The organism is Clostridium senegalense JC122 (genome assembly GCF_000285575.1).
Lineage (GTDB): Bacteria > Bacillota > Clostridia > Clostridiales > Clostridiaceae > Clostridium_J > Clostridium_J senegalense.
In genome coordinates, this window is sequence record NZ_HE611051.1 from 542264 (window position 1) to 599934 (window position 57671).

Annotated in this window: 60 protein-coding genes and 1 pseudogene; 9 read left to right on the plus strand and 52 right to left on the minus strand. The window is 26.4% G+C overall.

Annotated features, from left to right (window positions below; genetic code table 11):
* Positions 1-240: 240 nt before the first annotated feature.
* The 5 genes from CSGHG_RS10695 to CSGHG_RS10715 all read left to right on the plus strand — a co-directional run bounded on the left by CSGHG_RS10695 (position 241) and on the right by CSGHG_RS10715 (position 5101).
* Positions 241-810, plus strand: a complete 570-nt coding sequence (locus CSGHG_RS10695) for a CD3072 family TudS-related putative desulfidase (protein WP_010294934.1) — start codon at positions 241-243, stop codon at positions 808-810.
* 12 nt (positions 811-822) lie between these two features.
* The gene (locus CSGHG_RS10700) at positions 823-1902 is read left to right on the plus strand and encodes an ABC transporter ATP-binding protein (protein ID WP_010294936.1); all 1080 of its coding nucleotides are present in this window, start codon (positions 823-825) and stop codon (positions 1900-1902) included.
* A gap of 237 nt (positions 1903-2139) precedes the next feature.
* A complete protein-coding gene (locus CSGHG_RS20560) occupies positions 2140-2787 on the plus strand; it encodes a carbohydrate ABC transporter permease (protein ID WP_235700128.1) in 648 nt (215 codons plus the stop codon).
* A 10-nt stretch (positions 2788-2797) separates the two neighbouring features.
* Positions 2798-3622, plus strand: coding sequence for a carbohydrate ABC transporter permease (locus CSGHG_RS10710; RefSeq protein WP_010294938.1), 825 nt, complete (start codon positions 2798-2800; stop codon positions 3620-3622).
* Between the two features lie 117 nt (positions 3623-3739).
* Positions 3740-5101: an ABC transporter substrate-binding protein gene (locus tag CSGHG_RS10715; RefSeq protein ID WP_010294939.1), complete on the plus strand. Its 1362-nt coding sequence runs from the start codon at positions 3740-3742 to the stop codon at positions 5099-5101.
* A gap of 25 nt (positions 5102-5126) precedes the next feature.
* Here CSGHG_RS10715 and CSGHG_RS23705 read toward each other — a convergent pair whose 3' ends face one another.
* The 29 genes from CSGHG_RS23705 to CSGHG_RS10845 form a co-directional block, all read right to left on the minus strand.
* A complete protein-coding gene (locus CSGHG_RS23705) occupies positions 5127-5288 on the minus strand; it encodes a hypothetical protein (protein WP_010294940.1) in 162 nt (53 codons plus the stop codon).
* Between the two features lie 64 nt (positions 5289-5352).
* On the minus strand, positions 5353-5781 hold the full coding sequence (locus tag CSGHG_RS10725) for a hypothetical protein (RefSeq protein ID WP_010294941.1): 429 nt from the start codon (positions 5779-5781) through the stop codon (positions 5353-5355).
* A 116-nt stretch (positions 5782-5897) separates the two neighbouring features.
* A complete protein-coding gene (locus CSGHG_RS10730; protein ID WP_010294942.1) occupies positions 5898-6374 on the minus strand; it encodes a methylated-DNA--[protein]-cysteine S-methyltransferase in 477 nt (158 codons plus the stop codon).
* 57 nt (positions 6375-6431) lie between these two features.
* Positions 6432-6854, minus strand: a complete 423-nt coding sequence (locus tag CSGHG_RS24215) for a response regulator (RefSeq protein ID WP_010294943.1) — start codon at positions 6852-6854, stop codon at positions 6432-6434.
* An 83-nt stretch (positions 6855-6937) separates the two neighbouring features.
* Entirely contained in the window at positions 6938-7222 is a 285-nt protein-coding gene (locus CSGHG_RS24220; RefSeq protein WP_010294944.1) for a response regulator, read from the minus strand.
* Positions 7223-7563: 341 nt separating this feature from the next.
* Positions 7564-8973 (minus strand): carbon starvation CstA family protein, encoded by a 1410-nt coding sequence (locus CSGHG_RS10740; protein WP_010294947.1) that lies wholly within the window; start codon positions 8971-8973, stop codon positions 7564-7566.
* A gap of 138 nt (positions 8974-9111) precedes the next feature.
* Entirely contained in the window at positions 9112-9840 is a 729-nt protein-coding gene (locus CSGHG_RS10745; protein WP_010294948.1) for a LytR/AlgR family response regulator transcription factor, read from the minus strand.
* 15 nt (positions 9841-9855) lie between these two features.
* Positions 9856-11490 (minus strand): LytS/YhcK type 5TM receptor domain-containing protein, encoded by a 1635-nt coding sequence (locus CSGHG_RS10750; RefSeq protein ID WP_235700129.1) that lies wholly within the window; start codon positions 11488-11490, stop codon positions 9856-9858.
* A 245-nt stretch (positions 11491-11735) separates the two neighbouring features.
* On the minus strand, positions 11736-12314 hold the full coding sequence (locus CSGHG_RS24225) for an HD-GYP domain-containing protein (protein ID WP_235700130.1): 579 nt from the start codon (positions 12312-12314) through the stop codon (positions 11736-11738).
* Between the two features lie 2 nt (positions 12315-12316).
* The gene (locus CSGHG_RS24230) at positions 12317-12949 is read right to left on the minus strand and encodes an HD-GYP domain-containing protein (protein ID WP_235700131.1); all 633 of its coding nucleotides are present in this window, start codon (positions 12947-12949) and stop codon (positions 12317-12319) included.
* A gap of 111 nt (positions 12950-13060) precedes the next feature.
* Positions 13061-13543, minus strand: a complete 483-nt coding sequence (locus tag CSGHG_RS24235) for a metallophosphoesterase family protein (RefSeq protein ID WP_052314800.1) — start codon at positions 13541-13543, stop codon at positions 13061-13063.
* Between the two features lie 49 nt (positions 13544-13592).
* Positions 13593-13940, minus strand: coding sequence for a metallophosphoesterase family protein (locus tag CSGHG_RS24240; protein ID WP_052314801.1), 348 nt, complete (start codon positions 13938-13940; stop codon positions 13593-13595).
* A gap of 137 nt (positions 13941-14077) precedes the next feature.
* Entirely contained in the window at positions 14078-14566 is a 489-nt protein-coding gene (gene tsaA / locus CSGHG_RS10765) for a tRNA (N6-threonylcarbamoyladenosine(37)-N6)-methyltransferase TrmO (protein WP_010294952.1), read from the minus strand.
* A 30-nt stretch (positions 14567-14596) separates the two neighbouring features.
* Positions 14597-15028, minus strand: a complete 432-nt coding sequence (locus CSGHG_RS10770; RefSeq protein WP_010294954.1) for a DUF134 domain-containing protein — start codon at positions 15026-15028, stop codon at positions 14597-14599.
* A gap of 179 nt (positions 15029-15207) precedes the next feature.
* A complete protein-coding gene (locus CSGHG_RS10775; RefSeq protein ID WP_010294955.1) occupies positions 15208-15561 on the minus strand; it encodes a NifB/NifX family molybdenum-iron cluster-binding protein in 354 nt (117 codons plus the stop codon).
* 28 nt (positions 15562-15589) lie between these two features.
* Complete coding sequence (locus tag CSGHG_RS10780; protein WP_010294958.1) at positions 15590-16438, minus strand: ATP-binding protein; 849 nt, start codon at positions 16436-16438, stop codon at positions 15590-15592.
* Positions 16429-17259 carry a P-loop NTPase gene (locus CSGHG_RS10785; RefSeq protein WP_010294962.1) on the minus strand — a complete coding sequence of 277 codons (831 nt, stop codon included), beginning with the start codon at positions 17257-17259 and terminating at the stop codon, positions 16429-16431. Before CSGHG_RS10785 ends, CSGHG_RS10780 begins: the two co-directional genes overlap by 10 nt.
* 2 nt (positions 17260-17261) lie before the next feature.
* Entirely contained in the window at positions 17262-17645 is a 384-nt protein-coding gene (locus CSGHG_RS10790) for a NifB/NifX family molybdenum-iron cluster-binding protein (RefSeq protein WP_010294964.1), read from the minus strand.
* Between the two features lie 219 nt (positions 17646-17864).
* The gene (locus CSGHG_RS10795) at positions 17865-18416 is read right to left on the minus strand and encodes a class I SAM-dependent methyltransferase (protein WP_010294967.1); all 552 of its coding nucleotides are present in this window, start codon (positions 18414-18416) and stop codon (positions 17865-17867) included.
* Between the two features lie 179 nt (positions 18417-18595).
* Positions 18596-19294 (minus strand): arginase, encoded by a 699-nt coding sequence (locus CSGHG_RS10800; RefSeq protein ID WP_010294969.1) that lies wholly within the window; start codon positions 19292-19294, stop codon positions 18596-18598.
* A gap of 206 nt (positions 19295-19500) precedes the next feature.
* Positions 19501-20160: a hypothetical protein gene (locus tag CSGHG_RS10805; protein WP_026022319.1), complete on the minus strand. Its 660-nt coding sequence runs from the start codon at positions 20158-20160 to the stop codon at positions 19501-19503.
* Positions 20147-20692: a hypothetical protein gene (locus tag CSGHG_RS10810; protein ID WP_010294973.1), complete on the minus strand. Its 546-nt coding sequence runs from the start codon at positions 20690-20692 to the stop codon at positions 20147-20149. The genes CSGHG_RS10805 and CSGHG_RS10810 overlap by 14 nt, the downstream gene beginning before the upstream one ends.
* Positions 20693-20732: 40 nt before the next feature.
* Positions 20733-21299, minus strand: a complete 567-nt coding sequence (locus tag CSGHG_RS10815) for a phosphatase PAP2 family protein (RefSeq protein ID WP_010294975.1) — start codon at positions 21297-21299, stop codon at positions 20733-20735.
* A gap of 148 nt (positions 21300-21447) precedes the next feature.
* Positions 21448-22827 carry a bifunctional metallophosphatase/5'-nucleotidase gene (locus tag CSGHG_RS10820; protein ID WP_010294976.1) on the minus strand — a complete coding sequence of 460 codons (1380 nt, stop codon included), beginning with the start codon at positions 22825-22827 and terminating at the stop codon, positions 21448-21450.
* Positions 22828-23605: 778 nt separating this feature from the next.
* Complete coding sequence (locus tag CSGHG_RS24245; protein WP_235700132.1) at positions 23606-23878, minus strand: 2'-5' RNA ligase family protein; 273 nt, start codon at positions 23876-23878, stop codon at positions 23606-23608.
* Positions 23865-24119 carry a 2'-5' RNA ligase family protein gene (locus tag CSGHG_RS24250; RefSeq protein WP_235700133.1) on the minus strand — a complete coding sequence of 85 codons (255 nt, stop codon included), beginning with the start codon at positions 24117-24119 and terminating at the stop codon, positions 23865-23867. The genes CSGHG_RS24245 and CSGHG_RS24250 overlap by 14 nt, the downstream gene beginning before the upstream one ends.
* Positions 24120-24159: 40 nt before the next feature.
* Positions 24160-24972: a leucine-rich repeat domain-containing protein gene (locus CSGHG_RS20585; RefSeq protein ID WP_042316274.1), complete on the minus strand. Its 813-nt coding sequence runs from the start codon at positions 24970-24972 to the stop codon at positions 24160-24162.
* A gap of 214 nt (positions 24973-25186) precedes the next feature.
* Positions 25187-25822, minus strand: a complete 636-nt coding sequence (locus CSGHG_RS10840) for a DedA family protein (RefSeq protein ID WP_010294981.1) — start codon at positions 25820-25822, stop codon at positions 25187-25189.
* A gap of 28 nt (positions 25823-25850) precedes the next feature.
* Positions 25851-26405, minus strand: a complete 555-nt coding sequence (locus CSGHG_RS10845) for an undecaprenyl-diphosphatase (protein ID WP_010294982.1) — start codon at positions 26403-26405, stop codon at positions 25851-25853.
* A gap of 564 nt (positions 26406-26969) precedes the next feature.
* On the opposite strand from CSGHG_RS10845, the gene CSGHG_RS10850 reads away from it, so the two are divergent.
* Entirely contained in the window at positions 26970-28325 is a 1356-nt protein-coding gene (locus CSGHG_RS10850) for a YjiH family protein (protein ID WP_026022321.1), read from the plus strand.
* 98 nt (positions 28326-28423) lie between these two features.
* On the opposite strand, the gene CSGHG_RS10855 is transcribed toward CSGHG_RS10850, so the two are convergent.
* From CSGHG_RS10855 to CSGHG_RS10920, 13 genes and pseudogenes are all read right to left on the minus strand, one after another.
* Positions 28424-28924, minus strand: a complete 501-nt coding sequence (locus tag CSGHG_RS10855) for an NUDIX hydrolase (protein WP_010294985.1) — start codon at positions 28922-28924, stop codon at positions 28424-28426.
* 66 nt (positions 28925-28990) lie between these two features.
* The gene (locus CSGHG_RS10860) at positions 28991-29569 is read right to left on the minus strand and encodes a sugar O-acetyltransferase (RefSeq protein ID WP_010294987.1); all 579 of its coding nucleotides are present in this window, start codon (positions 29567-29569) and stop codon (positions 28991-28993) included.
* A 167-nt stretch (positions 29570-29736) separates the two neighbouring features.
* Positions 29737-30345, minus strand: coding sequence for a LysE family translocator (locus CSGHG_RS10865; protein WP_010294988.1), 609 nt, complete (start codon positions 30343-30345; stop codon positions 29737-29739).
* A 161-nt stretch (positions 30346-30506) separates the two neighbouring features.
* Positions 30507-30884: an Lrp/AsnC family transcriptional regulator gene (locus tag CSGHG_RS20590; protein WP_328284736.1), complete on the minus strand. Its 378-nt coding sequence runs from the start codon at positions 30882-30884 to the stop codon at positions 30507-30509.
* Positions 30885-31138: 254 nt separating this feature from the next.
* Positions 31139-32458, minus strand: a complete 1320-nt coding sequence (gene argH / locus CSGHG_RS10875; RefSeq protein ID WP_010294993.1) for an argininosuccinate lyase — start codon at positions 32456-32458, stop codon at positions 31139-31141.
* A gap of 26 nt (positions 32459-32484) precedes the next feature.
* A complete protein-coding gene (locus CSGHG_RS10880) occupies positions 32485-33678 on the minus strand; it encodes an argininosuccinate synthase (RefSeq protein ID WP_010294996.1) in 1194 nt (397 codons plus the stop codon).
* Positions 33679-34116: 438 nt separating this feature from the next.
* Entirely contained in the window at positions 34117-34848 is a 732-nt protein-coding gene (locus CSGHG_RS10885; RefSeq protein ID WP_042316279.1) for an amino acid ABC transporter ATP-binding protein, read from the minus strand.
* Positions 34849-34863: 15 nt separating this feature from the next.
* A complete protein-coding gene (locus CSGHG_RS10890) occupies positions 34864-35511 on the minus strand; it encodes an amino acid ABC transporter permease (protein WP_010295001.1) in 648 nt (215 codons plus the stop codon).
* Positions 35512-35556: 45 nt separating this feature from the next.
* Positions 35557-36354, minus strand: coding sequence for an ABC transporter substrate-binding protein (locus tag CSGHG_RS10895; RefSeq protein WP_010295002.1), 798 nt, complete (start codon positions 36352-36354; stop codon positions 35557-35559).
* 418 nt (positions 36355-36772) lie between these two features.
* The gene (gene arsB / locus CSGHG_RS10905; RefSeq protein ID WP_010295004.1) at positions 36773-37828 is read right to left on the minus strand and encodes an ACR3 family arsenite efflux transporter; all 1056 of its coding nucleotides are present in this window, start codon (positions 37826-37828) and stop codon (positions 36773-36775) included.
* 11 nt (positions 37829-37839) lie between these two features.
* Positions 37840-38244 (minus strand): arsenate reductase ArsC, encoded by a 405-nt coding sequence (locus CSGHG_RS10910; RefSeq protein ID WP_010295006.1) that lies wholly within the window; start codon positions 38242-38244, stop codon positions 37840-37842.
* A gap of 20 nt (positions 38245-38264) precedes the next feature.
* Positions 38265-38591, minus strand: coding sequence for an ArsR/SmtB family transcription factor (locus CSGHG_RS10915; RefSeq protein ID WP_010295008.1), 327 nt, complete (start codon positions 38589-38591; stop codon positions 38265-38267).
* Positions 38592-38738: 147 nt separating this feature from the next.
* Positions 38739-38945 (minus strand): annotated as a pseudogene (locus CSGHG_RS10920) (GNAT family N-acetyltransferase); the annotation flags it as partial.
* A 275-nt stretch (positions 38946-39220) separates the two neighbouring features.
* Between CSGHG_RS10920 and CSGHG_RS10925 the strand changes: the two are divergent.
* Positions 39221-39778, plus strand: coding sequence for a hypothetical protein (locus tag CSGHG_RS10925; protein WP_010295013.1), 558 nt, complete (start codon positions 39221-39223; stop codon positions 39776-39778).
* A gap of 1751 nt (positions 39779-41529) precedes the next feature.
* On the opposite strand, the gene CSGHG_RS10940 is transcribed toward CSGHG_RS10925, so the two are convergent.
* Complete coding sequence (locus CSGHG_RS10940) at positions 41530-42372, minus strand: DUF2785 domain-containing protein (protein ID WP_010295017.1); 843 nt, start codon at positions 42370-42372, stop codon at positions 41530-41532.
* 178 nt (positions 42373-42550) lie between these two features.
* On the opposite strand from CSGHG_RS10940, the gene CSGHG_RS10945 reads away from it, so the two are divergent.
* Positions 42551-43306, plus strand: coding sequence for an alpha/beta fold hydrolase (locus CSGHG_RS10945; RefSeq protein WP_010295019.1), 756 nt, complete (start codon positions 42551-42553; stop codon positions 43304-43306).
* A gap of 94 nt (positions 43307-43400) precedes the next feature.
* On the opposite strand, the gene CSGHG_RS10950 is transcribed toward CSGHG_RS10945, so the two are convergent.
* Both CSGHG_RS10950 and CSGHG_RS10955 read right to left on the minus strand, forming a co-directional pair.
* Positions 43401-44162 carry a carbon-nitrogen hydrolase family protein gene (locus tag CSGHG_RS10950; protein ID WP_010295022.1) on the minus strand — a complete coding sequence of 254 codons (762 nt, stop codon included), beginning with the start codon at positions 44160-44162 and terminating at the stop codon, positions 43401-43403.
* A gap of 311 nt (positions 44163-44473) precedes the next feature.
* Positions 44474-44929: an NUDIX domain-containing protein gene (locus CSGHG_RS10955; protein WP_010295024.1), complete on the minus strand. Its 456-nt coding sequence runs from the start codon at positions 44927-44929 to the stop codon at positions 44474-44476.
* 592 nt (positions 44930-45521) lie between these two features.
* On the opposite strand from CSGHG_RS10955, the gene CSGHG_RS10960 reads away from it, so the two are divergent.
* Positions 45522-46256 (plus strand): alpha/beta fold hydrolase, encoded by a 735-nt coding sequence (locus tag CSGHG_RS10960; RefSeq protein ID WP_010295026.1) that lies wholly within the window; start codon positions 45522-45524, stop codon positions 46254-46256.
* A 294-nt stretch (positions 46257-46550) separates the two neighbouring features.
* Here CSGHG_RS10960 and CSGHG_RS10965 read toward each other — a convergent pair whose 3' ends face one another.
* The 7 genes from CSGHG_RS10965 to glmM form a co-directional block, all read right to left on the minus strand.
* A complete protein-coding gene (locus CSGHG_RS10965; RefSeq protein ID WP_081496304.1) occupies positions 46551-48371 on the minus strand; it encodes an ABC transporter ATP-binding protein in 1821 nt (606 codons plus the stop codon).
* Positions 48325-50106, minus strand: coding sequence for an ABC transporter ATP-binding protein (locus tag CSGHG_RS10970; RefSeq protein ID WP_010295029.1), 1782 nt, complete (start codon positions 50104-50106; stop codon positions 48325-48327). The genes CSGHG_RS10965 and CSGHG_RS10970 overlap by 47 nt, the downstream gene beginning before the upstream one ends.
* Before the next feature lie 217 nt (positions 50107-50323).
* A complete protein-coding gene (locus tag CSGHG_RS10975; protein ID WP_010295032.1) occupies positions 50324-50788 on the minus strand; it encodes an NUDIX hydrolase in 465 nt (154 codons plus the stop codon).
* A gap of 404 nt (positions 50789-51192) precedes the next feature.
* Positions 51193-52059, minus strand: a complete 867-nt coding sequence (locus CSGHG_RS21980; protein ID WP_010295035.1) for a GNAT family N-acetyltransferase — start codon at positions 52057-52059, stop codon at positions 51193-51195.
* 101 nt (positions 52060-52160) lie between these two features.
* Positions 52161-52688, minus strand: coding sequence for an acyltransferase (locus tag CSGHG_RS10985; protein WP_010295036.1), 528 nt, complete (start codon positions 52686-52688; stop codon positions 52161-52163).
* 704 nt (positions 52689-53392) lie between these two features.
* Positions 53393-55219, minus strand: coding sequence for a glutamine--fructose-6-phosphate transaminase (isomerizing) (gene glmS, locus CSGHG_RS10990; protein ID WP_010295038.1), 1827 nt, complete (start codon positions 55217-55219; stop codon positions 53393-53395).
* Positions 55220-55923: 704 nt separating this feature from the next.
* A complete protein-coding gene (gene glmM / locus CSGHG_RS10995) occupies positions 55924-57270 on the minus strand; it encodes a phosphoglucosamine mutase (protein ID WP_010295040.1) in 1347 nt (448 codons plus the stop codon).
* Between the last annotated feature and the right edge of the window lie 401 nt (positions 57271-57671).

The following is a 57671-nucleotide window of genomic DNA, read 5'->3' on the forward strand; positions in this document are numbered from 1 at the left end:
TCTATTTTATAGCTTTTTCTATTTTAATAAGTTTTTATTCTAATCTTATACTTGTAGAATTTTAAATTCTATTTTTCATATTACTTTAAACTTTTTAAATACTTCAAAATTAGTTTTATTTTTATAACTTATAGGAAATTCAAATAAAATATAGTTTATTTATTTGTTTTGCATATTTGTAATTTTTTGTATATACATTATACTATAAGTGCATATATTTTAAAAATTTTAGGAGATTTTATGAAAAATTTGAATAAAAACAAGAAAATTATAATAATTTGTCATTGTCTAATTAATAATAATTCCAAAGTTTATAATTTTGGAATTGTTAAAGAAGATTTTGAACAAAGAAAAAAAGATTTAATTAATTTATTTATAAATAATAATATAGGAATAATTCAACTACCCTGCCCTGAACTAACTTGCTATGGATGTAATAGATGGGGACATGTTAAAGAGCAATTTGATACTCCCCATTTTAGGAAAACTTGCAAAACTTTATTAGAGAATTATGTTGACCAAATAGAAGATTATATAAAAAATGATTTTTCAATTTTAGGTGTAATCGGTATAAATGGAAGTCCTAGTTGTGGTGTTGATAAAACTTGTTCTGGTAAATGGTATGGTGAATTATCTTCTAACGAAAATTTATCAAATATGTTATCTTCATTAACTGTTGTAAATGAGGCTGGAGTATTTATTGAAGAATTAATTTCAATTTTTGAAACTAAAAATATTAAGATTCCTATTCTTGGATTAGATAGCATGAATATAGATAAAATTTTTAAGTTATTTGAATCTAAAATTTAGAAAGGTGATTATATGGATTTAAAAATAGAAAATCTTTCTGTAAAATTTAAAGATTTTACAGCAGTTAATAACCTTAATTTACATGTTAAATCTGGTGAGCTTATAAGTCTTCTTGGGCCAAGTGGATGTGGCAAAAGCACAACTATCTTTACAATTTCAGGTATACATAAGCCTTGTAATGGTTCAATTTATTTTGATGATACTGTAATAAATGATTTAGTACCAGAAAAACGTAACATAGGAATGGTTTTTCAAAATTATTCTCTTTATCCACATATGAATATTTTTGATAACATAGCCTTTCCACTAAAATTAAAAAAACAAAACAAAAAAGATATAAAAAATACTGTAATAAGTATGGCTAAATTAGTTAAAATTGAAGAGTTACTTAAAAGAAAACCATCTCAGCTCTCTGGTGGTCAACAACAAAGGGTTGCTATTGCAAGAGCATTAGTAAAAAAGCCTGAAATATTACTGCTAGATGAACCTTTGTCTAATTTAGATGCTAGACTACGTGTTGAAATGAGGGAGGAAATACGAAGACTTCAAAAGGATTTAAAAATAACTACAATTTTTGTAACTCATGACCAAGAGGAAGCATTAAGTATATCTGATAAAATAGTTATTTTAAAAGATGGTATTCTTCAGCAATATGATTTACCTAATAAATTATATTCAAATCCTAAAAATTTATTTGTAGCAAAATTTATTGGTAATCCTTCCATTAATATTTTAGATTGCCATATAGATAAACAAAATGATATCTTCAATATTTTAGGAAGTAATTTAAAATTAAGTGACTTTATAAATCTAAGCAAAATTCCTAATAATATGTCTAATTGTAAAGTTGGAATACGCCCTGAAGATTTTTTAATAAATGATTTAAATGGAATTTTCAGTGGAAACATTGTAGATACTGAAAATCTTGGAAAAGATTCTATATTAAAAATTAACATTAATAATTTTATAGTTAAAGTAGTAGTTCCTTATGATTCTGTTAATAAAAATTTAGTAGCTCCTTTAATTGGAGTTAAGCCGAATAAAATATTATTTTTCAATCCTTCAACTGAGGAAACTATAAATTTTGAATAATAATAGAAATTTAAAAAGTTTTTTCAAAGGACTACTATATATATCACCAGTATTAATAATACTAATTGTTTTTAATATTTATCCTATATTAAAAACTTTTGATATGAGTTTTTATAGCAAATATAACTATCAAAAAATTTAGTTTTTGAAAGAGGTATAGATAACTACATATATTTATTAAATGATGATGATTTTTTTATAGCAATAAAAAATACTTTTATATATGCTAGTTTAGTAATGCCAATTTCAATAATATTATCTTTATCTATAGCCATACTTTTAAATTCAAATATAAAGTTAAAAGGCTTTTTTAGAAGTATATACTTTTTACCTTTTGTAACATCTAGCATAGCTATTTCTATGGTTTGGAGATGGATTTTCCATGGTGATCATGGTCTATTAAATTATCTACTTTCTGTATTTAATATAGATCCTATTAATTGGCTTTCAGATCCTAGTAAATCCATGATTAGTTTAATAATTGTTAGTGTATGGAGGAATTTAGGCTATAATATAATAATATTTTTATCAGGACTTCAAAGCATTGATGAAAAATATAATATAGTTGCTAGAATTGATGGTGCTAATTTTTTTCAGAGAGTTAAAAATATTACAATTCCACTTTTATCACCTACCCTATTTTTTGTATGTATAATAACTTGCATAAATTCTTTCAAAGTTTTTGGAGAGGTTTTTGCTCTTTTTGATAAACAACCTGGTCCACTAAATAGCTGCTTAACAATGGTTTATTATATATACAATAAATTTTATAATCATTACCAATATGGCATCGCATCTGCTGCTGCATTAATACTATTTTTAATAATAGTTATTTTAAACACAATACAATTTAAAATTGGCAGAAAAAAAGTTAACTATGATTAGAGGTGATAAAATGAATAAATTTAAGTTTTCAAAGCTTTTTACTTATTTGATATTAACTTTAGGCTGTATTATAACCTTATTACCTTTTGTATGGATGTTAAGTACCTCATTAAAATCTCTTAATGAAGTCTTTATAATGCCACCGGAAATTATACCTAAAAATCCGAAGTTTTCTAACTATAAAGAAGTAGCAACGCAAATTCCAATTGTTGCTTACTTTATTAATACTTTAATTATTACTTTCATTGTTACCATTGGAACTTTAATTACAACTATATTAGCTTCATTTGGATTTTCTAAAATAGATTTTTGGGGTAGAGATATTATTTTTTCAATTATGATAGGAACGATGATGGTACCTGGTGAACTCATGTTGATTCCTAATTACATTACAATAGTAAAACTCGGTTGGATAAATACTTTTAAGGGACTTACTGTACCTTGGATAATAAGTGTTTTTTCAGTATTTTTGTTAAGACAATTTTTCTTAACAATTCCAAATTCACTTTACTATGCAGCTAAATTAGATGGTTGTAGTGATTTTAAATATCTTTGGACAATAATGGTTCCCATATCAAAACCTGCACTACTAACTATTGCACTTTTAAAAATAGTTAATAGTTGGAATGAATTTTTATGGCCTCTCATTGTTACTAATATTCCAACAATGAGAACGTTACCAGTAGGTATAATGAATTTTACTTCCGAAGCAGGAGGTAATTATCACCTACTCATGGCCGCTACCACTATTGTCATAGTTCCTATATTAATAATATATTTTGTTCTTCAAAAGTATGTTATTTCTGGTATAACTAAATCTGGTATAAAGGGTTAAAATTTAGACTTATATATAAATTATCGAATGATAAAAGTATAAGTTGAAACTTTTAAATCCTATAAAAATAATTAATTTAATAATATTAAATATAAACTATATAAGGGGGACAGACTTATGAAATTCAAAAAACTAACAGCACTTGTTACATCATGCATATTAACTTTAGGTTTAATTGGATGTGGTAATTCTGCTGAAACTTCAACAAATGTTAAGGAAACAGAATCTAAAATTGCAACTGAAATTAAAGATCCAGTTAGTATTGAATTTTGGCATGCAATTAATGGAGAAAATGAAAAAGTACTAAAAGAAATCACAGAAAAATTCAACAAAAAAAATGATGGTAAAATAACAGTAAATTTAGTTTATCAAGGTCACTACAAAGAACTATTTTCTAAACTTGAAGGTGCGTCAAAATCTAATCAACTACCTGCTTTATCTATGATATATCCGAATAGATTAACAGCTTATGTTATGAACGATTTAGTTGAAGATTTAAATCCGTATATAGAAAATGAGAAAATAGGCTTTTCTAAAGATAGTTGGAATGATATTCCTGAATTTTTAAGGGACAATGGTATGTGGAATGAAAAACATTACTCATTACCTTTTAATAAATCAACCTATCTTTTATTCTATAATGAAGATTTACTTAAAGAAAAGAATGTTAAAGTTCCAACTAACTGGAATGAACTTAAAGATGCAGCTAAAACATTAACTGTTGATAAGGATAATGATGGGACTACAGACACTGTTGGACTAGCATTAAATTCTTCTGTAGGTATAGATTCTAGTTTTTGGGTAGAACAGGCTGGTGGACACCTTATAGATGAGAAAAATGATAAAATATTATTTAACTCTCAAGAAACTGCCGAAGCTTTTGATTTTTTAGCTGGAATGGTTAAAGATGGCTCTGCTAAAGTATGTACTGAAGAAAAATATATGACTGGACCTTTTGGTAGAGGTGAAGCTGCTATGGGTATATCATCAATTTCTGCATTACCTGATATAATAAAAACTTGCAGTGGAAATAATATAAACTTTAAAACTGCAGTATTGCCTGAAAACAAACAAAAGGCTGCTCTTTTTGCAGGTACAGATGTTACAATTTTCAACACTCCATCACCTGAAGAAAAACTTGCAGCATTTGAATTCATTAAATTCTTTATGGAAGAAGAAAATCAATTAACATGGGGCACAAACTCTGGCTACTTGCCACTTAGAAAATCTGTTTTAGAATCAAATGATTTTAAAAACTACGTAGAAAAAGAAAATCCAGCTAAAGGTGTAGCTGTTGAAGAATTTGATTACGGATACTGTGACCCTAAAGTATTAAATGGTTATTCTATACATGAAAATATGAACAAGGCATTACAACAAATTTTATTAGAAGAAAAAGACACAAAAGCTGCTTTAGATGAAGCTGAAACTAATACTAGAAAAGCATTAGATGAAGCTAAAAAATCTTTTGGTAATTAACGACAAAAAATAGAAGGTTAATCTCTTAACCTTCTATTTCTTTATTTTTTGAGGTACCTTCTTTAACTTTTTCTAAATAATCAGTTTGATTTACTATATTTTCTTCAAATCTTTCAACAGCATTTTTAGTATAATTACCTACCGCTGCTATGTTTTTATTTGCTTTATTATTTATTTTATTAGTCATAAATTTAATTCTCCTTGGAGTTATTTTATTTATTACTTATTCTTCTCATATAAGATAAAATTTATTACTCTTTATCTAAATTTTTTTGAATATCACTCCATCTTTTCTTAGGTTCTTTTAGTAACCTTATTCTTTCTTTTTTTATATTATTTCTTACAACTAAAATAATTCCTAAATCAATTAAAGCATATAAAGAATATTTTTTACTATTTTCAGTACACTGTATTATTCGTTTTTGTACTTCATCAAGTTCCTTCTCATCTAAACTTTTATTTAAAACCGAGGCTTCATAATAAACTTTCAGCTCACTTACTTCATTCGAATTTAAGTACATGGAAAAACTAAAAAAGATTCCAACCAAAATTATTATCACATATAATGCATTTTCAAAACCATTTTCACTTAATTTTAACTTTACTAAACAATCTTTTATTAATAAATAGACTAAAAATACAAATAAAATTACACCTAAAATTGTAATAAAAGTTATCACTTATTACACTCTCCCTTTTACTTTATTTTACTTATTTGTATCATTATACTATTATAGTGTAAAATTTTTTTAACAGTTTAGTTTTATTAATTATATTTTTACATATATTTAACATATTATACATCTTCTATTTCATGTTTTAATAACCATTCTTTTTTATCTAACCCACCAGCATACCCAACTAATTTTCCACTTTTTCCTATAACTCTATGACAAGGTATTATTATTGGTATTTTATTTTTATTATTAGCATTCCCAACTGCTCTAACAGCTTTTTCATTGTTTATACTTATAGCAATATCTTTATAAGTTTTTACTGTTCCATAAGGAATATTTCTTAATTTTTCCCAAACACTTTTTTGAAATTCTGTTCCCTTTAAAGCTACTTTAACTTCAAAGTCTTTTCTCTTTCCAGTAAAGTATTCATTTAACTCCTCAACACATTGATTTATTATAGGATTTAATCTATTACTTTTCAATTCTATTTCATCTATCTGATGAACAAATTTAATTTCAGTTATAGCTTCATTATCTGCATGTATTTTTAAAATTCCAATTGGTGAATTATAATAACAAAAATAAATATTTTCCATGATTTTCTCCTTATTAATATTGTATAAATTTTTATATTGATTTTATTTTAAGCATTTTTATCTATTTTTTATTTCTTTCACAACTTCTTTTATTTTTTCATTTAAAACATGAATTCTAATATTTGTCTTTAATTTTGATATAAATAAATTTTCATCAATTGGCTTACCTATTATATCATCAGCTCCAGAATTTAAAATACTAGATAAAATTTTTGAGTTTGTTAAAGAAGTTACTGCTATTATTATAGCCTTTCTATTATTATTTCTTATTTTCTGTATTAAGTCTTTTCCAAATTCATTTTGCAAAACTATATCTATCAAATATAAATCGTATTTTTTTCCACTTTCAAATAATTCTTTACCAGAATTAAAATATTCAACATTATTTATTCCATATTTATTTAAAATATCTTTTTCTATCATCTTCTCTAAAGAATTATCATCAACTATAGCAAAATTTAATAACTTTAAATTTGCCATATAATCATCTTCTTTTAATATTTCTGATATTCGATTTATTATACCATCTTGTACATTATCTTTTAAAATATAATCTGTAATTCCTAAATTAAATAGCTCTTTTTTTCTTCATCTACATTATTGCTACTAACTACTATTATAGGAACTTCATTTTTATTACTTACATTTACTCTTTTTAAAAATTCTTCGATAGTCCCTTCTCTACCGATTAAAGATGTAATTATTAAATCTATATCATTGTCTTTTAATATATTATATCCATCATAAAAATTATCTGTAGTTAAATAACTATATCCCTTTTCTACTAAACTTTGTTTAATTATTTTACAAAAAAACTCACTTTGCTCAATATGAAGAATCTTATACATGTTTTTTCCTCCTACTTTAATTATAAAATATACGTTTACATTCCCCTTAAATTCTAAGGTTATAATCATGTACGTAAAATTAATCTACTTTATTTCACTAAACATCTTTCTTCTTTGTTATTACTACATTATTTAATAATAAAAATTCTAAATACAAGATTACCTTTATATAAATATTCGTTATTTTAATATATAAATTTCTGCAAATGTAATATACTGACGATTATATGTAATATAAATTTTTATAAATATAAAAAAAGTGCTTCTTTAAACCAATTTTATCATTTAAAGAAACACTTTTTACTCTTTGTATAATAAGTTTATTTTATTTTTACATTTAATTAAGCCTTAATTTCCTTGTCTTTTTTCTTTGTATATCTCATAAAAATTATGAATAAGATTAATGCAAATACCACTCCTATTATATTTGATACCATTGCATTTAATCTTAACCCTTCTGGTGCTTGTAATATATATGCACTAGTTACTGCAGACATAAATACTGCTGGTATTGCACAAAGCCAATAATTTTTCCCTGATTGAACTAAATATGCTGCTGACGCCCATAACATTATCATTGCAAGAGTTTGGTTCGCCCAAGAGAAATATCTCCATATTACTGTAAAGTCTATCATAGTAAGACCTATTCCAACTACAAACAATGGTATAGCTATTTTAAATCTATTAGCTATTTTATCTTGCTTCATTCCCATAGAATCTGCAATTGTTAATCTAGCACTTCTAAATGCTGTATCACCTGAAGATATAGGACAAGCTACAACTCCTAAAATAGCTAATATTGCTCCAACCTTACCCATTAAAGTATTAGATATTGTATTTACAACTCCTGCTGGACCTCCATTTGCTATAGCATCTTGTAATCCTTCAGTTCCTCCAAAGAATGACATTGCTGCCGCTGCCCATATAAGTGCTATAACACCTTCAGCTATCATTGCACCATAAAATACTTTTCTAGCTTCACTTTCTCTTTTTACACATCTAGCCATTATTGGTGATTGTGTTGCATGGAAACCTGATATAGCCCCACATGCTATTGTTATAAATAAGTATGGGAATATAGGTGTTCCTTTTGGATGGAAATTAACTAACGTAACCTCTGGTATGTTATAACCACCAATTACTATTCCAACTCCGATACCTACTGCCATTATAAGTAATGTCGCTCCAAATAAAGGATATATTTTTCCTATTATTTTATCTACTGGAAGTACTGTTGCTGCTATGTAATAAATTATTATTATTCCTATTAAAATTCTTCTATCTATTCCAGTTAAAGTTTTCAATAAATCTGCTGGTCCTGTTAAAAACACCACACCTACTAAAATTAATAAAACAACTGAAAATACTATCATTATTTTTCTTGGACCTTCTCCCAAATACTTACCTACAAGTTCTGAAACTGAAGCTCCGTCATTTCTCATTGAAAGCACACCTGTAAAATAATCATGAACTGCACCTGCAAAAATACATCCAAAAACAATCCATAAAAATGCCGCTGGACCCCATAAAGCTCCTGAAATAGCTCCAAATATTGGTCCTAAACCTGCTATATTTAAAAATTGAATCAAGAAAATTTTTGGCCAACTCATTGGCACATAGTCAACTCCATCTTGTAAAGTTTCTGCAGGAGTTGCATTTTTGTCATCAATTCCAAATGTCCTGTCTACAAATTTTCCATAAGTAAAATATCCGACTATTAACAATACTAATGATGCTAAAAACGAAATCATTTTATCATCTCCCCCAAAATATTTATTATTATTGCACCTTTATTGTATGCAATTTTCGCTCAATTCAAAACATATTGGGAATGAAATGCTTAATTTAGGTATGAAATGCAATATTTCTACACGAATAGACATAAACCTTTACATATTAATTAATTTTCTAAAAGTTTTTGTATTTTGCCTACTGACAGGTACATCTTTGCCTATATCCTTTAATTTTAATACATATGTACAATTAAACCATGGTACAACCTCTTTCACCTTATCTAAATTAACTATATAAGACCTATGACATTTATAAAATTTTTCTTTATTTAACTTTTTCATAATGTCAGAAATCTTATTTTTAGATATATACTCCCCCTTTTTAGTAAACACCTTTACAACCTTACCATGAGCTTCTATATAATAAATTTCATCTGCATCTATTAAATACATTTTTCCTTCATCTATGATTGTTATTTTTTCTATAACTGTATTTATATTATCAATATCTTTAATATCAGTCTTTTTAGTACTATCTTCTAATCGTTTTAAGCAAGATAAAATTCTCTCCTCTGAATAAGGTTTTAAAAGATAATCAAAAGCATGAATCTCAAAAGCTTCAACTGCATATTCTTTATAAGCTGTTATAAATATTATTTTAATTTTATTATTTATTCTACTTAATAGTTTTGCTACTCCCACGCCATTTAATCCTGGCATATTTATATCTAAAAAAGCAACATCTATATGTTCATTTTCCATAAATTTAAGTACATCTAATCCATTTTCAAATTCCTTAACAATTTTTAGATTACTAAATTCAGTTATAAAATATTTTAATTCTTCTCTTGATGGAAATTCATCATCTGCTATTATACATCTCATAATATCACCTAACCTTTAATTTATAATAAAACTTATTCTTGTTCCTTTTTCTAATCTTTCAATCTCAAGTCCTTTTCCATATATAAGTTTTACTCTACTATGAACATTGTATAGACCGATTTTATTTTCATCCACTTTATCATTGTATATTTGATCTACTATATTATTATCTATACCACAGCCATCATCTTCTATTATAACTTTGAATCCATTATGTACTTTCTTAACTTCTATCCACACATTTTTTCCAAAAACATCTTCTAAAATCCCATGCTTTATAGCATTTTCAACTAATGGTTGTATAATCAAAGTTGGAACTCTTGCTTTTCTAGCTTCTTCATCAATATCATAATGAACTTGTATTTTATCTCCAAATCTACATTTTTCAATATAAACATAAGCCTTAACATGTTCCATTTCTTCATCTAGTTCTACTAAATTTTCCTTAAACTCAATATTATATCTTAAATAATTTGAAAGGTTTATTATTAATTCTCTGGCTTTACTCGGATTTATTCTTATAAAAGATGTTATAGTATTCAATGCATTAAATAAAAAATGAGGATTTATTTGTGCTTGTAGTGCTTTTATTTCGGCTTTTTTAGCCATATCTTCAAGCTTTTTTATATTTCCAAGCTGTATTTGAGTAGATATCAAGTTACTAAGACCTAAAATTAAATATTTTTTTCCTTCTGTTACTTTACTGTTCTTATTAAAATAAACTTTCAAAATCCCTATTACTTCTTTATCATAATTTAGCGGCGTTATAATACCGGATTTTATTTCTATACCATCAATACAATTATAGCCTATCTCCTCTTCTTTATCAGATATAATCACTGTTTCTCCTGTACTTATAGCTCTTTTAGTATATTCTCCAACTATTTCTTTGCTTTTTATATTTAATTTATTGTTTTTAGAGCTATACGCTAATATATGCTCTTTTCCTGTTATTATTGCTACTTCTCCACCTACTCCTACTCTTATAATTTCACAAACCTTTTCTAATGATGCTTCACTTAAATCTTTAAAATATGGAAGAGTTTTGTTAGCAATTTCAAGTGCTAATTTAGCTTGTTCTCCTGCTACCTTTTCTTTTTCCTTAAATATATTATCAATTATGCCTATAACTAATACAACGCCTAGTCCATTTATAACCACCATTGGAATATAAATTGAACTTATGATTTCACTTCCTGTTGGAACCATTATCCTAATTAAAATCATACTAAAACTTTCAATTACTACAGCACAAAAGCAACCAAATACATACTTACCATTTGTATTAACCAATTTATATAAATACCCTGGCATAATACCAGCTACTATTGTACTTATAGCACATGGAATTGCAGTTGTAGCACCAACCCCTGAAATAATTCTATGAAAGCTAGCAACTATCCCCGCTATTCCCCCAACTAATGGTCCACAAACTATAGATGCTACTATAATACCAACATTCCTTATATTCACTATAGCACCATAATAATCTACTCCAAAATAAGTGCCAACAATCCCCAAACCTGAAAAAATAGCTGATAATATAACTATGTCTTTAATAGTATATTTACTATTGTCTAAAGCTTTTTTAAAAGTTTTACTTTTTGAAATTGTAAAAGCAATTAAAATAACATATCCTAAATTGCTCATAAGCGTATTTGTTAATGTCCACATAATACTTCCTTTCTTTAAATACTTTATACACATTATATATTAGTGTTAGTATTTAACAAATTAAAGATTAATACTCTAATATTAATAAAAAAATAACAAGTAATATTTAAAAATTTTTATAAAGGATAACTATCTAAAGACTCCCCAATTTTTAAACATAAACTTGTTCTATTTAAAATACCAATTCATTAAATAATAAAGTTTTAATTTAGAATTTAAATTCATATACATTTTTGTACACTAAAAACTGCATTTATATCATTTGTAATTTTACTATCTATATATCCTTCATTACTCATTTTATTTAAAATACCCATAGCCTCTTTATGACTAAGTGATTTTCTATAAGGTCTCTCTTCTGTTATGGCCTGATATATATCTAAACATGCCATTAGCCTTGAATTAAAATCTAAATTATCTTCTGTGAACCCAAAAGGATAGCCTTTTCCATTTAACTTTTCATGATGATTAGCAGCCCATTCAGTAATTTTTTCAAAGCCTTTAATTTCATGTAATGCAACTCTTGTATAATATGCATGATTTTTCACAACCTTAAATTCTTCTTCTGTAAGTTTATTAGGACTATCTAAAATACTATTGGGAACAGCTAATTTTCCTATATCATGAAGATCTGCTGCAATCATTAATTGAACTTTTTCATCATGACTATAATTATAAAAGTCTGCCATAATTCCCACTTTTTCAGATAATCCTCTAGAATGTCTTTGAGTATATCTTGATTTACAGTCTATGATTTTTGATAAGACTTTAGTTATATTTCTTATTTCATCAAAGGACAACTCTAAGCTATAACTTGGTGTTTCTTTTTTATAATATTATTTATAGATTCATTATTTATATTTATCCAAAATTTTTCATCTCTTGCTATCTCTATAAATGCCCTTGATATTTTATGTGAAAAACTTACATTTTCCCTTTCCTTTATAAAGGATATTATCTCTTCTTTTTTATCACTTTTAAAATTATTATTCATTTCCATATCATTAGCAAATTGAATTATCTGTGCCATTATTGGAATTTCATCACCTTTTAATTTAAAAAAGCCTGAACCATCATACTTTTCATGGTGATATTTAATTATATTTTTTACATCAGTCAAAAAAGGATAATTAATTATATTTTCTTCTCCGATTATACAATGCTTCTTTGCTACTTCTACTTCATTTAAGTTTATTTCTTCTTTACACATTAAATTATTATATAAATTTTTTTCACTTACCCCATTATCATGCAAAATAGCTAACGAAACTATATCATGTAATTCTTTAGAGCTTAAACCCAAATATTGCCCAACTTTAAGTGCAATATATGCTACTCTTTTTCCATGATTAGAAGGTACCCCTAAAACATCCATTTCAACAAAATCTAATGCAAATGATACTGACATTAAAAATTCATTTAAATTAAATAACATGTTTTCCCCCATTTAATATATTATTAATAATAATACTCATTAATATATTATATATTAATTTATTAAGTTTTGAAATCCAATATCCGTTTTATTACAAATATGTGTTTTTTTCTATATGCACTGTATATTTATAGGTTCACTAATTATACTTCTTTTTACACATAAAACTCCATTTTCTAAAGAAGTTATTTTCCATTTTACAAGGGTTAATAAACCATTTTCTAACTCTATACAGCTCATTGAATATGGTTGGACACAACATCCATCATTAAAATATTTACATCCATTATTATTTAAAATAGACCTATGGGTATGACCTGCAAGTACTGATTGATTATTTTCTTTTGCCCATTTCTCTAATTTTCTATCAACCACTGTTCTTCTAGATTTACTTTTAGCTGGACTAGTAGGATTTTTAAATCCAAAAACTTGCTCCATAAATCCCCAAACATACTTTACTAAAAACTTAGATAAAAAACTTAATTGATAATTTAAAAAATCAACTTGATGTCCATGCACAACAAATAGGTTCTTACATACATTATTGTCCATTAACATAATACCATCATAAATTGGCAAATCTTTAAATAACATATATAAATTTTTCTTATTTGCATCATTCTTATAACATTCTATTTCTTTTTTAAATTTTTACTTTTTTTATTTTATCGTGATTTCCTACAATCATATAAAGTTTATCTTTATTTTTAAATTTTAAAAGAATTTTAAAAATTTCTGGGTGAATTTCGTATATAGTTCCTATTTTTGAAACTTTCCATAACTCATCACCATCTCCCACTTCTACATATGAAAAATCTTTTTTATAATAATATTTTAATGCTGCCATATATATGTTTGAGTTAGGTAATAAATCATCTTTCCATGTTCCATCACCCCTATGACAATCGCTTATAAAAACAAATTTTGATTTATTATTTATATCTATTTTAGGACAACTTATCATTATCTTTTTTAAAATATCCTTTGACATAGCTAACTTAACTCCCAAAACTTAATACACTATATTATATAGTTTCAATTAACTATTGGTTAACTCAAATTACAACTTTAATACAATAAAAAATAAATCGTTACAGAATACTTTTAAATATTCTGTAACGATTCATTTTATTCAAACCTATTATCTGATAGCCTAGTAGACACATTTTTAATATTACCAGTTAGCCATCCTATTTTAATATCTGATTTAGGAATATCAAAACCTGGCACAAATGGTTTTACATCTATAACTGGAGTTCCATCTAATATGTCAATATTTTTCACAAAAATGTTTTTATCACAAATCTTCTCTATTTCAACTACTGACAAACCAATATGATTAGGTCTAACTGGTGTCCTTGTTGCAAAAACGCCATGAACCTTGTCATCTAAAAAAGGTTTTACAGTAAGTTCAGTTTTTTCCACCTTATGAAAATGATATATAACTATTATGTGTGAAAACTCTTCTAAATCTTTTAACCCTTCTGCATACTCATGGAATATCTCTATTTTTCCTTTATCTGCATTATCACCTGTTGGTTGAATAGGCATACTTTTTATATCTTCAAATTTGCTATGAATAATTCCTATAGGTTTTAAAATAATATTTTCTTCCAAAACAACTACCTCCACTGAAATAACTAAATTCTACTTACACCATTTATTGCAAAAACCTAATTTTTTATTACACATCACTTGTTTAGATCCACAATGGGGACAAGAAGTTTTATCTTGTTTAAAATTTACTTCATAGGAATTATCACAATCCATGCATTTAAGTTTACATAATTTTGTACTATAATCTCCACCACTTATTTTTATAGCTTTTCCCTCTGTCAAAGCCCTTGCAACTTTATTTCTTGCACTATCTATGATATTTTGAAAGGTTTGTCTAGACACTTCCATTCTTTTTGCACATTGTTCTTGATTTAAATTTTCTATATCTTTAAGTCTCATAGCTTCTAACTCTTCAACTTTTAAAATTATTTCTTCAACTTCGCATTTAGGTTTTCCAAAAGGCACAAAGTAATTATTATCTGGAAAAAATTCTACTCTTCTACACTTAGTTGGTCTTGCCATTTGTATTCCTCCCTACAATTTATTAGTATTTAATATTTATAATATGATTCACTATAGATTAAATAGTTTTTAATTCATATTCATACATTATACTACTATATTATAGAATTTTAAAATACACAAAAGCATTGTATTCTTTCTTCCTGATAATCACATGAATAAATATTAAAAACTAATTTTTAATCTCCACAATTTCCTTCATGTTCATGTTCTCTACAAACACTTCCTGTTGATTTTAAATTTCCTTTTATATATTCGTTTACTAAATCATCACAAATTCCACTTGCTCCTACAACTACTTCTATAGAGTTTTCTGCAAAAAGTTCTTGTGCTCTTTCTCCCATTCCTCCTGAAATTATAGTATTTATTCCTAAATCATTTAAAAAAACTGGTAAAAAACCTGGTTTATGTCCTGGATTTTCAACGAAACTTTTATTTATATTTCCTTCCTTTACTTCATAAATACTAAATCCTTCACAGTGTCCAAAATGTCCACTAACATAATTTCCTTCACTTGATATTGCTATTTTCATTTTAATTCCTCCTAATTTTTATATATTATTAATAAATTATTTTCTTTATATTACTCCACATATCTTTTATGAATTTATTCGCTAAACTTTCTTTGTAGTAAGTTATTGGTTTTAATTCATTTATGGATTTTATTACTGTATCATCATAAGGTATTTTTCCAACAACTTTTATTCCCCTATCTTTTGCTACTTCTTCAATTTTGCATGCAACTTCTAAATTTATATCATACTTATTTATACATATCATTGTAAGTACACCAAAGTGCTCACATAGAGAAATTGTTCTTATCATATCTTCAACACCTGATTTAGTTGGCTCAGTTACAATTATAACTGCATTGCTACCAGTTATAGAAGATATTACAGGACAACCAATCCCTGGTGACCCATCTATAATTATTAAATCATCATTTTTATTGTATTGTTTTGCATTTTTTCTTAATTGAGTTATTAATCTTCCTGACCCATCACTTCCAGGTTTCATAATAGCTCTAGAAATAATTCCCTGTTCTATATCTGTAATAAAAGTATCTGCAATATGTTCATCTTCAAATGTTATCGCATTTTGTGGACATACAAGACCACAAGTAGTACATCCTTCACATAGAAATTCATTTACTGAAAAATCACTTATAGCTTCAAATCTACATACTTCTTCACATTTTCCACATTTTATGCATTTATTTTTATCTATTATAGCTTTCTTGCCACTTATGAACTCTTCTTTTTTAATATTTTTACCTTTATAAAACAAAGACAAATTAGGTGCATCAACATCACAATCAACTTTTATTACCTGCTTTGCTAATTGAGATAACGCAGTTGCTATGGTAGTTTTTCCCGTTCCACCTTTTCCACTTAAAACTACTAATTCCATTTTAGAACCTCCCTTGCCTTAATTGCTATATTATCAAATACCTTCTTGTATTTTGCATTTTTATATAATATATTCCCCATTGAATATATTTCAGCAACTTCTCGGCTATAAGGCAAAGCTCCTATAACTTCCATATCATTTTTCCTACAATATCTTTTAATTAAATTATCTTTTTTATCATCTTTATTTATAATTATTCCAAAAGGTATATTAAAAAGTTTTACAACCTCTAATGCCATTTTCATGTCATGAAGACCAAACTCCGTTGGCTCTGTAACTAGAATTGCAGCATTTGCATATTTTAAAGAAGTTACAACATTACAAGAAGTACCAGGAGGACAATCTATTAAATTAAAATTTGTTTCTATATTATTAAATACTTCCTTAATTACCGGTACTGCCATAGGTTCATTTACATTTAAAACTCCTCTTATACATTTAATATCCTCAAAAATTCCTTTTTCAATGTTTCCTATACTTCTTTTCTTATAAGATATAGCATCTTTATCACAAATAATTTTACATGCTCCACAACTATGACATAATTTTTGAAAAAGCATTATATCATCTCCAACCTTAGCTAGAGAATTAAATTGACAAACCCGAACACATTTTCCACAGGAATTACACTTACTATCATCTATAAATGGATAATCTACTAGAACTTCTTTTTCTTCGTCTATATAAGGTTTTAAAAATAAAAATCCATTAGGTTCTTCTACATCACAATCAATATAATTTGCTTTTAATGCTAAAGCTAAATTTGTAGATACAGTAGTTTTTCCTGTTCCACCTTTTCCACTTAGAATTGCAATATTCAAAGTTATCTTCCTCCCATATGTCCATTACCCATACCACCATGTTCTGGACCTGCAAAACTAATCTCTTCTAGCTCGTCTTTTTCTAACATCTCTAATGCATCCTCTATAGATATAACATCTGATTTAAAAGCTTTAATTTTTGCTTTTTCTATAAGTTTAAAAGCATTGGGTCCAAGATTTCCAGTAATTATATAATCTACGTTTTCATTTATTAATTGTTGTGCTGCAACAATCCCCGCTCCACCTGATGAAGATTTCCCTTCATTATCTAATACATAAAACTGTTTTTTCTCACCATCATGAATCTGAAATAAATCACATCTTCCAAATCTAGCATCAACTAAACTATTACTCTCTTTTCCATTTGCTGAAATTGCTATTTTCATTTCATACCCTCCTAAAATATAATTATTCAAAACAAGTTATTGGCATTTGCTAATTATTATATTAATACCACTTTGCGTTTTTGTCAAATGCCAATAACATATCTTAAAAACAATTTTATATTTTATTTAAATATTTATTTAATTATATTAATTTGCATAAAAAAACTGCTATATAATAATTTTAAAATTACCATATAGCAGTCCAAGGTTTTTAATATTCTATTTTTCACAAATTAAACATAATAATTTTTCTGATGCATTTATTTCTTTTACATTATGTAAATCTGCATTTTCCAAATCATCTATAATACTTTCTTTTGTCACAAAATGTTTATGACATCCTTCTTTCCAATCGCAAATTAATATTTTGCCCTTATCTTTCAATACTCTTTTTGCATCTTTCAACAGTTCAATCGGAGCATCTAATTCATGATGAACAGTTATCATAAATACTAAATCAGCACTATTATCTTGTAATGGAATTTTATTTTCTTCCATTACATCAACAGCTAATCTATCGGATAATTGTGCCTTCATATTTTCATTTATCCACTTTATCATGTCATTAGATATATCAAATCCATAACCTTTAGAATTAGGAATTTTATTTAAAAACTCTTTTGAGAATACACCTGTACCTATGCCTATATCTACAATAATAGGATTTTCCTTTAACGATAGTTCAGTAATTATTTTATCTATTTCTATAAGTTTTAATCTTTCTGGATTATTAAGTTTATCCATTTTATTAACATTAAATTTTTTATCCACTTTGTCACCACCATTTCTTTATTGATATTCATTATCAATTATTCATATATTATATTATTATTTTTTAAATGTCAATAAACATTTAAACCTATTTTCTTTATATTAAATAAACTTATATATAAGCAAAAAACTTTCATTACTTAAATGAAAGCTTTCGCTATAAATCAATATTTTATTTTTTACATTAAATAATAAATAGCATCAGAAAAACTCAAATTTTCTGGTGACCAACTCCTTTTAGGACAATCTACAATTTTATATGGTACTTTTAATTCATCTACAAACTCTTTAAAGTCCTCATCAAACCAAGGTGGTGTCCACGCACCTGACCTACAAATGTGTAATGAAGGAACATAAATGTCCTTTTCTAAGTCATCTATATCTATAAAATTAACATTGTATTTATTTTTTATTTCATTGAAATATTCTGGTTTTTCTGTAGTATACGGACTATATATAATATTCGCTTTGTTAATTATATTATTTTTTAAAAGTTTTCCTAACCAATTTGCACAATTAACTTCAAAATTAAGCGAGGATAATCCACCATATCCTAAATCAGAATGAGCATCAAAAAGATACACCTCATTACAATCATATTTTTTAGCTATGTCATAAGATAACACATGGGAATCAGAAATGTAAATCTTTAAGTTTTTATCAAATTTAAAATTTCTTTTTATCTTATTCCAAAAAATATTTACATTTCTAGAAAGCTCAAATGATTTTTCAATACTTTTCCCTCTATTTCTGCATTGAATATAACGCTTGTACCATAAATTTATAATATTCCTATTGTTCTCAATATACGAACCCCAATTTTCCTTTTGAGTATAAACAAAATAATCCCAATCAACCGATAACAAACATTTTTTCATTATAATATACCCCCTCCTCAATAACAAAATATACAAACATAATATGTGATTGAAATATTGAGGTGTATATACTCTTCCTAACTATTATTTTAATGCTTTACAAATTATAGTCAAAGTTACAAAATTAAGATTAAGCTTAAAAAATAGTTATATATATTGAGCAACCTATAAAGCAGTATCTTTCTTTAGAAAACCTCTCTTTTCTATTAGATTACTATACTTTGCAGGTATCTTCCTTCTCCTTCTTTAAATTTTGGAGTTGCTACAAACTCACTTTTAACTAAATACTCATTAGTATAACCAAATATTTGATGCCACAATTCATTACCAATATCTTTAATTGAAACCTCATGTTTTATTGAAGTTAACTTGTCCATGTTTCTTTTTAATTCCATAAAAGTTTTTTCAACATAAGGTAATATATCTAAAAGAATTATCTCCCCTATTCTGTGAATAATATCTCTTTCACTATTAAAAAACACTGGCACATCTATATTTAAATATCCATTATCTTTATCTAGATTTAAATAATTTAACTCTATTAAAAAATTTGCTAATTTTCTTTCCTTATTATTTAAATCAACATACTTTCTATTGTTTGTAAATATATTTTTTATTAAGCTACTACACTCTTTAGCAATTATATTATTAAAATCATCTAGAATATCCATATATGCGATGTTCAAACTGTGAAATTTAATTCCTTCATCAATACTTTTAGGAATCATTCTAAAATATCTATATATATCCTTTCTAAAACCATTTCCATCACCAAAACTATTAAATAAAACATCATCAACCCTATAATTATTGCTACTACATAACAATTTATTACTATGACATTCTATTTTTTCACTTTTTTTCATATGCAACTATAATGTGATCTCTTCCCCCTGGCTGTGATTTTGATACAGAAAAAATATTTTTATTTGCAAAAAATTCAAAAGCTACTCCATCAAAAATCTCATCACAAATTATATGATATAGAACTCTTTCCACTGAATTAGATTTAACACAATTTAACTTCAAAATTTCATTTTCAATTTTATCACTTAAACTTATTACTCTATCTCCAATAATTTTCCCTACATTCTTTAAAAACCCATCCAACCTTTCAATATCGTCTTCTAAAAATACAGGAAAATTAATACTATATCCTCTATTTCTTTCATCTATAGCTCTAATTTTCTTTAGACTTAAAATTATATTTTCAACCTTTTCAACATTAATTTTTAATCTATTGCTAATTTTAAACATATCCATAGAATAAGGTTCAGACGCTGATATTATATATAATATTTCTGCTGCATATTTCTTATTGCATACATAAGAAGGATTAAATTCATCAAATTTCCCCTCATCACCAAAATAATAAAACTCTAACTTTTTATTTACCATAATTAATCCTCCATTAAAACATAGTTTATTATTATTTTTCTTAACATTTATATCCTTTTGTATATTTAAATCTATTAAATATTCGAATTATAATTTTACTACATATTAATCCTAAAATTATTCCACCTAATATATCTGTAGGATAATGAACATATAAATATAACCTTGAAAAAGCTATTAAAATTGCTATAGAAAAAAGTTCAAATGTATAATTTTTAAAATATCTATATAGTACTCCTACTACAGCAAAGGAAGATGTAGTATGTCCTGATGGAAAAGAATATGACAATGGTTTTTTAATTAAAAGATTTATAGGTGATATATCTAAACAGGGTCTTGGACGCTTAATTATATGTTTTAATATTCCCTCTCCTAATATTGTACTTAATATTAAAGCTCCTAATGCCATAAGTCCTATATTTCTATACTTTTTATTTATAATTAATAAGCAAGAAATTACAATCCATATCATACCCAAATTACCTAAAGACGTTATTATAACCATAACTTTATCCATAATATGTACATGCATATTATCTTTTATATAATTCAGAATTAAATTATCAACCTTTTGTATGAAAAATATAATATTCATAATTAAAGTCATTTCATTCCTCCATCAATTACAATTTAATTTATTTATATTATATAAAAATAAAGACACTGATTAGAGAGTGTCTTTTAATAAATTATATTTAAGTATATCTATATATTACATAGATATCATCATATATAATTTTTTATAATTTTATACTTTATACAATTTTTATCCACCTATCCTCAAAACACTTTTCCATAAATTCCGGTTTAGATAAATATGTTCTTAGTGTATCCCTTGTATATTCTGTATTATATTTTTCATTTTTATTATTTGCTAAAGATGAATATCCTGTACCTCGTTGTAAATAATCTGATGTAGCTACTCTATATAACTTTTCTTCTTCTAATTCTCCATTTTTTAGTATTATTCTTATAATATTTTTTCCATCATGAGCTATTACTGCACCTGATACATGTAACCTTCCTAGGTATTTACCTCTAAATCCTGCTCCCTTTCCATCTAACATACATATTTCTGATTTAAGAGATTGTTCCAGTGCTTCTTTTATATATTTCCCCTTAATTTCCATGTAAGTCGGATTTAATGGTGATGGGCTTATTTCTAAAAGTTTTTTTTCTGAAACTGCACCTCTTTTTATCCCACCATTTATTATTCCACTATTTATTATGCTAAGATCACATGGTATTACATCTCTTAGACCATCTGCTAAAAGATTTGTTATCGGATTTTCATTAACTACATCATGCCAAACATCTCTATTTATTTCATAAAGAGCCCCTCTTAAGTTTTCCACTGCTAAATCATATTCAACCTTAAGTTGCTCTTTAATTTCACTATCTTCTATTTCATTTATGATTTCTATATTTTGTCCATCAAATTCTTTTATAACATTATCTTCAATATCTATATCTAAAACTCCTAAGTGGGTTCCATAACAACCTGATTGATGAACTATTGTTTTATTTAATTTTTCTACTTTATCCATTAAAATGTGACTATGTCCACCAATTATAATATCTATGCCTTCAATACTTTCACAAAACTCTCTATCTTCTCTTATTCCTGCATGACTTAATAATATACATATGTCATAATTTCCTTTGTTATCTTCAATTTCTTTTTTTATCTCATCTTTTTGACTTGAAGCATATAAATTGTTTAATTCAAAAAAACCATTATATTCAGGTGTTATACCTATTATTAAAAATCTTATATTTCCTTTATTAACTATAAGACTTCGCTTTAACCCTTTAATATTTTCTTTATTATATTTATATAAATTACTAGATAAAAAAGATACAGAAGTGGAACCAATCATAGTTTCCATGATTTCTATTCCTGAAAACCCCTCATTATTTCCAACTGAAATAGCATCATATCCTGCCTTTTCTAACAACCTTGCTCCAGCTTCACCATTTGTACCTTGAAGTTCAATCCTCATAAAATCATTAAAATCTCCTGCATCTAAAAGTAGTGTATTTTCATCCCTTAGCTCTTTAATTTTAGTTACAGCCTTAGAGAAATTCTCAAATCTACTATGAATATCATTAGTGTGCAATATTCGTACTCTCATAAGATCCCCCTTAAATTTCAAATTATCTATTATGCTCAAACTACTCATTTACTTAAAAATATTACTATCACAATTAGCCCTCTAATTTTTTTAATATCTTAAATTACTTTATAACACATATATAGATTTTCGTTTATTATAATTTTTCTACAAATTTTTCCCAAATCCTTTGTATTTTTATATTTTGTTTCATTATTTTTATATATCACTTTAAAGTGCAAAATTTAAAACATATAAAAAAACAGTGTTTTAAATGCTTAAATCACTGTTTTCTATTTAATATATTAAATTTATTTTCTACTTCCATAAACCAAATGAAAATAGTTATTTAATACAAAATAAATTTGTTATTTTAAATATTTCTACAATGTGTTTAATAATACCTGTTATTTTCTATACTTATTATTTTTCATATAATTATTTAAAATTTTGTTATATGTAATTTATTTGATAAAATATACATAACTTATATTGATTTTAAAAAAATTGGAGGTTTAAAGATTTGTTATGATAACTAAAAACAAAGTAATATATTTAAAATAGTTACTACAGTGATAGCTTTAGCTTTATATACTTTTCTAAAAATAAAAACTTCTTTTAATCCCATACTAGGTATTGTTATAACAGTATATTTATATTTTATAATAATGTATTTTGTTAATAAAAAACACAAGACTCCATAACTATATTAATTTCAATTCTATAATTCATAAAATATATTATACTGCATAGTTTTTAATTTATTTTTTAAAATTAACATATGGAATTGTTATACATATTATTGTTTTAACTCTATTTCCATTTCTAAAATAGAACATTCACTTTCATCTATAATCTCCACTGAAATTTTGTTCACTACTGTATTGAAAACTTCTTGTATATTATGAATCTCTTTATATGCATTTTCTAAACTCTCCTTATTGCTAAAGCTACCAATAGTCATATGTGGTATAAATTCAACGTTATTTAACCACTTAGGTTTATGCTCTTTTAATATACTTTTATATAAATTATTATGAATGCCTATTAAATCTTCTTTACCATTTATCACCTTTAAAAAATAAATAATTCCCTGATTTATCCTGAACTTTAACTATTCCATATAAACTAATTTTAAAAGCTTTTGTCTCCTTTAATGTTTCTAATAAATAATTTTTTAATTCTTCTGTATTTAGATAACTTTCAAAAGGAAATACTAAAGTTATATGTGGTCTCACCTTATGATATAACGGATCATATACTTTTCTAATTTTATTAATAATATCTACATTTTCAAACTCTGGAAATATCAATATACATCTTTTTTCAAAACTATCCCCTTCTATCTATATACTATACATCCCTTTTTTCTAACTCATCTAACCATTCTATTTCTTCTAATTCTCTATTCCATCTTAAATCTAATCTTTCTAAGTTTTCTATGTTTAGTAACCCTTTTGGTAATTTTTTTAATTTATTTCCTCTTAAATCTAATTCTAATAAATTTTCAATTTTACATATATCTTTAGGTAAAATATTAATATTATTATTTCTAAGATTCAAACGTCTTATTTTCTTACACATACCAATCTCTTTTGGTATCTCTTCTAACATATTACTACTTAAATCTAAAACTCTTAAAAATTTTAAATTTCCAATGGATTTTGGTATATACCTTAGTTTATTTTCTTTTAAATGAATTTCTTTTAGATTTGTCATATCACCAATAGAATCCGGTAAATCTTCTAATTTATTATCAATTAATCTTAATTCTATTAAATTTACTAAATTTCCAATATTATTAGGAATACTTTTTAACAGGTTTTCACTTGCATTTAAGTATTTTAACTTATGCAAAGTGCAAATTTCTGTAGGTATTTCTACAATTCTATTTCCATGTATATATAAATAATCTTCTAGTTCAGTTAAATATTTAAATTCTATAGGTATTTCAGTTATTTCATTATATCCTAAATCTAGCATCTTTAATTTTGATAATTTTTTTATATTTGCGCTTATACAATTTATTTTGTTCACTGATATATTTAAAACCTGTAAATTTTTCATTTGAAAAATTTCATCTGGAATAATATCTATATTATTATCATAAAGACTTAATTCTTTTAACTCATCAAATTTATATTCTATATTAGGTAATTTTTTAATCCTAAACTATTTAAATTTACTTTCATATTTTTCTCCAATCTATTAAAAACATTTTTATCAAATGAATACTTTTCACATTAATCCAAATCACATAATTGTATTATATATAATTACTAAAAAAAATCGATAATGATTTTAAATCATCATCGATTTTTATTTAAATAATTATTTACTAATTTATTTGTTTTTTTAACTATAATATAAAATCCTACTACTATTTAAAAAATTTATTTTTTATTAATTCAAAAACAGCAGGAAGCAATGAAATCATAATTATAGCTATAATCACTATGGAAAAATTTTTTTCTACAAAAGGTATGTTTCCGAAAGAATAACCTATTAACAATATACCACTTACCCAAACTATTCCCCCTATTGCATTAAAGGTTATAAATTTTTTGTAATTCATTTTTCCTACACCAGCAACAAAAGGTGCAAATGTACGTATAATTGGCATAAACCTTGCTAATATTATTGTTTTTCCACCATAAGTTTCATAAAACTTATTTGTTTTATCTATATATTCTTTTTTTAAAAATTTATTATCATCTTTTAATACTTTAGGCCCTAGGTATCTTCCTATATGATAATTTATAGTATCACCTAAAATTGCTGCTAGTCCTAAAGATATAATTAATATTACTATATTTAAATCACCTAACGCAGCAAAAGCTCCTGCAGCAAATAAAAGAGAATCTCCTGGCAAAAAAGGAATTATAACTAATCCTGTTTCACAAAATATTATTATAAATAATATTAAATATATAAATAACCCATATTCACCTATAAAGGCTCCTAAAAATTTATCAATATGTAAAAATACATTTAAAAAATTACTTATTAAATCCATTACTTATACTCCTTATCATAGCTATAACTTATTTAATTATTTTTCCTTCTAATTTTAAATATAAATTAGCTACTTTTTTGCTAAGAAATTTTGAATATAAAAAATTAGTAATAAAAACTAATATATATGCTCCAATAACATCTAAAGGATAATGATGACCAACATAAAGTCTAGATACTCCTACAATACATGATAAAGCTATAAGAATAACACCATAAACTTTACTATATTTATTTATACCTAAAGCTATACTCATTGTAAAAGTTGAATGATCACTAGGGAAAGATGCGTTAGGGCTATGTGGAAATAATAAGTTTACATCATGTGAAACAAATGGTCTAGGATGGTAATAAACCATTCCTATCATTGCACTTAAAAATAAATTTAACACTGTAAAAACACCTGTGTTGATTGCAATAGCTCTAGTATTTTTATCTTTTTTAACAAATCCATAAATATATAAAACTAGAATTACTATAGCAAAAATTATAGGTACATATTTTGAAAATATTATCATAATATTATCCATAAGCTTGCTTTTACCAGCTAACTGATTTACTAAATCAAAAAGCTTAAAATTCATAAAAATCACCTCAATTTTTCTTTAGTTAATTTTATAGGGCTTTAAATTTCAACTTATTCATTTATCAAATAAGAAAATTTAAGATTAATATTTTACTGCTAGTTAATAACTTAATTTAGTTAAGAGTGAATAGTTAAATGTTCTTAACTATTAACTAATTATAGTTGTACTTATTTTCTTAAATAATAATAAAAATTTGATGAATAAATTTTATTCTAATCTTAATCTTATACCCCCTATGCTTATTAACTATTTAAATTTAAATTTATAAAAATGTCAATATAATTTTTATTTCTTATCATTTTTAGGTTTAAATAAACTATTTGTTTACATTTCACCTTGAAAATAAATCATTCCTGTTATCACTAAAAGTTCATTATATATTATTTTTCTTTCATCACACATTACCATAATGTTCAAAGAAAATATATTAATTTTAAAAATTATCTTTAATTTCAATTGAATATTTAAATTTTACTATAAAACTTAACATTTAAAATTTATAATAACTTATATTTTTTAATATAAATAGTATAAGTTAGTATTTTTTTAATTGAGGAGGATATGATTTTGGAATCAAATCAATCTATAACTGCTAGAGGGATTTTTAAGTTCATTATTCCATCATTATTAGGAATTTTTCTCTTTATGATACCTATACCTTTTAATGGACAAATAACCATACCTGTAGCAATATTTGCAAAAGTTATAACTACAAACCTTGAATTATATTTACCCACGATTGCTGCTATAATAATATGTTCCAGTGTATTATTTACTATCTATGTTAAAATTGCAAAACCTAAATTTTTAGAAAAAAATAAGTTTCTTAAAGGATTATTTAATGTAAAGCCTATATGGTTTTGGATTAGAATAATAGGTATGACTTTAGTTGTATTAACATTATTTGAACTAGGTCCTGAATGGATTTTCTCTGAAAATACTGGTGGATTACTTCTAAATAGCCTACTCCCTGTACTGTTTGCTGTATTTTTATTTGCAGGTCTACTGCTACCACTTCTATTAAACTTTGGCCTACTTGAGTTTGTTGGAACCTTACTTACAAAAATAATGAGACCTATCTTTAATCTTCCTGGACGTTCATCAATAGATTGTATAACCTCATGGTTAGGTGATGGTACTATAGGTGTGTTGCTTACAAGTAAGCAATATGAAGAAGGATATTATACCAAAAGAGAAGCAGCTGTTATAGGTACTACTTTTTCAGCAGTTTCTATAACCTTTAGTTTAGTTGTATTGCAAACTGTAGGCTTAGAAGAATATTTTCTTCCATATTACCTAACTATTTGTTTAGCAGGAATAGTTGCTGCTATTATACTACCAAGAATACCTCCACTATCAAGAAAGGAAGACACTTATTGCACTCCTCCAAAGGATAAAGGAGAGGTTATTCCAAATGGATATAGTAAATCTCAATGGGGTTTAAGATTAGCAGTTCAAAAAGCTAAAAGTAATAATATAAAAGATATATTTAAAGAAGGAACACAAAATGTTTTAGAAATGTGGCTTGGAGTTATGCCTGTAGTTATGGCTATTGGAACAATTGCTGTAATTATTGCAGAATATACATCTGTTTTCAAATTTTTAGGATTGCCATTCTATCCAATACTTAAATTATTCCAAGTGCCTGAAGCCTTAAGTGCTTCCCAAACATTTGTAGTTGGCTTTGCAGACATGTTTTTACCTTCAGTTATAGCTGCTGCCACAATAGAAAGTGAAATGACAAAATTTATAGTAGCTGCTGTATCTGTAACACAACTTATATATATGTCAGAAGTAGGTGGACTTTTAATAGGTTCTAAAATTCCTGTTAACATGAAAGACTTGTTGATTCTTTTTATAGAACGTACTTTAGTCACACTCCCTGTTATTGTAATTGTAGCTCACATCTTATTTTAAACTTATAAACAAAAGGATATATTAAGGCATTAACTTGCTTTAATATATCCTCTATTTTAAATATGTAAGTTAATCCATCTATAAATTTTAAATACTATCTAATGAAAATCACCTTCAACTAAATCAAGAATTTCATAAATCTCAGGATATTTAAATAACCTTCCTTCTTCAAGCATTTCTTTAAACTCATTAACTGTAATCCACTTAGCTTCAGCAACTTCATTTTCTTGTAAAACTAACTCTTCTAAATCAATATCTTTTCTTACTAAATATAAATCCCAAATTAAATCTGTTCTAAAAATTCTTCGCATAAATTCCATTTCATCTTCAGAAATTTTTATTCCTAACTCTTCGTTGACTTCACGAATACACCCATCTATAGAATTTTCTCCTGATATCATCCTTCCTGTTGTTAATCCCCACACCCCTGGTAGTATGTCACATCTGTTAGAACGTTTTTGTACTAATATTTTAGAATCTGAATTTATAATCCATGCCTCCATAGCTAAATGGTATTCACCACTGTTTAATTTTTCACCTTTTTCTTTTACTTTTCCTGTTTTATAGCCATTTTTATCATATATATCCCAAACTTCCACAATTACCCCTCCTAATTCTAACTTTATTTTATTTAAATAGAGTACACATTTTCTAATATCAAAACTTTATATTCTCTCCACTACCTTACAGGGATCCCCATAAGCAACACAATTACTTGGAATAGATTTAGTTACTACACTTCCAGCTCCAATAACTGTATTATCACCAATAGTAACTCCCGGACAAATAATTGCTCCCCCTCCAATCCAAGAGTTATTACCTATACTTACTGATTTAGTAAATGTTGTATATGTTGCTCCATTTGAAGAATTTGTTTTAATTCTTTCTAATGGATTTATAGGGTGAGTTGCCGTATATATTTGAACAGCTGGACCGATAAGAACATTTTCTCCAATTGTTATAAAGTTATCATCTATAAAAACACAATTATAATTAATAAATGTATTCTTACCAATAGATATATTTTTTCCATAATCACATGAAAAATATTTTTCTATCCAAACTCCATCCCCTATAGATTTAAATAAATCCTTTAAAACATTAAATTTAAATTCTGCCTCTGTAGATGGAGCATTATTAAACTTTTCTAAAAGATTTTTAGCATTGTGATACATACCAATAAGTTCAGGATCTCTTGAATCATAGATTTCTCCTGCCAACATTTTTTCTCTTTCCGTTAACATAGCTCATATATTCCCTTCTCATTTTAATAGATTTTTTAATTTACAATATTTTCAACTTGTTTTATTATATTATACAATCTATTTCTTTTACTATCAAAAACTCATTCCAAACTATAACCTTTTTAAACTAAAAAAATCAAGGGTTAACCTTGATTTTTTCTATATTGTTATACTTTTTTAAGTGCCATTTTAACACCAAAATAAATTAGTAAAACTCCGACAATTATATTTAATATTTGAATTACATATGCTGGTAAAAATACTTTTGTAAAAGTACCTACTACTGCAACTAACGTTAAAAAACTTAATGTAGCCATTAAAGCACCAATCCCAAAAATATAAATATCTTTTCTTTTCATATTTTCTTCAATAATTTTAGTAGAAAATACCCCTGCCCAAAATACTATTGTAAGTGGATTAGATGCAGTAAGTATTATAGATTTTAAAAATACACTATTTGAATTTCCTGCCCCTTGAAGACTTAAGCTTGGTATAAAATTAATATCAAATTGACCTAAAACTGTACTTAATCCAAAAATAATTAGTATAATTGCTCCAAATATTTTCAGCCCTACTTTTACCTTTCTTTTTTCTATTATAGATGCTATTCCTAAAATAGCCGCAAAGATATAAAGACCATCAACTATAGTAACACCTAATACTCCAGTTTCTGCTATATAAAAACCTTTTAATGAAGCCATCTGCAATATGAAAATACAAACAGGGCCTATTGCTAACTGCAATAACATTCCAAATTTTAAACCTTTTAAAAACATATCTTAACTCCTTTTAGTCATATGAACTAATTTATTCAAACTTAATACTTAAAAACAAATGAATAAATTATCCTTTATTAATTAAATAAATATGTCTTAAACATTAATATCTTCTTTTAGTGATGATAGAGTGATTATTGTATTTGATTGAACTACACCTTTTATTTTTTTAGTTTATTAGATATAAAATTTTCTAAAACGTTGGTATCTTCTACAAGTATTTTTAGTAAATAATCATATTTACCGACAACATGATGACATTCTAATACAGAATTATATTTAACTATAGCTTTTCTAAATCCTTCTATATTTTCAGTTTTATCAATATTAACAAAAATAAATGCTAAAAGTTTATAATTAATTTTATCTCTATTAATCCTTACTGTGTATTTCTCAATTATACCGGCAGATTCTATTTTTCTTATTCTTTCTGATACAGCTGGTACAGAAAGCTTCACTCTTTTACTTATCTCTGAAGTAGTTGATCTACTATTTTCTTTTAAGATATTAATAATTTCGAAATCAATAGCATCTATGATTAATCACCCCTAACTTTTCTAAAGTAATTTTATTTTATAATATTAAATTAATATAAGTAAATATTTTTCAAAAAATCAATAAATTTTTAAGCAAAATATAACTTTTAGTTTAAATGTTTAATTAGTAATATTACATACCTGTATGATACTTTAAATTATTAAAGTGTTTTTTAGTGAATATTAAAAAAGCACATGGAATAAACATATTAAACCATGTGCTCTTTATTGTTAGGTATATTCAATTATCATATATATTATTTAATTATTTCTTTTTTTATCCCTCTTTTTAATGTTCTTTCGTAGTCAATGAATTCATAAATATCTTCATCAAATGCATCACTAAATTTTTTAAGTTCTTTTAAATTTAAGCTTTCTATTGTAGTACAATATTCTTCGCAATAAAGTACTATCTCACCTATTATTCTATGAGCATCCCTAAATGGAATTCCTTTAGTAACTAAATAGTCTGCACCTTCTGTAGCATTTAAAAAACCTTTTTTAACTGCATTTTTAGTAACTTCTTCATTTACTTTTAAACTTGAAAGCATACCACTCATTATTTTAAGACAACTTATAACATTGTTAGTACCGCTAAAAAATCCTTCTTTATCTTCTTGCATATCTTTATTATAAGCTAAAGGTATACCTTTCATAGTAGTAAGTAATGCCATTAAGTTTCCATAAACACCACCAGTTTTCCCTCTAATTAATTCTGCTGCATCTGGGTTTTTCTTTTGAGGCATTATAGAACTTCCTGTAGAAAATTCATCACTAATCTCTATAAAATCAAACTCTTTACTGCTCCAAATTATAATCTCTTCACTCAATCTACTTAAATGCATCATTATTATTGAACATGCACTTAAAATTTCAATAGCAAAATCCCTATCACTAACTCCATCTAAAAAATTATCTACTGGCTTTTTAAAACCCAATTCCTTTGCAGTAAAATCCCTATCTGTATTATAAGTAGTACCTGCTAATGCACAACAACCTAATGGGCTTTCATCCATTACTTCTATTGCATTTATCATCCTTTTTTCATCTCTTACAAGCATATTATAATATGCCATAATATGATACTTAAAAGTAACTACTTGAGCTCTTTGAAGATGAGTATATCCTGGCATAAGTACATTATTTTCATCACCAAGTTCTACTATGGCTTCTTTAAGATTCACAATTTCTTCTATAATCTCTTTAGCCTTATCTTTTGCATAAAGCCTAAAATCTAATGCAACTTGATCATTTCTACTTCTTGCAGTATGGAGCTTTTTGCCTACTTCTCCAATTCTTGAAATTAAGTTCATTTCCACAAAACTATGAATGTCTTCATATTCTCCTTCAATTAAAAGCTTTGCTTCATCAATATCTTTTAAAATAGAAATTAGACCTTTAATTATTTCATCTTTTTCTTCATCAGTTAAAATGTTACATTTCGCTAACATCTTTACATGTGCTATGCTACCTTGTATATCGTATTTATATAGCTTTTTGTCAAATCTTAATGAACTATTAAAATCTTCCATAAGTTTGCTTTCTTTCTCTTTAAATCTTCCTCCCCACAGCTTCATACAAGATCTCCTCCAATTCAAAATTTTTATTTCTTTAATGCTTTTATTCTTGATGGAAGACTAAATAATCTTATAAATCCGCCGGCATCCTTATGACTATATAAATCACTTTCACCAAAAGAAGATATGCCTTTATCATAAAGTGCATTTTCTGTGAATACTCCTGCATTTGTTACATTGCCTTTATATAATTTTAATTTAACTGTACCTGTAACATTTTCTTGTGTTTTCTCTACAAAAGCATCTAAAGATTCCCTTAAAGTAGTAAACCATAATCCATCATAAACAAGCTCTCCATATTTTAAAGCTAACCCTTGTTTATAGTGATATGTTATTTTATCTAAAGTCAATCTTTCAAGTTCTCTGTGCGCCTCATAAAGAATTGTTCCACCAGGGGTTTCATATACACCTCTAGATTTCATTCCAACAAGTCTATTTTCAACTATATCAATTATACCTATACCATTTTCCGAACCAAACTTATTTAAAATAGTTATTAAATCCACTCCATTTAACTCTACTCCATCTACTTTTTTAGGCTCACCCTTTTCAAAGTAAATTTCTACATAAGTAGGTTCATTTTTTGCATTTTCTGGTGCTGTTATTGAAGAGTATAACTCCAACTTATGCTGATTTTCTGGATCTTCTAAATCGCCACCTTCATGACTAATATGCCATAAATTTTTATCAACAGAATATATCTTCTCTTTTGTTACAGGAACATCTACACCTTTGCTTAAAGCATAATCTATAGCATCTTCTCTTGAAGAAATATCCCACATTCTCCAAGGTGCTATAATTTCTATAAGTGGATCACAGGATGCAATTGCTACTTCAAATCTAACTTGGTCATTTCCTTTTCCCGTACATCCATGACATATGTATTTTGCACCCTCCATTTTTGCTATTTCTACTAATCGCTTAGCCATAAGTGGTCTTGCAAGAGAAGTTCCAAGAAGATATTTATCCTCATAAACTGCTCCAGCTTTTAATGCTTTATATACATATTCCTTAACAAATTCTTCTCTTACATCTTCTATATAAACCTTCTTGGCACCAGTTCTTATTGCTTTTTTCTCCACTTCTTTCATATCATCATCTTGTCCAACATCTACACATACCGCTATAACTTCTAAATCATAATTTTCTTGTAACCAAGGAATTATTATTGATGTATCTAGTCCTCCTGAGTATGCTAATATCACTTTTTCTTTATTCATAAATTAAGCCCCCTTATTTTTAGTCAAAATTTTATATCTTTATTTTTAGCAATTATATGGTTGCAATCTATAACTTAAATTTATACATCAAATTTTTGTTATCAGTTGAGAAAAATAAGTACAAATATAGTTAGTTAAGAATTAAAAATTATTGATGAAACTGAGCATCAGTTTCTTAAATTTAAAAATACGTTGAGAATTACTAGGAGCAAAGTGAGTAGTAATAACCATAACTGTTCACTATTAACTCTTAACTAAAATAATCTGTTAGTTATTGAAAAATAATTTACAAAAATAGATTTCAGTACGCCTGTCCTTCTTGTTAGGCCTGTAAACTTAGGATATAACTTCAGTTAATTTCATATACTAAATTCAAAGTTTATTTTCTCAATTGATAATACAATTTTAATAAATTAATTTAAATTTGAGCTTGTTTCCCTATATTACTTTCTTTAAAAATTCTTTTGTTCTTTCCTCTTTTGGAGAAGTAAAAATCTCACTTGGTTTACCTTCCTCTATAATTTTCCCACCATCCATAAATATCACTCTATGTCCTACATCTTTAGCAAAACTCATCTCGTGAGTTACTACTACCATAGTCATACCTTCACTTGCTAAATCTTTCATAACATTTAAAACTTCACCAACTAATTCTGGATCTAATGCAGAAGTTGGTTCATCAAAAAGCATTATATCTGGTTCCATAGCAAGTGCTCTGGCTATTGCTACCCTTTGTTTTTGACCACCTGAAAGTTTTGATGGATAATAATCCATTTTATTTTCTAATCCAACCTTTTTTAATAAATTTTCTGCTTTTACTCTTACCTCATTTTTTTCTTGTTTTTTTACTATAATAGGCGCTTCCATAACGTTTTCTAATGCCGTCTTATGTGGAAACAAATTAAAATTTTGAAATACCATCCCCATTTTAGTAGTTACTTTTCTTAACAAATGTTTATTTTTCTCATTCAATTCTTCATTTTCTATTATTATCTTACCTGCATCTATACTTTCTAGATGGTTTAAGCATCTTAAAAAAGTACTTTTTCCTGACCCTGAAGCTCCAATTATAACGAGAACTTCTCCTTTTTCAACTTTTATATTTAAATTTTCAAATACTGTTAAATCCCCAAATCTTTTAGTAATGTTTATGCCTTCTATCATATACATAGTCATTCCCCCCAATTAATATCTAGCTAGTTTTTTCTCCCATTTGGAGAACATACCTGTAAATATCGTAGTTAAAACTAAATAAATACATGCTGCAATAAAAAATGGTTCTATTGGCCTAAAATTAGATGAATATATCTGCTGTGCAGTTCTCATCAATTCTTCCATAGCTATGATAGAAACTAATGAAGTATCCTTTAAAATCGTTATAAATTCATTACCTACTGGCGGTATTATAACTTTAAAAGTTTGAGGAAGTATTACTCTTTTCATAGTTTGACCATAAGTAAATCCTAAAGCCTTACAAGCCTCAAACTGTCCCTTATCAACAGCTAAAATGCCACCTCTAATTATTTCTGACATATAAGCCCCTGAATTTAAACTTAAACCAATTATAGCCGCTGACATCGGTTCTAATTTTATTCCTAAAAAAGGTAACCCATAGTATAAAAAGAATAGTTGCAATAGCATAGGTGTTCCCCTAATTATCCATGTATAAAATGAAGCTAAGGAATATATTAATTTATTCTTTGACATTTTTAATAATGACACTGCTATCCCAATTAAAGTTCCTAAAACTACAGAAATTATTGTTAAGAATATAGTCATACCTGTTGATTGTAGTAGTATAGGAAATATCTGCTTTAGTATATCAATATCCATAGCTTCTTCACCCCCTCTTTATCTTAAGTATTTTTTTAAAGCTAATTATTTATAAAAGTCATAGCCAAACCATTTCTCTGATAGTTTGGATAAAGTACCATCTGCCTTTAATTCATCAAGTGCCTTTTGGACTTGATCTTTTAAATCTGTATCTTCTTTTCTAAACCCAGCACCTACATTTTCCTCTGAAAGCTTAGCATCAAGAAGAATTAAATCCCCATCTCTTTGGGTTAGATAATATCCTCCAACTTGTCCATCTGCTATAACTGCATCAAGTCTTCCAATAGATAAATCATTAAAAGCTTCTGTTATCCCATCATATTTCTTAATTTCTTTTAACCCATCAATTTTTTGTGCAGCCATATCACCAGTAGTTCCTAGTTGCACTCCTACAACCTTATCCTTTAAGTCTTCTACATCATTTATAGATGCATTATCCTTTTTTACAATTAACTTTTGTCCCCCTACTATGTACGGCTGTGAAAAATCAATTTCTTTTTTTCTTTCATCAGTTATAGTCATTGTTGAAAGTATCATGTCATATTTTTTAGCTTTAAATGATAAAATAATTCCCTTCCAGTCATTATTTATAAACTCTGCTTCAACCCCAAGTTTTTTAGCTATCTCATTTCCTAAGTCAACATCAAACCCTACTAAGTTATGATTTTCATCCCTAAATTCCATAGGCGGATATGTATCATTAAGCCCAATTAACAACTTACCTTCTTCTTTAACCTTTTCTAAAGAATTAATATTTTCATCTTCAACTTTTTCATTACCACATCCAACAAAAGCAAAAAAACTTATTAATATAATTCCAATCAACATAAGAATTTTCTTCATAGTATCATCTCCTCCCCCTTAAATTTTTGTTATTATAGATAATACATCCTTTCTCATAATTATGCAAGTATATTTTTATATTTTTTTAAAATATTTTTCTTTTTGTCTTTAAAAGCCTTTAAATAAAGGGTTTTTTTTAAAACAAAAACCATACATTAAACTCATTTTTTCTATTTTTATTCTGTGTATGCATATTTATTCATGTATATACATCCCTTCATTTTTATTTTTTAAAACAAAAGGCTATCTTAAAATAGATTTTTAACTCTATTTCAAGATAGCCTTTTGTTTATTTAATAAGTATTATTTAAAACAATATACCTTATTATTTGTATATTATTATATTAAGATTTAGTTAATATAATAATTCATTTTTCTTATTATAATTTTTATAATTAAGAAATTATATATTTAAGTTTTATGCCTTATTATTTAAGAACCAACCTCTTGTATTATTAGCAATTTTAACAAGTGTTAGCATTATAGGTACTTCTGTTAAAACACCTACCACTGTAGCAAGAGCTGCTCCAGATTTAAGTCCAAATAGTGATATCGCTACTGCAACTGCTAATTCAAAGAAATTGCTTGCACCAATCATACCTGCCGGAGCAGCAACACTATGAGGAAGTTTCCATAACTTTGCCCAACCATAAGCAATAGTAAAGATTAAAAATGTTTGAATTGTTAACGGTACTGCAATTAACAATATGTGAAGTGGATTATTTAATATAATTTCCCCTTGGAATGAAAAAATTATAATTAAAGTTAAAAGTAATCCAATAATAGTTATATTATCAAATTTTTTTAGAAATATGTTATTAAAATAGTCTATTCCTTTATTTCTTACAACATATTTTCTTGTCAAATATCCTGCTACAAGTGGTATGACAACAAATAGTATTGTTGATAAGATTAATGTTCCATACGGTACTGTAACATCACTCACCCCTAATAAAAATGCTACAATAGGTGCAAATGCTATTAATATAATCAAATCATTTACAGCTACTTGGACTAATGTATATGCAGGATCTCCTTTAGTAAGATAACTCCACACAAATACCATAGCTGTACATGGTGCTGCACCTAACAATACTGCGCCTGCTAAATACTGTGTAGCAAGATTTTCTGGAATAAATCCCTTAAATACAACTTTCAAGAAAAAAGCCGCTATAAAATACATGGTAAATGGTTTTATAAGCCAGTTAGTAACACATGTAACCACTAATCCCTTAGGTTTTTTAGTTACATCAACTATACTATTAAAATCAATTTTCAACATCATTGGATATATCATAAGCCAAATTAAAATAGCTACTGGTATAGATACATTATAATATTCAAATTTATTTAATGTCTCAGGTATAACAGGAATAAATTGACCTATAAGTATTCCTACTACAATACAAAGTGCCACCCATATAGTAAGATATCTTTCAAAAAATCCTATACCTTTATTCTTTTCTTGTGACATCTTTTTCCCTCCTATACTTCATCATTTTTAATTTTTTCAACTAAGACTTTAACTTTCTTTTCTATATTTTTTGCAGTTTTAATAAATTCCTCATCACCTTTTCCAGTAGGATCTTCTAATCCCCAATCCTCCACATGCTTTGCAGGTACATATGGACATTGTACATTACATCCCATTTTTATAACTATATCTACCTGTGGTAAATCAGCTAAAAGCTTAGACTTTTGAGATATATTCATATCTATATCATATAAATCTTTTATTATCCTTACAGCATCTTGATTAATATTTTGCACTAATTCTGTTCCTGCTGAATAACTTTCAAAAAACTCATAACCATATAACTTACCTAAAGCTTCAGCCATTTGTGACCTGCAAGAATTATGAACACATATAAAAGCTACTTTCTTTTTCATTAATTTTTCCTCCTATAATTTTAGTCATACTTGCATTTGCATTTAGATTTTTCTTTACAAATACATTCATCAGTATCTGTTATAAGATTCATAAGAAATAAAATAAGCTTATTACAGTTAGAATTATTAAGAGCATAATAACTCCATAATCCATCTTTTCTAGATTGTACAATTCCACAATCTATCAACACTTTCATATGGTGTGAAAGTGTTGGCTGTGTAAAATCAAAATGTTCCAATATATCACAAGCACACATTTCTCCACAGGATAATATATCAATTATTTTTAATCTATTAGCCTCTGATAATGCCTTTATTATTTTTGCATTTTCATCATAACATTTCAAATGTTTTTCACCCCTTTATATTTATAGTTATCTATATACTTATATTAAACTTTCACTTTTCTTTTGTCAACACAGTATTATAGTCTTTGAATTTATTACATATATTTATTTATATCTATATATTTATATTTTCATAAACTGTACAAACTAACATTTTTCGCTTTTCCATAGACTCCAAAAACCAATTTCTATAAATCCAATATTTTCATAAATTTTACCTGCTATTGGATTATCATAAAACAAACATACTGTTTTCCCTTCTAAAAGTAAATCTATACACAATTTAGAAACTAAAGCCGTTGCATATCCACACCCTCTATAATCTATATGTGTACAAACCCCAACAATCATTGCAGAATAACTGTTTTCAGCTGTAGTTTCATCCTAAACTATTAACTCTTACCTTTTAACTATTAACTAAATGCAGTTGTACTTACTTTTATCAAGTTATAATAAGAATTTAATAAATAAACTTAAATATGAACTCATTCTCCTATAGTGCATCAGTATAATATAATATTTTTTTCAAATAATACTTTAAGATAATTAAACTACATGTAAATACTTTTTTTAAAAGAGTATAATTATTATAATCGTTATATATTAAATTTAAGATAGGAGGATATTCTATGAACAAATTAAATAATTTTATTAATATTTTAGCAGGAAGTTTTGATAACTCTGAACAATTTAAAGAATTGGAAAGTAGAGGAATTACAAATTTTCCATTTGCCAAACATGTAAATACTATATGCAATGATAAAATAACAAATCTCCCTAAAGATTTTAAGGGTATTTTTCTTGTAGAAGAAAGCTATTATACTTCCGATGGAAAAACCCATTCATCTCCTCATTTATTTCTATTTACAGAAGAAAATGAAGGAATTAAATTAACTTCTTATGAACTTCCAAAAGGATATGATAAAAATACTTTTACATATACACAATTAGAATCAATAGATTATAATAGTTTAAAAATATCAGAAAAATTCACACCAGCAATATATACTTTGAAACACAATGTATGGGAAGGTGGAAGTGTAAGCATGTTCTCTCCAGTTCTTAAGTTTACACTATTTGAACGCTTTTCAGAAGGAATATTAGAAGTATCTGAATCAATGGAAGTTAACGGTAAAAGAACCTTCGGATATGACCAACCAATTATATATAAAAAAATTCATAAGTAAAGATATAAATAAAGACATATGTCTAACAAAAGGCATATGTCTTTTTTATTCTATAAGGAAAAAACGTAAATACTATTGAATCTAAAAAATAAAGCATACAGTTTTTTTATTTTGTTGTGGATTGTAAAAATTTTAAATTATATATTAAGTAGGTGATACAAATGTTTTTTTATATTTTAATTATAATATTATGTACTCTTATTTTCTGTTTATTAAATGGCCTTATTTCTATATTTAATAATAGATTTGAAAATAAATTTGTTTATTTTGTATTTAGTGAAGAAGTTTTAACCACATTATTTGAAAAGGAAAAACTTTCTACTAAGTTATACAAAAAAATTAAATTTTGGGCTTTAATAGAATCATTAATAACAATAGCTATTTCTTTTATATTCATATTGATATTTAAAGAAAATTCATTAATTACTCTTAGATATATTTTAATTATCACATTATTTTTAACTAAATTCACTATTAACAAACTTGTTTTAAATATAATAAAGTAAAATTAAAATGAACCCTTCAAAATAAGTACCTTTTTCAATTATGGTATATATTTTAGGGTTCATTTTATTTTAATTGTATTTTTCTACATATTTCAAACTTATTTTAAGTCGGATTAGTTATATTTTATATTTTATTTACATATAAGAAATAAAAAAACTTTATTAATCATGTTCTTCTACAAACATTTATTGTAAAATATGTTATTATTAGTATAGCTATATTATTTATAGTATAGCTAATTCTACACTCATATGAGGGGGTATATAGATGATATTTAAAAAACCAAAATTAAATTTAAAATCTAATTTAGTTAGTGGTAAGGAGGTTTTTTAAAAACATCACCTCAACACAAATCAATCTACTAATACATTTCTTTTTAATATCTATTTCTCTTATATTTAAGTTTTTATACCTTTTAATAAAATTATTAGTCCATTGCGATACTTCCACTAAATGCTGAACATATTCTTCAACATTTATCCAAGGTATCGTAATGGTATCAAATAATTTTAATAATGAAAGGGGCGTTATATAATGCTAAAAAGATTTAAAATTAGAGAATCAGTAAGCAAAAAAAGAAATGTAGACGCCTTACAAAAGAAAAAATATTTATTTATATGATTTATAACAAATCATACAGAAATACAAAAGAAAGATTAGAATATACTAGGTTAAAGTATATTCTTAGTGTTTTTCTGGTCAGTGTTGTATCGATGTTTTTCTGGTATAGATTTACTAACAGCACACATATAATTAATAAAATCATAGAACTTGCAATAATTACCATAACAGTTCTAGGACATAGTCAAGAAAACATCAAATCAACAAAAAACACAACAGCCCTAAAGAAATTAATCAAACATATAATAAATATGATTAATCAATATCTTTAGGACTTAATCTTTATTTGTAGAAGTAGTCTGGCCACTACTTCTACTTAAATTATTAGCTATTTTATTTATTCTATTCACTTAATACATATTAATTTCACCATTACCATCATAGCAATTTTTATAAAAAATGTAAATAAAATACTAAATTTCTTTAATTTTTTTATTTTATACCATATAATCAACATTTATTATAATAAATTCTATTTTAAATATATTACAATGTATTTTAAAATATGCCTATTTAAAATATTTATTATTTTATTTTTTAAAAAAACTGTGCTTTCACACAGGTATATATTCTTGTACTTTGAGCGTAAAGTGTTTAATTTTATTTATCTTTTTACATATATACTATTGAAAATACTTTGGTGTTGTTTTATTTATTACTTCTTCTATAATATGAAGAAAATCTTCAGTTATATCTCTTCTTTTAAGCCTAAAATATAATGCTGATAAAAATCCCTTGTGATTACACATTAAATTATGATCATCAGGATAAACATTTGTCTTCTCCATATTTTCAAAACTTTTTATCCACTTTATAATTTTTTCCTTTGATATTTCTTCTCTTTCTATTATATTAATAACTGTTGTTACTAATCTTTCTTCTTCGTTATTTGTATAAGCATAGTAATTTATACAAATCTTTTTTCTTATACCTTCTAATATCTCTATTAAATTTTTCTCATTTATTTCTTTGCATTTTACAATTTCAGCAAGTGCATCTGCGGTATGTGCTGCGGTGTGCACCCATCCTTTATCTATTACGTATCCCCTTACATCTTTTTCCTCATTTAAATATTTGATTACCTTTTTATATACTCTTATTATTTCTTCATCATTAAAAATTTTACATTCATTATTGTGACTATATACAATGCAATCCACAATCAATACACTAAATGACCTTTTAAAAACAGAATCATCCCCAACTTTACCAATATTATAAAATAAATTTTTTTCACTTAATACTAATTTTAATATATCCTTTACTTCTTTATCTGTTAACTTTTTTTCTACAATCATATTACAAAGAAGCTCTAATATAAGATTATCTCTTAATTCCGCATCTATTGACCCTATATTTTCTAAACATTTAAGCGCTAAATCATAGTTGTTTACTTTTTCAGGAATAATCCAATCATTATCTCTTATACTTTTTAACTGTTCTTTTAATTCAATAACACCTTTCATAACGCTCCCCCTACCATATATGTTATTTTTTACTATTTTTTTAATTATAGCATATATCCAATTTATTTTATCCAAATAAGTATTAATTACCTACTATTCTTCCTAAAATAAGTTATTTAATCGTTCTTGAGATAAATCACTAGTAACTGCTAAACTATATAAGAAGGGGGATTTTTATATGGCATATTTTGAATACAAAGGGAAAAAAATTTACTACGAAGAAAAAGGTGAAGGTACACCATTAGTTTTATTACATGGTAATACAGCTTCTTCAAAAATGTTTTCTTACATTATAGATTTATACACTGACAAATATAGGGTTATTTCAATTGATTTTCTGGGGCATGGAAATTCTGAAAGATTGAAAGAGTTTCCATTAGAGCTTTGGTTTGATGAAGCCATGCAAACAATCTCACTATTAGAATTTTTGTCATGTGATAAAGCTAATATATTAGGAACAAGTGGAGGTGCATGGGTTGCAATAAATGTTGCTTTAGAAAGACCTGATTTAGTCAAAAAAGTAATTGCAGACAGTTTTGATGGAAAATCACTTGCTTCAAATTTTGCAGATAGATTATTAGAACAACGTACACTATCCAAGAAAAATGAAATGGCAAGAGAATTCTATTACTTATGCCAAGGTCAAAATTGGGAAGGTGTTGTTGATAATGACACAAACTCTTTATTAAAATTTGCACATGAGAATATTAGTCCATTTCATAAATCACTATCTGAATTACAGGTGCCATTATTGCTTACAGGTAGTAACAATGACGATATGATTAGGAATGATTTTGAGATTGAATATACTAATATCTTACATGAAATTTCTCAAGGAGAAAAATATATATTTCAGGAAGGATTTCACCCATCTGTTATATCTAATGTAGAAGAATTTGCAAAAATAGCTAAAGAATTTTTGGATAAAATATAAAGTATCTTGTTTTGCCATTCGGCAAATTTTATAATTCAAAGTGACAGTCATTAAATATTTGAAAAGATCAAATTTTAATAACTGTCACCTATATTTATAATCCTATATCATCTCTACATTGGCTTATATACCAATCTGATGTTTCATTAAGATCTATTTCTTCTCTAAAATAATAAAATTTATCATTAACACATTCTTTTAATATTTCACCACTTGGAGAAATAATCATTGTAGGACAATGTTGATTTACATGGGCATTATTAGCACTTATTAAAAATCTTTGATTTTCTGCAGCTCTGCTAACAAGGTGACTTCTCCACACTGAAATGCCTTTTCCTTGTACAGCATTCGTTAAATATATAAATATGTCTGCTTTATGTTTTGCAAGCGATCTCCACTGTTCTGGAAAACGAATTTCCCTGCAAAGTTGTATTCCTAAATTTATAGTTTTTTCTCCAATTTTAATTGGATAAACGTCCAACTTATCTCCTTCTTTAAAATACCCTCTTTCATGAAAAGCCAAATTTAACTTTTTATATATAAAATCTGGATTATTATAAGAGTAACCTATTGCAGCATTGCACCATGTGTCATTTTCAAAAACACAGGAACCAAATACTAAATGTACCCTTTTTTTAATAACTTCATCTTTTAATAACTTCATTGCATTATTAAGTTCTTTTACATTTATATCTTTAAGAAAGTTAACATCATCACTATATCCTGATAACGCTCCTTCTGGTAATATAACTAAATCATCCTCTTTTGATTTTTCTAATACTGACATTATGTATTCTAAGTTTTCATTTATATTAAAACTTATAGGAAATTGTGCAACAAGTACTGAAATCTTCATAACTAGCCCCCTAAATATTAAATATAGTACATATCTATTTCTATAACATATTATTTAACCCTTTTAATATTTATAACACTTCATTTTTTTAATATTAAATTTTAAAGGAAGCCTTCTCTGACTTCCTTTAATTAATGTAATTTAAACTAATTATTATTAAACTCTTATTTAATAGTCTTATAACAGAACAACTTTAACAAATTAAAATAAAAAATTTAATTGTTGCTCCACTAATTATACAATTTAGAATCTGTATTTTTTAATGATACAAGTACTATCTATTGTACATAAATTGCGTTATAAACAATTATTTAAATCTCAGAACCTTCACTCTCGTCTAGCACTAATGATTTTTTAACCATGTATAGATGATGTTCATGAAAAAGATACTTTTCCAAATCAGACAATGAAACCCATAATATTGGTTCTTTCTCTACCGGTAAAGTTACTTTTTCTAATAGATCACATTTATAAAATATCCCGATATTATGCTGAGACCATTTTGGATATTTTTCTGAAACCCAATGTTTTTCAGCAACACCTATAAAATCATTTATCTTAACTCGGTATCCCGTTTCTTCTAGTGCTTCTCTGCAAATTGTTTGTATTGGATCTTCACCTACTTCAATTTTCCCTCCCACCAAATAAAAATTATTGTCTTTATCCTTTACTACTAAAAACTTTCCATCTGAATTTTGAATAATTCCGTAGGCACCTTTTTGCTTCCTATATTCAAGATTATATTTTCTTTTCCCAAAGCTTTTCATTGAAACACCATCCATTCAACTAAGTATATTACATTTTACTTTTACAATCTAACTCCTTTTAATCCATACATTAAGCTGATAACATTTACATTATAATTAAATACGTACTTCATTAAAAATAGAATTAGAAATCTTATAAATTTTTGTTTTATTTTTTTACCAAAGCCCAAGGACAGGTTTTGTCATTTTTCTAAATAACATTTTAAATTTTTCCATCTTCATCTATATTATAATATCAACCAATATATACATTGACTTTTATAACAATTAATATATACGTTTATATGTTCTCATTATTCGTTACATAAACAAAACTTAGGCATAAAATTTTGAAAACCCTTACTACGTACCAAGAATGAAACATGCCTTAACTAATAAATTTAAATGTATAAACAATGTTCTTTAACAGTTAAATAACACAAAACCCTAAACATATACATACAGTTTGTATTTAAATGGTACAATAGTAATAGACTGTATATAAGTTTTAGTTTTATTTGAATCAATAATAATCATAACTGTTATTAATGATTCAAATAAATTAATACTAACGCATCACCCAGGTGAAATATATCTAAAAGGGGGAGCTTCTATGTTTATAGAAATAGACGAAAAGAAGTTACTGAAACTATATGTTAATTGTTATGGAGAAGGAGATCCAACTGTCGTATTTGAATCAGGATTAGGTTGTCCTCACGATGACTGGAAAATAGTACAAAATCGAATCTCGGAACATACCAGGACATTTTCTTATGATAGAGCTGGTCTTGGAAATAGTGATAAAGGTGATTCACCAAGAACTAGCTTAGCTCAAGTTCACGAGTTGCATACTGCTTTAAATAAAGCAAATGTTAAAGCACCATATATTATAGTTGCTCATTCAATTGGAGGATATAATGCAAGATTATTCGCAGGCACATACCCTGAAGAAGTGTCTGGCATTATATTTCTTGATTGCTCACATGAAAATCAATTTGAAGATATGGCAAAACGTTTTTCTGTAAACGAACTAGAAACCATTAAAAGTCAGTTGATTGATGCAGAGCAAACTTTTGATGAACTACTAATTAGTGCTAAGCAAATAAAAGAAATAAGAAAAAAGGATGCATTAAGGAGTATTCCAATAATTGTTCTAACCGCTGACCATAAAGGTGAAGAATCTGCTGCCCTTCCGCAAGAAACCTGGTTAAACTATCAAAATGACCTAGCAACATTATCAAATTATAGCAAACACATCATCGTTGAAGATTGCGGTCATTATATACAAAAAGATAAACCCCAAGTAGTAATTGATGTAATAACAGAGTTAATTAATGAAATAAAATAGTAGATTAAAATAATAATTTCTTAAAACACCATATTATCTATAAATTTAGATAAATCATTATAAATATCAAATAGATAATTATTTAATTTAAAGTGACAGTCATTAAAAACTAAATTTTTAATGACTGTCACCATGATTTAAATATTTTGCTTACAATGAACTTACATTTTATATCTTTTTTCATATCATATATTAAATTGTTGACTTTAAAAGCTTTCTAACATATTTTTTTCTTCAAAAAGTTCAAATTTCTATACAGTAAAAAATCAAAAATATATTTCAATATTTAATAGCTTATTTCTTTTCATATACTTTATCAGCATAGTGTCCTGCTTGTGCAATCCACATATTCTTATATTCCTCATTATTTTCCAATAAGTAATCATGACTACCAAAGCCAATAACTTTTCCTTTATTCATCACTAAAACATTATCTGCAAAACGCACTGCGCCTAATCGATGGGTGATAATTACCGCAGTTTTATTTCTGATAAGGTTTTGAAAACGTTTATAAATAACCTCTTCTTCAATAGGATCAATTGCTGAGGTTGGTTCATCTAGAACAATAAACTTACTACTTCTATAAAATCCTCTTGCTATTGCAATTTTCTGCCACTGTCCTCCAGAAATATCTACTCCATCAAACTCTTTTGAAAGCATTGTTGATATCCCTTCTGGATAAGTTTCTGAATCAATGATAATACCTGCATCACTAAGGGATTGTCCTATCTTTTCATTATTGTTTTTTTTATCACTCTCGCTTATCCATATATTTTCGAATAAAGTCATTTTATATTTTTGAAAGTTTTGAAAAACATAGGAAATATCTTTAAAACATATTTCATCTGTTGTATATCCATTCCATTTTATACTTCCACTTGTTGGAGTATAAAGACCAGTCAAAAGTTTGGCTAGAGTAGTCTTACCAGAACCGTTTTCTCCAACAATTGCAAGTTTTTCACCTTCATTTAAAATAAGACTAATATTATTAAGTGCATTAGTACTAGAATTGGGATATGCGAATGAAACATTTTCTAACAATATATTACCATTTATGATATGAGAGCTTCTTTTATTCTCTTCATCTAAATTCATAAAGTTAAAATAATTTTCTATTTTACCATAATGCATAGCATAATTTCCCAAACGAGAAACTATTGCCTCCTCAATCAAACTATACATCTCATCAATTGATGAAAATATTGCAGCAAACATTCCTATTGATATTTCCTTTTTCATTAAAAGGTTAAATAATATAAACAATATGCCTAAATATCCTAATAATGACATAAACCTTGCTGACAATTCATATAAATTGTTTTTAATTTCAGCTTTTAATTTAAGTTTTTGCATTGTATCTAGAACATCAATGTATAAATTTTTTAAATAAGTAAATGATCCTAGTACTCTAGTTTCTTTAAAACTTTCCTTTCCAACGGCTGCATTTGCATAGTATTTGCATTTTCTTCTTAATGGTGCTATTTCATCTTCTAGCTTTCCATGTATTCTAGCCTTTATAAATTGTGCGTATATTATAGGAATAAAAATAAATATCAGAACTAATATTAAAATAGGTTTTATAGTTAATAAATATACTGCAAAAACTAAAACTGCAGGCAAATACATAAAAATCATATCCATTAGACTATTAACAAATGCTATAGCAGTAGAGATTCCTTCATAAGACTTTTCAATACTATCTAATAAGTTACTATCTTCAAAATATATGTTAGGCAATCTATTTATTTTTATATGCACTTCTTGATTTAAAACACTTGTTGCTTTAATATCATAATTTTCGCCTAAAAAATTACCGGTGTAATTAAGAATTATGGTAAGTATTTCAGAAAAAAATAAAACTAATAAAACTGCCAGCATATATCCAATAGTTTTGTCACCATTGGTATATGAAACAGCGCCATCAAAGATTAATTGTTTAACTTTGATGGTTACGCCATACATAAGACCACTTAAAATGAATGTTATATAAATTCCCCAAAAGTGCAGCCGAGAGATCTTTGATATTTTACGTAGTAATCTTATGAATAATATTTTGTCAAAAATATTTTTATTTTTCATAATACCAACTCCTCTGAACGCTAAACATTTTTTCATAGATTCCCCTTTTATTTACAAGACTCTCGTGTGTACCCTTTTCAGCAATTTTACCATTCTTTAGAACTAATATTTCATCAGCAATCCTTGCTGCGCCTAATCTATGTGTAATTATTAGACTAGATTTATATTTTGTTACTTCTGAGAATAATGTATATAATTTAGATTCACTTACAGGATCTATTGCAGCAGTAGGCTCATCTAATATAGTAAAAGCCCTGTTTAAAATTAATGTTCTTGCAATTGCCAACCGTTGCCATTCACCACCAGATAAATCAATTCCTTTTTCATTTATCTTTCCGATTTTAGTATGCAATCCATCTTTTAAAGAATCTACCTTTTCATATAAATCTACCTCTAACAATGCACTATTTAAAAGTGAGTCTACATCAATATCTTCTGTTTTATATTCAGTAAAACCTAGAGTCAAAAAATCTCTAATACTTATTTCATATTTGTAAAAATCTTGAAATACCACCTGATAAAAAGCTTTTAATGATGACTTAGTTAAGTTCCTTAGTTCAATACCATCAATTGTAATTTCTCCCTCATAGGAATCATACAGACCAATAAGTATCTTTACAATGGTTGTCTTCCCTGAACCATTCTCACCTACTAATGCATATTTTTTACCTGAATGAAAAGCTAAATTTAAATTATTTAATATTTTTTTGTCTGAGTCAGGATATGAAAAAGAAACATTTTTAAATATTATTTCATGAAAATCCATATCATTATTAAATGTAGTTTTATCATTTATATCCTCTATTTCTTCCTCTAATTTCATAAAAGTATTGAAACTATTATAAAATAAATTGTTTTTGATGAAGCTCTCCAGTACTAGAGCTAACTCTGTAGTTAAACTAGCAAATAAACTAATGCTACTTGCTAATAATGACATATATACTCCAACAGTTATATGCTTTTGTTTTAGTGGTACTATAAGAAGCAATCCAATTATCACAACCAATATTTTAGATAAGCTGTTTGAAATTCCTAATTGGATAAAAAACTTTTTAAATGCATTATAGGTGAGATATCTCATTTCTTCATACTTTTTCTTCCAAATATTATCTACAGACGTATAATATTGAAATAATTTTCTTTCATCGGCACACTCTCTAGATGACAGCACCTCTTGCAAATAATCAGCTCTTCTTTCTAACTCCTCTGCTGTTTCAAAAGCTTCATACTCAACTTTTCCACTCTTATACGATTGGTATAAAATAGGAACAGCTATGAGTAGAACAGCTATACCCGTCCACCAAATATATACTGAAATGACAGCAATAAAACCAATAATTTTAATAATAAGTGAAATAATATTCAAGCTGTTATCTAATCCATCTATAATATTTTTAGTAGGATCTTTTTCAATGACCGCTATTAAATTCCATGTCTTATCATCTTCAATCAATGGGTACTTTAACTTACTTCTTTTCATCAAAATTTTATTTTGAATATAAACATTATATTTATTATAAATATTTAATCTTGTGAAGCTAATTGCTTCATTTAATAAAAAACTTCCAATTAAGCAACAGCCTATTAGCGTTATAGCTATATAAATTGATTTTAAAGTTTCCATATTATTATAGATTGCTATTGATTTATCTATAAAATTGGCAACTGCAATTATTTGCAATGATGGAATTATGGATAATACTATATACATTACTATAAAGAAAATTATTATAGGAAAATCTCTAATAGTTAATGTTATAAAATTAAACAACTTTGAAAATTCTTTTTTAATCTCATCTTATACCTCACACAATTAAGTAAATTCCACATGAAAATTATAAAGTAGGCCAATTAATCTTTTTTTCTAAATGGATAATATTTATAAAACTATATTTAATGGTTTTAAATAACTTATTTTTTTAAAGAAATAGCACAAAAATAATAGAGTCATATTCAATGTTTTCTCAATAAAATAATAGATAAAAATTTTATCTTAAACATAATTCAATCATTTTTCTATCTACTTCATCAAATTCTTTAATGGTACTTTGTAAATCCCATAACATAATCTTATAAATTTCATTATTTTTAACAAACTCTTTAAGTTCATCAATACAAGCATAATACATTGCTTGATATTTTATTATGTCTTTATTTTCATCATATAGTTTAAAAATCCCTTTAAATTCTATGTTTGTTACCTTTTGATTTGTTTCTTCAAATAATTCTCTTTCCACACATTCTCTTGGGGTTTCTCCATACTCTATACCACCAGCAGGCATCTCCCATTGATTTCTCCACCTATTAAATCCAATAAGATATTTACTATTACATTCAACTAATATTAAAGCCCCCGTAATAGGCTTGTATAACTTATTTACTAACATCTCTGTTTCTGTAATTTTAATAAAATCTAATAAAATATATCCCCATTTGTTTTTTGCTAAATACAAAATATTGCCCCCTTATTTTTAATAAATCGCTACCAAAAATTTTTATTCAAACACAATCTAATCTATAATGTTATGTTTAATTACCATGCTTGTCTCATTAATAATTACATATAAAACTCAATGCTTTACATTATTAATTACAATAAAATTCAGCTTTTGAAAGCATTATTTCAAACAAATATTTATCAAATTGCTGTTTAGGAAGATACTCTGATGCATGTTCTAATAAATTTAGAGCTTCTTTATATTTCTTTTGGTTGTAAAGAGTGGTAATTTTGCTTTCAAATTACCAATACTTATTATATTCCATATTTAAATCCTCTTCTTCAATATTTTAATGTTTTGCCATTGCTTATGATTGTAAATTCTAATATAAATAAAAATACTTTTAACAATATTATCTCTTACAATGTAATCTTTAAAATTGCCATTTTATTTTTAAACTTATAATTTTGGTTATAAAGAGACCTTTCCATTGGAAAATTTTTAACATCAATATCTGCAATAATTTCCTTTACTGCATTATTGAATAATACTTTAGTGCCATGCCATAATAATTCATTTACGTATCCCTTACCTCTTTTTTCAGGGGTAACCCCAATGTAATTAATAGCACCGATATTTTTATTAAATTGTTGTGGAACTACTAATCCTACGAATTCACCTTCATTTTCATATGCTAGGTTCCACCAATCTTCATTAAAGTCAATTGTCTTTAAAATATTAAAGTATTTTATAGCTGCTTCTTTAGAACCATATTCATTTATACAATTTAGATCATCTTTGTCTAATGTATTTTCTGTAACCCTTTGTATAGCTTTTAGAAATTTATTTTCTCCAACTTCCCTTAAAGACTTAAAATTTAATACTGATGATAAATTTTCTCTATTAAATTCATCACAAATAAAGCTACTTTTTTCTTGTACTATCTCAAATCCACATCTTAAAAATATTTCTTTATATATTTCAAATGAATCATTACCATCTGAATAAAGATGATATTCTATAGTTTTAAAATCTTCTAGTTTCATTTTATTCATGCTTTCTCTAATCAACTTATTATAAATAGATATAACATCAAAATTTCCATCCCTTAATGTTATATTCCATATTTTAAGGTCATTGGGTTCATCTTTAAATAACCCATAAACAATCCTACCTAAAAATTCATCATTCTCTTCTACAACAAAACAGTATTCTATCTTTGTCCTTCCATCACCAAGCCACTTTAATAATTCATTTTTAAAATTACAATTATCATTTTTACTCAATGATGTATACTTGTGCAATTCCTTATTTGAAATATTTCGAATATTTATAAACTACACCCTCAATTCTCTAACCTATTTTTTATATAATCTAATATATATAATTAAATCAATTCAAAATTACATTTATCACATTTACCATCAACTAATCTTTCACCACATTTACATACATACCCAACTACTTTAGCAGGATTACCCATAACTAATGCATAACTTGGTACATCTTTAGTCACAACACTTCCGGCTCCTATCATGCAATATTCACCTAAAGAATGACCACAAATAATTGTAGAATTTGCTCCAATGGATGCACCTTTCTTTATGATAGTTTTAGAAACCTTCCATTCAGTATTAAAAGAACGTGGATAATAATCATTTGTAAATGTTACATTAGGCCCTACAAATACATCATCTTCTATAGTAATTCCATAATAAACAGAAACTCCATTTTGGATTTTAACTCCATTTCCAATGCATACATCATGGTCTATAAATGTATCTTTACCTATTTTACAATTCAATCCTATAATTGCATTCTCTATAACTTGGCTATTTACCCATATGCTTGTACCTGAACCTATCTTACATAAATTTGATACATTAGCTGTGGGATGAATATAAACATTATTCATAAAAAAACTCCATCCTTTTCACTTTATTTGATAATATATTTATCAAAGCCCGAAATAAAATTAATATTCAAAAAATTATATATATTAATTAAGTAAACAATAACACTACTTCTAAAGAGTTTGTAAAATTTTAGTTTTATTTTCTTATACAATTGTACCAAAAACAAACACATAAACAAACATTAGTAACTCCTTTATCATTCTTCTTAATAACAATTTAAAGTTATATTTACCATCTTTTCTAGCAATATATTCACTACATAAGTTAAATTTAGAACTTAAAATCTTCTGTACTTAAACCTAAGCTACTTTATTCCAATAGAATATCTTTCTTCTAATTTTTTACTACATTCTGTAATAATAAAAAATTCAAATAAGCTATTCATTGAAAATTGATCTAGAAACTCTTATATATTTTTGTTTGATTTTTGTGACCTAATCCAAGGACGGATTAGCCGGTGCATCAGACAAGGACGTCGCTTCTCCGGGTAGTCATAAAAATCAGATAAAAATATATTTAGAGTTTCTTTGAAATTTTTACAGACTAGCGTTTTAAATTTTTTCATTATTACTTTTTAACACTATAATTTTGGTTTTTTAGGATTAGCTTTACCCCTATGCTTAAAATTTTATATTCTATTAAATTTTAAATATAAAAAAAGACCGTATCAAATTTGATACGGTCTGTATTTTATCTTCTTTTATTATTCAACTGTTACTGATTTTGCTAAGTTTCTTGGCTTATCTACGTCACAGCCTTTTGCTATTGACATGTAGTAAGAGAATAATTGTAGTGGTATTACTGTTACTACTGGTGCTAGTAAGTCCATTACTCTTGGAACGTAGATTGCACTGTTAGCAGTTTTCTCTACTTCTTTGTGTCCTTCCTTAGCTATAGCGTAAACCTTTGCTCCTCTTGAAACAACTTCTTGAACGTTACTTACTGTTTTATCAAATAACTCTTCTTGTGTTCCTAAAGCTACTACAACTGTTCCTTCTTCTATTAATGCTATTGGACCATGTTTTAATTCTCCAGCAGCATATGCTTCTGAGTGAATATAAGATATTTCTTTTAATTTTAAAGAACCTTCTAGTGCTACAGCGTAGTCTAGTCCTCTTCCTAAGAAGAACATATCTTTTTCATTTACAGTTTCAGCAGTCATTTTTTCAATAGCCTCTTTACACTCAAATGCTTTTTCTACTTTTTCTGGTAGAGCTAACATCTCTTCTTTTATCTCTTCTAATTTTTCATTAGATACAGTTTCTTTATTTTGTGCAAAGAATAATGCGATTATATACATTGCTATTAATTGAGTTACATAAGCTTTAGTTGATGCAACTGCTATTTCTGGTCCTGCCCAAGTGTATAATACATCATCAGCTTCTCTTGATGCTGTACTTCCAACTACATTTGTTACAGCTATTACTCTTGCACCTTTTTCTTTTGCAAGTCTTAATGCTGACATTGTATCTGCAGTTTCTCCAGATTGGCTTATTATTATCATTAATGAATTTTCATCAATGATTGGATCTCTATATTTAAATTCTGAAGCTATATCAACTTCAACTGGTATTCTAGCTAATTTTTCTATAACGTATTTTCCAACTACTCCAGCATGATAAGCTGTTCCACAAGCTACGATATAAACTTTATTTAACTTCTTGATTTCTTCTTTAGTTATAGTTATATCATCTAATTTTATTGGTTGACCTTTAACTATTCTAGATGTCATAGTATCTTTTATAGCCTTTGGTTGCTCGTGAATTTCTTTTAACATGAAGTGCTCATATCCACCTTTTTCAGCTGCATCAGCATCCCAAGTTACTTTATAAACTTCTTTTTCTATTGCATTTTCATTAGAATCTACTATTTTAACGCCTTCTTTTGTTAAAATAACAAATTCTCTATCTTCTAATAGATATACATCTCTTGTTTGAGCAAGTACTGCTGGTATATCTGATGCTATAAAGCTTTCTTCTTTTCCAATACCTACTATAAGTGGGCTGTCTTTTCTTACTGCTACTAATTTGTCTGGTTCGTTTTTAGCTATAACTCCTATAGCATAACTTCCTTCCATTTTTTTAGTAGCTTTTATAACAGCTTTTAATAAATCTCCCTCATAGAAATAATCTACTAAGTTTGGTATTACCTCTGTATCAGTTTGAGATTTAAACTCATAACCTTCTGAAGTTAACCATTCTCTTAATTCTATATAGTTTTCTATTATTCCATTATGAACAACACTTATAGTTTGTTCTTTATTAGAATGTGGATGTGAGTTAACATCTGATGGCTGTCCATGAGTAGCCCATCTAGTATGTCCTATTCCTACCATTCCATGTATAGGAGACTCTTCTAATTTATTTTCAAGATTTTTTAATCTTCCTTTACATTTAGTAACTTCAATTTCTCCATTTTCGATTATTGCAACACCTGCTGAGTCATATCCTCTATACTCAAGCTTGCTTAATCCTTCAATTAGTAATGGTGCTGCTTCTCTGTTTCCAAAATAACCTACTATTCCGCACATATAAATCTTCCTCCGATATTTAAATATTTTTATTTATAGGGTTTATTATAGGGTTTACAAAAAATATAAACCTACATTCCCTATACTTGAAAGGTTTTAACACCTGATTGATATTGTGACAAAAATCGCTTTTTGCTTTTATCAATCTTTAACGGTAGTGCGATACCGTGGGGCACCCGCCGAAGATTCGATACTCCCCATCCTCGTCAACTTGAAAATTTTAAAATTTCTCATAAATGAATGTTGCTATTTTAACTCTAATGTAAACACAGCCTAGCATATCCACCTATTAACAAAATTAATTTTTCCAAGTCCTGGCGCTTTTAAATTTATAGTTTAATATTAATTAAACCTCAATTTATTATATTCAACGGTATACCAATGGTCAATGGATTTTTTTTCCATGAAAATTTTCAAAAATATTTTTTTAAATATTAGAATAATAATAATTTTAAAATATTTTTATTTATGATATACAATTTATTTTTATTCTTCTCTTTGTTCTACATTATTAAACATTTATTATATATTATTATTCTTTTAGTAGAATTAAGCTTACATTATATGATTTTATAAATATATCACTGAAATTTTAAACTAAGTTTTAAAATAAAAGAAATTTCCTTTAAATATTTATAAAAAAACTACTTTTAAAACAAATTCACATCCATTTTAAAGGTAGTTTTATACTGTCTTTATATAATTTAGTTTGCTTTTTTTTCTATTAACTTAGCTAAAGCATGTGCCATTTCATCTAATTCTTGTTGGTTTTTACCTTCAAGCATTACTCTTACTAATGGTTCTGTTCCAGAAGGTCTTATTAATACTCTTCCTTCACCTTCTAGTTTTTTCTCCATTTTAGCTATTTCATTTTTTATTTCTTCATCTTCATTGTGGATATTTTTCTTATCATTTGGAATTCTAGCATTTACTAAAACTTGTGGAAGTTCTGTCATAACTGATGCAAGATTACTTAAAGTTTTTCCACTTTCTTTAACTGTAGCTGCTAATTGTATTCCTGAAACTAAACCATCTCCAGTTGTATTATAATCTAAGAATATAACATGACCAGATTGTTCTCCACCTATACTATATCCACCTTTTTTCATTTCTTCTAAAACATATCTATCTCCAACTTTAGTTTTGATAGTTTTTATATTTTCTTCTTTTAAAGCTATATCTAAGCCTAAGTTACTCATAACAGTTACAACAACTGTATCTTTATTTAATTTTCCTTGTGCCTTTAAGTGTTTAGCTGCTATAACCATCATGAAATCACCATTTATCAATTTACCATTTTCATCTACAGCTAAGCATCTATCAGCATCCCCATCAAATGCTAATCCTAAATCACATTTATTTTCAACTACATGTTTCATTAATTGCTCTGGATGTGTTGAACCACAATCTTTATTAATATTACATCCATCAGGAGTATTATTAATAGCAAAAACCTCTGCTCCTAATTTTTTAAGAGCTAATTCTGAAGTTTTATACGATGCACCATTAGCACAATCTATAGCAATTTTCATTCCTTTTAAATCGCCATTAACTGTAGATACTGCAAATTTAACATAATCATCTACTGCGCTATCTACAACTATTTTCTTTCCTACATTTTCACCAGTTACAACAGGTACTCCTGCAAATTTATCTTCTATTAATTTTTGTATTTCATCTTCTAATTCATCACTTAGTTTGAATCCTTCTTTGTTAAAGAATTTTATGCCATTGTATTCAACTGGATTATGAGATGCAGATATAACAACACCTGCGTCTGCACCATATTTTTTAGTTAAATATGCAATAGCAGGAGTAGGAATCACACCAACACATATAGCTTCTGCTCCTACTGAAAGTATTCCAGAAACTAATGCACTCTCTAACATATCTTTTGATATTCTAGTATCCATTCCAACTAATATTTTAGGTTTGTGCATTGTATCAGTTAAAACACACGCTCCAGCTTTTCCTAAATTATATGCAAGTTCAACTGTTAATTCACTATTAGCTATTCCTCTAACTCCATCAGTACCAAACATTCTACTCATTTGACAACCTCTTTCCTCTTATATAGTATAACAATACTAATTTAACCTAATATGCTAATATTTTAATGACAAATAAATTACATTCTCATAAATTCTATACATTATTCTTATTATTAGACATTTTTTATCAATTATTTATGTAAGAAATAAAAACAATGCATTAAATTATGTTAATATACTTTACCCTTACTTTAAAATATATTATATAAAAAATGCCATATAAAAATATTAAATTTATTTTATCCCTAATGTTATAAAAAGCCACCTAAAGAGCATTCATTCTTTAAAGATGACTAAATAAACCTTATGCATATAGTGTAAATTTTCTATTTAAAATATACATAAATACACAAATTACATTATAATATAAATTTTTTCTATACACAATAAGACATATGTAA

Coding starts and splice junctions, on each gene's coding strand:
- CSGHG_RS10695 (WP_010294934.1), top strand. CDS start 241: ATGAAAAATTTGAATAAAAACAAGAAAATTATAATAATTTGTCATTGT.
- CSGHG_RS10700 (WP_010294936.1), top strand. CDS start 823: ATGGATTTAAAAATAGAAAATCTTTCTGTAAAATTTAAAGATTTTACA.
- CSGHG_RS20560 (WP_235700128.1), top strand. CDS start 2,140: ATGCCAATTTCAATAATATTATCTTTATCTATAGCCATACTTTTAAAT.
- CSGHG_RS10710 (WP_010294938.1), top strand. CDS start 2,798: ATGAATAAATTTAAGTTTTCAAAGCTTTTTACTTATTTGATATTAACT.
- CSGHG_RS10715 (WP_010294939.1), top strand. CDS start 3,740: ATGAAATTCAAAAAACTAACAGCACTTGTTACATCATGCATATTAACT.
- CSGHG_RS23705 (WP_010294940.1), bottom strand. CDS start 5,288: ATGACTAATAAAATAAATAATAAAGCAAATAAAAACATAGCAGCGGTA.
- CSGHG_RS10730 (WP_010294942.1), bottom strand. CDS start 6,374: ATGGAAAATATTTATTTTTGTTATTATAATTCACCAATTGGAATTTTA.
- CSGHG_RS24215 (WP_010294943.1), bottom strand. CDS start 6,854: ATGGCAAATTTAAAGTTATTAAATTTTGCTATAGTTGATGATAATTCT.
- CSGHG_RS24220 (WP_010294944.1), bottom strand. CDS start 7,222: ATGTATAAGATTCTTCATATTGAGCAAAGTGAGTTTTTTTGTAAAATA.
- CSGHG_RS10740 (WP_010294947.1), bottom strand. CDS start 8,973: ATGATTTCGTTTTTAGCATCATTAGTATTGTTAATAGTCGGATATTTT.
- CSGHG_RS10745 (WP_010294948.1), bottom strand. CDS start 9,840: ATGAGATGTATAATAGCAGATGATGAATTTCCATCAAGAGAAGAATTA.
- CSGHG_RS10750 (WP_235700129.1), bottom strand. CDS start 11,490: ATGAGCAATTTAGGATATGTTATTTTAATTGCTTTTACAATTTCAAAA.
- CSGHG_RS24230 (WP_235700131.1), bottom strand. CDS start 12,949: ATGTTATTTAATTTAAATGAATTTTTAATGTCAGTATCATTTGCATTA.
- CSGHG_RS24235 (WP_052314800.1), bottom strand. CDS start 13,543: ATGTTATTTAAAGATTTGCCAATTTATGATGGTATTATGTTAATGGAC.
- CSGHG_RS24240 (WP_052314801.1), bottom strand. CDS start 13,940: ATGTCAAAGGATATTTTAAAAAAGATAATGATAAGTTGTCCTAAAATA.
- CSGHG_RS10770 (WP_010294954.1), bottom strand. CDS start 15,028: ATGGCAAGACCAACTAAGTGTAGAAGAGTAGAATTTTTTCCAGATAAT.
- CSGHG_RS10775 (WP_010294955.1), bottom strand. CDS start 15,561: ATGAAAATAGCAATATCAAGTGAAGGAAATTATGTTAGTGGACATTTT.
- CSGHG_RS10780 (WP_010294958.1), bottom strand. CDS start 16,438: ATGGAATTAGTAGTTTTAAGTGGAAAAGGTGGAACGGGAAAAACTACC.
- CSGHG_RS10790 (WP_010294964.1), bottom strand. CDS start 17,645: ATGAAAATAGCAATTTCAGCAAATGGAAAAGAGAGTAATAGTTTAGTT.
- CSGHG_RS10800 (WP_010294969.1), bottom strand. CDS start 19,294: ATGAAAAAATGTTTGTTATCGGTTGATTGGGATTATTTTGTTTATACT.
- CSGHG_RS10805 (WP_026022319.1), bottom strand. CDS start 20,160: ATGAAAAAAAGTGAAAAAATAGAATGTCATAGTAATAAATTGTTATGT.
- CSGHG_RS10810 (WP_010294973.1), bottom strand. CDS start 20,692: ATGGTAAATAAAAAGTTAGAGTTTTATTATTTTGGTGATGAGGGGAAA.
- CSGHG_RS10815 (WP_010294975.1), bottom strand. CDS start 21,299: ATGACTTTAATTATGAATATTATATTTTTCATACAAAAGGTTGATAAT.
- CSGHG_RS10820 (WP_010294976.1), bottom strand. CDS start 22,827: ATGAGAGTACGAATATTGCACACTAATGATATTCATAGTAGATTTGAG.
- CSGHG_RS10840 (WP_010294981.1), bottom strand. CDS start 25,822: ATGGATTTAATAAGTAATTTTTTAAATGTATTTTTACATATTGATAAA.
- CSGHG_RS10845 (WP_010294982.1), bottom strand. CDS start 26,405: ATGAATTTTAAGCTTTTTGATTTAGTAAATCAGTTAGCTGGTAAAAGC.
- CSGHG_RS10850 (WP_026022321.1), top strand. CDS start 26,970: ATGATTTTGGAATCAAATCAATCTATAACTGCTAGAGGGATTTTTAAG.
- CSGHG_RS10860 (WP_010294987.1), bottom strand. CDS start 29,569: ATGTTAACGGAAAGAGAAAAAATGTTGGCAGGAGAAATCTATGATTCA.
- CSGHG_RS10865 (WP_010294988.1), bottom strand. CDS start 30,345: ATGTTTTTAAAAGGTTTAAAATTTGGAATGTTATTGCAGTTAGCAATA.
- argH (WP_010294993.1), bottom strand. CDS start 32,458: ATGAAGCTGTGGGGAGGAAGATTTAAAGAGAAAGAAAGCAAACTTATG.
- CSGHG_RS10880 (WP_010294996.1), bottom strand. CDS start 33,678: ATGAATAAAGAAAAAGTGATATTAGCATACTCAGGAGGACTAGATACA.
- CSGHG_RS10885 (WP_042316279.1), bottom strand. CDS start 34,848: ATGTATATGATAGAAGGCATAAACATTACTAAAAGATTTGGGGATTTA.
- CSGHG_RS10890 (WP_010295001.1), bottom strand. CDS start 35,511: ATGGATATTGATATACTAAAGCAGATATTTCCTATACTACTACAATCA.
- CSGHG_RS10895 (WP_010295002.1), bottom strand. CDS start 36,354: ATGAAGAAAATTCTTATGTTGATTGGAATTATATTAATAAGTTTTTTT.
- arsB (WP_010295004.1), bottom strand. CDS start 37,828: ATGTCACAAGAAAAGAATAAAGGTATAGGATTTTTTGAAAGATATCTT.
- CSGHG_RS10910 (WP_010295006.1), bottom strand. CDS start 38,244: ATGAAAAAGAAAGTAGCTTTTATATGTGTTCATAATTCTTGCAGGTCA.
- CSGHG_RS10925 (WP_010295013.1), top strand. CDS start 39,221: ATGAACAAATTAAATAATTTTATTAATATTTTAGCAGGAAGTTTTGAT.
- CSGHG_RS10940 (WP_010295017.1), bottom strand. CDS start 42,372: ATGAAAGGTGTTATTGAATTAAAAGAACAGTTAAAAAGTATAAGAGAT.
- CSGHG_RS10945 (WP_010295019.1), top strand. CDS start 42,551: ATGGCATATTTTGAATACAAAGGGAAAAAAATTTACTACGAAGAAAAA.
- CSGHG_RS10950 (WP_010295022.1), bottom strand. CDS start 44,162: ATGAAGATTTCAGTACTTGTTGCACAATTTCCTATAAGTTTTAATATA.
- CSGHG_RS10955 (WP_010295024.1), bottom strand. CDS start 44,929: ATGAAAAGCTTTGGGAAAAGAAAATATAATCTTGAATATAGGAAGCAA.
- CSGHG_RS10960 (WP_010295026.1), top strand. CDS start 45,522: ATGTTTATAGAAATAGACGAAAAGAAGTTACTGAAACTATATGTTAAT.
- CSGHG_RS10965 (WP_081496304.1), bottom strand. CDS start 48,371: ATGAAAAAATGTTTAGCGTTCAGAGGAGTTGGTATTATGAAAAATAAA.
- CSGHG_RS10985 (WP_010295036.1), bottom strand. CDS start 52,688: ATGAATAATGTTTATATTCATCCCACAGCTAATGTATCAAATTTATGT.
- glmS (WP_010295038.1), bottom strand. CDS start 55,219: ATGTGCGGAATAGTAGGTTATTTTGGAAACAGAGAAGCAGCACCATTA.
- glmM (WP_010295040.1), bottom strand. CDS start 57,270: ATGAGTAGAATGTTTGGTACTGATGGAGTTAGAGGAATAGCTAATAGT.